This is a genomic window from Microbacterium sp. Ag1 (genome assembly GCF_001005635.1).
Taxonomy (GTDB): Bacteria; Actinomycetota; Actinomycetes; order Actinomycetales; family Microbacteriaceae; genus Microbacterium; species Microbacterium oxydans.
The window spans coordinates 112,881-170,233 of record NZ_LBCR01000029.1 but is presented as its reverse complement, the minus strand read 5'-3'; the positions used below and the strand labels follow the sequence as shown (position 1 = coordinate 170,233).

Below are 57,353 nucleotides of genomic sequence, written 5' to 3'. Positions count from 1 at the left end.
GAACTCCGCTGCCACGGTGGCGACGGCATCGTCGAGGGTGCGGTCGCGGTTCTCCACGGAGTAGTTCACGCGTCGGCCGTCCACCTCGGTGCCGTCGAGCGCGACGAGGGCGATGTCGGCATGACGAGGCTGGATCACCAGCACCAGGATCACGTGGTGATCCGCGTCGACGCTCAGGGTGGTCGCCCGCTTGCCGCCGGTGCTCGCCGCCTGCTCCCCCTCCACGATCAGCCGGTTCTCGATGAGCTCGGCCACCAGTGAGGACGCGGTGGCGGCCGTCAGACCGGTCGAGCGCGCGATGCCCGCGCGCGTCTGCGTTCCCGGGTTCCGGAAGACCAGCTGCAGTGCCCGCCGCAGGTTCGCACGCCGAACGGACGCCTGGGTGTCGAGGCCGTCATCCGTGCTCAGCATGTGTTCCCGTTCCCGAGGCTCGCTCCTTGCGAGCTGTTGACAGATCGCCGCGCGATCCGTAGTCTCTCCCTAAGTTTATTCATTGAACTTAGTTGGTCAATGAACCTCAAGCTCCGGACGGGCGAGTGCTGCACACACCGTCGCCCGTCCGGCACCTCCTTCTCAGCGGCTCTCGGCCGCTTCGGTGTGGTGGCGGATGACCTCCGCGACCACGAAGTTGAACCACTTCTCCGCGAACTCCGGATCCAGGTGCGCCTCCTCGGCGAGGGCACGCAGTCGTGCGACCTGCTGCTCCTCCCGGTTCGGGTCCGACGCCGGCATCTCGTGCTCCGCTTTCAGATGCCCGACCTGCTGGGTGGCGCGGAAGCGCTCCGCCAGCATGAAGATGAGTGCGGCGTCGATGTTGTCGATGGTGGCACGAAGACGGAGCAGTTCGGCCTTCGGGTCTTCGGCGGCGGTCATGCCCCCTACTCTAGAGCCGCGTGACAACCTGGTTTCGATCCGGGCCACCGCTATCGTGAGCACATGAGCAACGAAGAGTCGCCGGAAACCGCGCCGCACGACGAGGACGCACCCGCCACCGCTCCCGCCGCACCGACCCCCGGGCGCCGCCGGCACTCCGCATCCGACCCCGCCGCCGCGGTGATCGCGTCGGCGGCCGACTCGCCTCGTCCGGTCGTGATCGAGCCGACGACGCCGAGCCGCTCCTTCTGGACGCGCATCGATCGTCCGTTCGTGTTCGGGTTCCTGGTGACTCTCGGCGGCCTGGGCGCGATCGTGATCGGTCTCGCGCTGTCGAACCTGTCCACGGTGCTGATCTACATCGCACTGGCGCTGTTCGGTGCACTCGGACTCGACCCCGCCGTGCGTTTCCTGGAGCGCCGCGGTCTCTCCCGCGTCATCTCGGTCGTCATCACGATCCTCGCGCTCATCGTCGTGTTCGCCCTGGTGATCTGGATGATCGTCCCCGTGGTGATCGATCAGATAGTGAGCTTCGTGCAGTCCGTGCCCGGCATGATCAAGGACTTCACCCACAGCGACATCTACGCGACCCTGGAAGCGCAGTTCGGCGATCAGTTCCAGGACCTCGTCGCCCAGGTGCAGTCGTTCCTGACCGACTTCGGCAACCTGGCCACGATCGGCGGCGGCGCCCTCGCCGTCGGTGCCTCGATCGCCACCAGCATCTCCGGCGCCATCGTCGTGCTCGTCCTCACGCTGTACTTCCTCGCATCGCTCCCCACCATGAAGCAGGGGATGCTGCGTCTCGCTCCGGCCCGCGACCGGGCTCGCGCCGGGGACATCGCCGACCAGATCACCGACTCGGTGGGCGGTTATGTGATGGGGATGGTGATCCTGGCGTTCTGCAACGCGACGCTGGCCTTCTTCCTGTACCTGTTCCTCGGACTGCCGTTCCCGCCGCTGATGGCGGCGATCGCCTTCTGCATCACGCTGATCCCTCTGGTCGGCTCCGTGCTGTTCTGGATCCTCGGCACCTGCCTCGCGCTGTTCACCAACCCGATCGCCGCCCTGGTCTTCGCGGCGATCTACCTCGTCTACATGCAGATCGAGGCGTACGTGATCACCCCGCGTGTGATGAACAAGGCGGTGTCGGTCCCCGGTTCGCTGGTCGTGATCGGTGCCCTGGCCGGAGGCACCCTGCTCGGTCTGCTCGGTGCCCTGGTGGCGGTGCCGGTGACCGCGTCGATCCTCATCATCATCAAACAGGTCCTCGTCCCGAAACAGGACGCCCGGATCTGACCCAGCGCGAACGACGAAGCGCCCGGACCCTGTGAGGGTCCGGGCGCTTCTGTCTGTGCGGCTCAGCTGAGGTCGTTGTCGGACAGCCACTTCTTGGCGATGTCCTCCGCCGACTTCTGGTCCACCGTGCTCTGCACGTTGAGGGCGACGAGCTCTTCCGCGGTGAGCTTCTTGCTGACCGCGTTGATCACGTCGGAGATCTCGTCGGCGACGTCGCTCGATGCGATCGGCACGACGTTCGAGGCCAGGATGATGTTCTCCGGGTCTTCGAGCGCGACGATGTCCTCGGTCTGGAACGCCGGGTCGGCCGAGTAGATGTCCGCCACCTGGATCTCACCGGCGAGCAGGGACTCCAGCGTGGTCGGGCCGGTCGCGGAGAATCCGAGGTCGACGCCGTACACCTCCTTGGCCTTCGCGGGGCCGTAGGGGCGCTGCTCGAACTCCGGTGCGGCGCCGATCGTGACCGGGGTGGTCACCTTGGAGAGGTCGCCGATCGTGGTGAGGCCGTTCTCCTCGGCGAAGCTCTTGAGCACCGTGTAGGTGTCCTGGTCGGAGGCTTCGGCGTAGTCGAGAGCGGTCAGGCCGTCGGGCAGCGCGTCCTTCAGGGCCGCGTACACGTCGTCCGGGCTCGTGGCGGTCGCGTCCTTGTCGAGGTACTCGAGCAGGTTGCCCGTGTACTCCGGGAACAGGTCGATCGCACCGGACTCGACGTCCGGCATGTAGGCGTCGCGCTGGCCGATGCTGAACTGGCGGTCGACGTCGAAGCCCGCGCCCTCGAGCGCCTGGGCGTAGATCTCGGCGATGATCTCGTTCGAGTAGTAGGCCTGCGAGCCGATGACGATGGTGTCGCCGCCGGAGCTCGATCCTTCGCTCGGGGCGTCGAGCGGGTTGCTGTTCGCGCAACCGCCGAGGACGAGCACCGCGGCGAGCGCGGCACCGGCGAGGGCGAGACGTGACTTCCGTGCTGTGAACATGGGACTTCCTCTTCTCTGGGACAACGGGGGTGAGGCTGTGGAACGTGTTTCGGCTGTGGTGCGTGTCAGGCGGTCGTACGCGTCAGGCGGTGGCCGGTGCCGGTGTGGCGGCGGCTGCACGGGAGCGGCGCTTCGCGGTCGGCGCGCGCAAGCCCGCGGGAACGGCGGCGTGCTGGAGGAGGGCGAAGATCAGGTCGACGACCAGCGCGAGCACGGCCACGAGGATCGCGCCGCCGAGCACCTGGTCGAACTTGCGGAGGGGAATGCCCTGGATGATCGGCCAACCGAGGCCGCCGAGGTTCACGTACGCGGCGATGGTGACCGTGGCGATCACCTGCAGCAGGGCCGCGCGGATGCCACCGACCAGCAGCGGGAGCCCGAGGGGCACCTCGACCTTCCAGAACACCTGCCACTCGGTCATGCCCATCGAGCGCGCGGAGTCGAGCACGCGACGGTCGATGGCCTCGAGCCCGGTGTAGGCCCCGGCGAGGAGGGAGGGGATCGCGAGGAGCACGAACGTGATGATCGCGGCCTCGGGCACCCGCAGCACACCCAGGATCAGCACGAGCAGCACCATCAGGCCGAACGACGGGATGGCGCGCGCCGCACCCGACACGGCGACGGCGATCTCGCGGCCCTTGCCGGTGTGGCCGATGAGCCACCCGAGCGGTATCGCGATGACGCCGGCGATCAGCACCGAGATCAACGTGTAGTACATGTGCTGGCCGAACAGGACCGGCAGCGAGTAGGTGCCCACCCAGCGGTCGGGGGAGAAGAGCCAGGCGAAGGCTTCCGTGAAGACGTTCATGCGGCGGCCCCCAGTGCGGCGGTCTGCTTCGCCGCGGACGGCGTCTTGGCGGCGCGGGTCCAGGGCATGAGGGCGCGGCCCAGGAGCATGAGCAGCAGATCGATGAGGAGGGCGATCACGACGACGGCGATCACTCCGGCGAAGACCTCGGCGAGGATGCGTCGCTGCAGACCGTTGGTGAAGAGGTAGCCGAGGTTGGTCACTCCGACGAGGATGCCGACCGTGGCGAGGGAGATGGTGCTCACGGCTGCCACGCGGAGACCGGCGAGCACGACGGGACCGGCGAGCGGGAAGTCGACGGTCCAGAATCGGCGGAAGCCGCCGTATCCCATCGCGGTGGCCGACTGGCGGATGGCGGGGTCGACCGAGTCGAGGCCGTCGGACACCGCCCGCACGAGGATCGCGACGGCGTAGATCGTGAGGCCGATGATGAGGTTCACGGGGCTGCGGGCGGGATAGCCGGCGACCGAGGGGAGCAGGATCAGCAGCGCGAGGGAGGGGATCGTGTAGAGCAGTCCGGTGAGGACGATCACCGGCCCCTTGACCAGCTGATAGCGCCACGCGACCCACCCGAGAGGCAGCGACAGCACGAAGCCGAGCACGATCGCGATCGCACTCTGCTGCAGGTGGATCGCGGTCAGCTCGAGGATGAGGCCGAGATTGTCGACGATCCAGTTCACGGAGCGCCCTTCGTCGCGCTCTCCTCGCTCAGGAGCGCGTCGGTCACAGCATCAGGCACATCGATGATCGACCCCTGCGTGCGGCCTTCGCCGTCGACCACCACGGTGCCGTGCGGCGTCTGCTTGAGATGCAGAGCACGGCGTCCGCGTTCGGCGCCGATGAACGCCGAGACGAAATCGTCTGCCGGGTTCTCGATGATCTCGCTGGGGCTGCCGACCTGCACGATGCGGGCGCCCTTGTCGAGGATGACGACCTGGTCGCCGAGCAGGAACGCCTCGTCGATGTCGTGCGTGACGAACACCACCGTCTTGTCGAGCTCGCGCTGCAGCCGCAGGGTCTCCTGCTGCAGGTCGGCTCGCACGATGGGGTCGACCGCGCCGAAGGGCTCGTCCATGAGCAGGATGTTCGGGTCGGCCGCGAGGCCGCGGGCCACGCCGACGCGCTGCTGCTGGCCGCCCGACAGCTGGCTCGGGTACCGCTCGGCGAGCGCCTGGTCGAGGCCGACCGTGTCGAGCAGTTCCCGTGCGCGCTTGTGCGCCGGCCCCTTCTTCACCCCGGTCAACCGCAGCACGGTGGCCACGTTGTCGATCACGGTGAAGTGCGGCATGAGGCCGGAGTTCTGCATCACGTAGCCGATGCGTCGGCGCAGTGCCACCGGATCGCCCTGGAGCACGCTCTCGCCGTCGATCTCGACCTCACCGGAAGTCGGCTCGACCATGCGGTTGATCATGCGGAGCAGAGTGGTCTTGCCGCAGCCGGACGAGCCGACGAACACCGTGGTCTTGCGCGAGGGCAGCACGAGGCTGAAGTCGTCGACGGCGAGGGCGCCGCCGGGGAACCGCTTGGTGACGTTGCGGAACTCGATCATGGGCTGGTCTCCAGTCGGTCGATCGATGTGCGAGCGGACGAGTCTGTGCTCTTCTGATACTTACGGGGCTCTTCAGATGCCTACGGGGCTCTTCAGATGCCTACGGGCCGACCTCGACGCGCGGATCGAAGGCGACGAACCCGGAGAAGTCCTTGCCCACCCGATCAAAGGCGGAGGGGTAGGGGGTCGGATACGACCACGCGTAGTCGGTGTGGAGCTCGCCGTCGGTCTGCACCGAGTAGTACTGAGCAGCCCCCTTCCAGGGACAGGTGTAGGGCGTGGGGCTCTCGACGAGCACGCCGGGCGTGATGGACGCCGGTGGGAAGTACCAGTTCCCCTCGATGCGGGCGAGATCGCTCTCGTCAGCTTCGGCGATGACGGTTCCTGCGAGTACAGCCTTCATGGTCCTGCCTCCTCGGATGTGGGTATGAGCGTATAAGACGGGTGCGACATCGTGGGTGAGGGTTGCGCCGCGCTCGTCAATATGAGAAACAATCCGGATCCTGTTCGACGCGATCACGCGAACGGATTGCCCCTGATCGCGAGATCAAGCCCTGACGTCCATCAGGCGGAGTCGCGACCGTACCCCTCCAGCAGTCGTAGCCAGATCTCGCTGATCGTGGGGTACGACGGCACCGCGTGCCAGAGGCGGGCGATCGGCACCTCGCCGACGATCGCCACGGTCGCCGCGTGCACCAGTTCCGCCACCTCGGGTCCGACGAACGTCGCACCGATCACGACGTCGCGGTCGGTGTCGACCACGAGTCGCGCCTGGCCTTCGAATCCGTCTTCGTAGAGGCTCGCGCCGGCGACCCAGCCCAGGTCGTAGTCGACGGCCTTCACCGCGATGCCGGCCTTCGTCGCCTGAGCCTCGGTGAGCCCCACCGATCCGACCTCGGGGATCGAGAATGTGACCTGCGGGACAGCGGCCTGGTCGGCGGTCGCGACGTGACGACCCCACGGGGCGTCGTCGACATCATCGCCCTTGGCACGGGCAACGATCACATCGCCGGCAGCGCGCGCCTGGTACTTGCCCTGGTGGGTGAGCAGCACGCGGCCGTTGACGTCGCCGACCGCGTAGAGCCAATCGGATCCGGGGACGCGGAGCGTGTCGTCGACGTCGATCCAGCGACCGGGTTCCAGGCCCACGACGTCGAGGCCGATGTCACCGCTTCGGGGCGAGCGACCCGTCGCGGCCAGCACCTCGGTCGCGGTGATCTCCTCGCCGCCGTCGAGGGTGATGGTCACGCCGTCCGCGCCGCGGCGCACGGATGTGGTGCCCGTGCCGGTGCGCACGTCGACACCGAGCTCCTTGAGGCCCGCGGCGACACGTTCGCCCGCGAAGGGCTCCATCCCGCCGAGCAGACCGCTGCGGGCGATCACCGTGACCTGCGAGCCGAGTGCGGCATAGGCGGTCGCCATCTCGACGGCCACGACCCCTCCGCCGATCACCGCCAGGCTGTCGGGCAGCTCTTCGGCGCTGGTGGCCTCCCGACTCGTCCACGGGCTGGCATCGCGGAGACCGTCGATGGGCGGGATGACCGCATCCGATCCGGTGCTGATGGCGACAGCGTGCCGCGCCGTGAGCACGCGCTCCGCGCCATCGGCATCCGTCACCGTCACTTCGCGCTCACCCGTGATGCGGCCGTGGCCCCGAGCGAGGTCGATGCCGGCGGAGTCGAGCCACTTCACCTGGCCGTCGTCCGACCAGTTGCTGGTGAACGAGTCGCGGCGGTCGAACACGGCCCGCACGTCGAGCTTTCCGGTCACCGCCTGGGACGAACCGCCCACGTGCTGCGCGGCACGGAGCGCCTGCGCCGAACGCAACAATGCCTTCGACGGCATACACGCCCAGTAAGAGCATTCACCCCCGACGAGCTCGCTCTCCACGATGATCGCGGTGAGCCCGCCCTGCACGGCTCGGTCGGCGACGTTCTCGCCCACCGGACCACCGCCCAACACGATCAGGTCGTACTCGTCGGTCTTCTCCGCAGCGTTCATGCGTCGCACCTCTCCGTGAGCCGGTTACGTGGCCCAGTCTCGCTCATGAGCAACGCCGAGTCACGGGTGAGTTGTTCCCTTCGGCGTGGCGTCGGCGGACGAGATGGCGCTGATCTCAGCGCAGAGGGAGGTCGAGCGCCTCACGCATCCGCCACGCCAGACGCAACACATGGTTTCGACGACCGATGGTCGACGGCAACGGAACTCGCCTGCCATCGACGCGCTCGAGCTCGATCATCCGAACCGAACCCACGAGCGGGAGCCAGCCCACACCCGCTCCTCCGGCTCCGTAGTAGAGCTGCTCGTCGACGGCCACGATCTCTCCTGATCTGAAGTGGCGTCTGCGAAACCAGGTGCACACGACAACCACGCCTGGCTCCACCCACACCCCGAGGAATAGCGATCGTACGAACGCGGCCGCCGCAAAGAAGCACACGCATGCGCCGATCCACCACGACGAAGTGCCCCAACTCACGGCGACCGTCAACACACTCGCAGCGGTACCCCAGAGCAAACTACCCACTCGAGCACCTGCCGCCGAGCCCGCTACCTTTTCCAACTTCACCCATTGCTTCTCTGTGGCGACTTCCAACGGACCTGTTGGGAGGACCGCCCTTCGCATCCCGATCAACGTCAGGTGAACTCGGCTTGAGCGCGCACGCCTCCAGACGAGCCCGCACCGGCAACTGGCAGAAGGACCATCGCGCCATGCGGGATGCGGTACTCGACGATTGCTCGCCGACGCTCCACTGGCAGGCTGAGTGGCGTCTAATCGCGTGCGGTCTCCAGGGGGGAAGAATCCCCCATCAGCTTCGCGAGCTCGTGAAGCTCCCGCGCCCGAGCAGGTTCACCGTTCTCGAGCATCATCACCGCAAGATTGTGAGCGCTGTGGCCATCACCGCTGGCTATACCCGCCCTGTAAGCGGCCTCAGCTGCCTCGAAGTTCCCCGGCTCCTCGGCGAGGAGATTGCCAAGCAGAAGCGCTGCTCCGTACACGTCCGCGCGAACCAACCGCTCCAAGAGCTCGCGCGCTTCTGCCACCTTTTGCTGAGCAAGGAGAAGCTTCGCCAGCGGTACCCCAAACTCTTCGGACTCCGCAAGGCCACGCTTGAGCAGATGCTCAGCCTCACTGAACCCAACCGAGTCCCCCGCGCTTAATAGACTCTCACCCAGGAGCCCTGCCAGACGTGCGGCATCTCCGGCGTTCGCAGAGATCGCCTTTCGTAACCAGAGCGTGGCTTCTTCGTGGTCACCGATCCAATTGAGACCTTCGCCGAGCGCTGCGAGCGCTGCACTCGAGCCGCCGCTCGCGGCTTCGCGGAACATCGAGATCGCGAGAAGTTCGTCTACGTCCCAAACAGCGGCCGCCAGTTCGAACAGAGTGTTCGGGGTAGTCCCCGCGCTGAAATCGACTTCCTCAAGATCGACTGAGGGAATCAATGCTCGCATGACCGTCTGATCGAAGTCGCCTTTATCGCTTCTGACGGCTCGCAAGAAATCCAAGTACTGTCCCGCGGCGAAAGCATCTTCTGCCGCACGTCGATCCGGCTCCATCGTCGCCTCCTTAAGCGATTTCAATTCTCCGACCGCCAAAGACGATCATGTTGTTTCTCTTGTTCTGATTCGGCTTGAAGTTGGGTTTCGGCTTGCCTCCGTGACTTTGAGCGTTCTCATGCTTGTTGGTCGCCTTGCCCTGCTTGCGCGAGCCATGACCGACACGGTCGTTGTTGCGCGTGTTGTCGCGCTTACGGTGTGCCATCTGCATGATCCCACCGATCGCCAGGGGGACCGCCATCGTCAGCACGACGTTGACTGTGGCCATCTGCCGTGAAAAGTACCCGAACTGCTCCTGCACCCAGGGGTTCGTGGCGACAATGGTGCCAGCAACGACCAGCGCTGCGCCTATCAGGAACGCGGGGCTCGTTACGACAGCGGCATGCCCAAGCAAAATAGGGATTGCCTCACCGCTGAGATCGTTCATGGAGATGGGATCAACGGGCCAGACGTAGTCATTATGACTTCCACCCTCGATCGGGTCGACCTGCAGGAACCGCCCGAGGGCGGGGACATACAACCGCACCCCCATCTCCACCACCAGAGCCGAACCCGCCGATTCCGCGGGCTTCAACGCCCCCTGATGCCAGAGGGTGTTCCCCGCCACCTGGCCGGTGTCATCCGACGCCACCGTCCCGATCGCGAACGTCACCGGGTCCACCGGCTGAGCGAACGGATCCCACAACAGCAATGCGCTCGTCGTCGCCCCGGTGCGCGTCACGAGGCCGTGCCCACCTAACCCGGGGAACGACCACGTCACCTCCCCGGCTTGGTTCGTCCACGACACCCCACCCGGCAGTCCGACACTCCTCGTCAAACCCGCACCAGACCGCTGCCCCCAAGCCGCATCACCACCCGCCGCATACAGGTAGCTCGTCGTCACCGCCGGCTCCGCACCTGTCGGATCGATCGTCCGCGATGCCATGCGCCCGGTCGCGTCCCGCACGATCCGCACCGTCGTGCCGTCGTCATACGTCGTCCCGATGTGTCGGTTCGCGGCATCGTACGAGAACTGCATGTCACCCAGACGAACCGTGTTCCCCCGCCCGTCGTACACGACCTCCGACGCCGACAGACCATCCGCGACAGTCGTCGCACCCGGGACCGCCCCCGTGACTGTCGAGGACAGTAGCCTGTCCGCCCAGTCGAAGCAGAACTTCGTCGTGGTGGTCACGGCCGCCTGACCCGGCGCCGTCCACACATCCGTCGAACCCGTCCGGTTGCCGGACATGCCCGCCGCCGCATTCGGACCGCACCCACCCGACGACCCGAACCCATACGTGAGCTTGTGCCCGGGAATGGCCGCCGACACCAGCCGTCCCGCCGTGTCATACCCGTACGTCGACGAATACGACGTCGACCCCGTCGACGACTGCTGCTTCACCACACGGCCCGACTGCGAACGCACAACGGCGTCCGACACGACCTGACCGCCGACCAGCCACTCCTGGCCGATCACCCGCTCCGCCGCATCACGGCTCACGCTGTTCAACGCCGAACCATCCGGATACGCGATCTGCTTCAACCGCTGCAAAGCGTCATACGTCACCGACGCGAGCTGCTGCCCATCGACCGTGACCGTCTTCACCTTGCCGTCGGCGTCATACGTGTACGCCGTCACCGACGCCGCACCACTGGCCGGAGTCGTCGAGATCTGCGTCACACGCCCCGAAGCGGGGTCGTACGTGGGCGTGGTCACCGTGCCCCACACATCCGTGTAGCTCACGACCCGACCGAGCAGGTCGGAGACGGTCGTGATGGTCGAGCCGTTCGGCGACCCTGCGACCGCTACCCCGCTCGTGACGGTGGTGTATCCACCGTTCGTCACTCGTGTCGACTCCGTTGTCGTGCTCGAGATCGTCGCCACGCCCGAAGGACCGGCGACCGTCGTGGAGATCACCTTGCCACGGCCGTCGTACCCGGTGCACGACCACGCTGTGTCGCCGCTGGTCTTCGTCCCCACCGTGCGACCCCACGCGTCATACGCGTACTCCGTGGTGATCGGCGTGCCCGTTGCCGGAGTCGGTCCCGTCGTGGACTTGAGGAGACCGAACTGTTTGGTCCCCCCGGAAGGCCGCACACCGCCGGGGCGCTGTTGATATCGCCGTAGTAGGTGCTGGTACTCTTGGCCGTCGCCGGTGCGCCTGCTGCCCCACCGGCGGGGAGCGTGCGGGTCAGACGCCTGAGCCACCCTGCCGCACCCGGCTGCTCGAACGTCGTCGACGTCGTCAGCGCGAGGCCGTCGGGGTCGGAGCCTTCACCCCTCCGCGAGCGGCCAGTCCGCGGCGGTGACGCCTACGCCGCCACCCTCGCAGGCTCCCGCACCCGCACACCGTCGGCGAAGGCCCGCGGGTAGGCGCGCCGGAGTGCGACGACGACGAGCGTGGCCGCGGTCACCTTGATCAGATCGCCGGGCAGGAACGCGAGGCTCGACAGCGCCGTGGGTCCGATGGGCACGCCGGTCACGAGAGCCTGCACGGGGATGCCGAACGCGTAGACGACGAACACACCGCCGACCAGTGCCGCGATAGCGGAGCGCCACCAGGTGAAGCGCCCCGTGCGCATGAGCAGGCCGATCACGACGACGCCGGCGATCCAACCGATGAGGTACCCGGCGCTCGGGCCGACGAACACTCCGAGTCCTCCACGACCGCCCGCCAACACGGGCAGCCCGACGGCGGCGAGCACGAGCACGAGGAGGATGGCGAGAGGCGCGAGGCGCGGACCCAGCACGAGCCCTGCGAGCATGACACCGAGGGTCTGCGCGGTGATGGGCACCCCGGCGGGCAGAGGCACGATCACCGCGCCGAGCACGATGATCAGGGCGGCGAACACCGCGATGCGTCCGAGCGATGCGCTGGCGTCTGTGGCGCGCGACGTTGTCATGAATCCTCCTGAACACCGTTCACCTGAACGGTGTTCATTACAATAGGGACGCCATCCTCTCCACGCAAACCCGCCCCAGGAGCCATCACGTCCTTCTCCCCGATGCTGCGCCGTGTCGCCGTCGAAGACCCCGCTCGGCCGGCCATCGTCGACCACGATGCCGGCGTGACCTATGGCGAGCTCCACACGGAGTCGCGGCGGATTTCGGCGACTCTCGAGCGCATGCTCCCAGCCCACTCGGCGCGGGCGGATGCACTCGGCCTTTCGACACCACCGCCCGTCGTCGCCATCTGTCTGAGGCGTGCTTTCGACACCGCACGCACCGTCGTCGCGATGGAGGCGGGGGATCGCATCCTCAGCGTCGTGGATGCGCACTGGCCGGTGTCACTGCAGACGCAGCTGATCACATCCACCGGCGCGGTGGCGGTGATCACTGATGTCGCTGCGCTGCGAACCGCGCTGGATGCGAGCGGCTGGCCGGGTCTGATCCTCGGGCTCGCTGACCTCGAGAACTCGGGATCGTGCACCCTCGTCGACCCCGATGATCCAGCAGGCGATGCCCCGTTCCTGCTGCTCACCTCATCCGGTACGACAGGACGACCGAAGCCCTTCCTCAAGACCCGCGCGCAGTACACCGCGAACATCGACGTCTCGCGCACGTATCTGGGTGCGAGCAACCGCGTCGCGACCTTCGCACCGGGCCCGATGTCGTACAGCCTGACTCTCTACACACTGTTCGAGGTTCTCGCCTCCGGCGGCGAGCTGCACGTTGCCGACCGTCTCGACGACCTGTGGCTCACCCCCCGCGCGCGGGACGAACGCATCACGCGAGTGGTCACTGTTCCGGCTGCAGCTGCCGCCCTCGCGGACGCCGCGCTGCGCAACCCGGGAAGGTACGACGGCATCGAGCTGATCGTCACGGGAGGCGCCGCGCTCTCGGCGTCGGCTCGAGCCAGAGTGTCCGACGCACTCCCCCGCACCCGGACGCTCAGTTACTTCGGCACCGGCGAACTCGGCTTCATCGGCGACGACCGCGCCGGCGACGGACGCATCCGGCTCTACCCGCAGGTGGAAGCCCGGGTGCGCGACGACGACGGCGATGATCTGGCACCCGGCGAGCTCGGCACGCTCTGGGTGCGCTCCCCCTCGTGCTCGACCGGCTACCTGCCGGGAACGACTTCCGCGTCGTTGACGGATGCCGACGGCTGGGCGAGCGTGCACGATCAGGGGCGACTGCGGGGCCGGGACTTCTCGTTCGCCGGCAGAAGCGGAGATGTCGTCACCACCGGCGGGCACACCGTCTCCCTCGACGAAGTGGAACGTGCATTCGACGGGATGCCGGGCCTCGGCGACATCTGCGTGATCGCCGAGAGTGACGATCACCTCGGCACGCGGATCACCCTGGTCGTCGAAGGCGATGCGCCACCGGCAGCGACATTGCGCACGTGGGCGAGGGACCGGCTCCCTCCGGCATCCGTGCCACGCCGCTGGCACCGCCTACCGGAGTTCCCACGAACCTCCGGCGGCAAGATTCGTCGCACCGCGGTCGCCGATCTCGTGGCGCTCGGGCGGAGGCCATCGTGAGCGTCGAGAGGTCTGTCGTCGTCACCGGGATCGGCGCCATCACCCCGAGTGGTCTCACCGCGCCGAGCATGTGGGCGTCAGTCCGCGCCGGACGAAGCGGCATCACGCTGCTTCCGCCTGAGCTCGAAGGTTCCGGGCCGGTGCAGGTCGGCGGAGTGGTCGGCGGGTTCGCCGCGCCTGCCGACCTGCCGACGTCACTCGCCCGCCACCTCACTCCGATGCAGCAGTGGGCGATCACCGCCGCTGATGAGGCGATGGATGATGCGGGCGCAGGTGACCTGCCGTGGAACGCGGATGCCGCGCAGGTGCTCGTCGCCACGGGATCAGGACCGGTGGACGCGGTGACGGAGGCAGCCGGCACGTTGCGAGAGACCGGTCGGCGCCGGGTGCCGCCGAGCCTCGCCGTCTATGGAACCGCGGATGCCGTCGCCGGGATCCTCAGCCGTCGATACGGATTCCTCGGACAGACCCACGCCGTCACAGCGGCATGCGCGAGCGGCGCCATCGCGATCGGCGAAGGCCTACGGCGCATCCGTCACGGATACGCCGATGCGGTGCTGGTCGTCGGGATGGACGACTGCCTCGGTCCGCTGCATCTCGCGGCGCATGCGAACCTGCGCTCGGTCGTCACCGGATTCGGCGATGACCCCTCATCGGCCTCCCGCCCCTTCGACCGTGCGCGGAGCGGTTTCGTCATGGCGCAGGGCGCCGCCGCGGTTCTGCTCGAGGCTGCCGACCTCGCCAGCGAACGCGGCGCACGCCCTCTCGCGACGGTCGCCGGGTTCGGTGCGACCAGCGACGCCCACCACGCCACGGCACCGGATCCGGTCGCCGCGGGAGCGACCAGGGCGATCAACGCCTGTCTCGCCGATGCCCGCGCGACCGCATCCGCAGTCGATCATGTCAACACCCACGGCACGGGCACGGTGCTCGGCGACGCGGCCGAGCTCATCGCACTCGAGCAGGCGCTGGGAGCGAGGGCACCGTCGGTTCCGCTCACGGCGACGAAGTCCACCACCGGGCATCTGCTCGGCGCAGCCGGCGTCGTCGAGACAGTGATCGCTGCGATGACCCTGCGCGACCAGGTGCTGCCTCCGACGATCAACCTGACCGACCCCGACGCGGAGGGCTGGGACTTCGTGCGCGACCAGGAGCGACGACATCCGGTCCGCACAGTGCTGTCGACATCGTTCGGCTTCGGGGGTCACAACGCGGCGCTGCTGCTCACGCTTCCCGAGGTGAACTGCGCCCGTGCGGCTCCGTTCGCCTCTCCTCCGCGGTGAGGTCACCGCGGAGACGGCACCAGCACGACCTTCCCTCGCTGCCGGCGCCGTTCGATGGCTTCGTGGGCGGCGGCGGCATCCTCGAGGCGATACTCGTCCACAGGCGGAGCCGTGCGGCCTTCCGCCAGCGCGGCGAGCGCTCTGGACTCGAGAGCACGCAGGTCGGCGATGGACCGCCCGAGCGGGACGGCGACCGTGAGGGAGCGCTGCAGGATGTCGTCGGTGTCGAGCCGGAGCGCCTCTCCACTCGACCATCCGATGATCACGACGCGGGCACCGCTGGCAAGAGTCTCGAGTGCCGTCCGGCCCGTCGCACCTCCGACCCCATCGATCAGAACCGACGGCTGCGCGCCGTCGAGACGTTCGGCCATCTGCTCCGGCCACGTCTCGACCGTCACGTCGAGCGGCAGCAGCAGGCCGTCGGCGAACCTCTCACCGTGCGCGAGCCGCTCCACCACAGGGCGCTTCACCTCGCCGCCGTAGAGGGCGACGACAGTCGCCCCGACCGAAAGCGCCAGCTGGACGAGCTGACTTCCCAGGCCGCCCGATGCACCGGGGATGAGGACGACGTCGTCTGGGCGGATGTTCGCGGATTCCCAGACGAGCTGGGCCGTTCGACCGGTACCGATGGTCGCGACCGCTTGGGAGAAGGATGCTCCGGCGTCGACAGAGTGCAGAGACTGCGCGGACGCGAGCGCGAACTCGGCGTATCCGCCGCTGCGGAAGCCGAGGTGGGCGACCACGCGCGTTCCGAGGAGGGCCGCGTCGACCCCGGACCCTACGGCGTCGACGAACCCGGCGACCTCGCGCCCCGGCGTCATCGGAAGTGTCGGCTTCGGCATCGACGCCGGTGCGGTGCCTCGACGGATGTCGGTGTCGACGGCATGCACACCCGCCGCGGCGACCCGGATCCGCACCTCGCCCTCGGCGGGAATGGGCACGGCCACCTCCTCGGCTCTCAGCACCCCGGCCTCTCCGAAGTCGCGCTGCACGATCGCGAGCATGGTGCGCCGCTCCGTCGCCTCCGCGCTGCCCGCTTCCCCGCTCACGCTTCTCCCCCCGGCCGTGTCCCGAGCCGTTCAACGGCCGCGCTCACCCGTGGAGCGAGCACCGCCGCCGCGATCGCGATCACCGCAGCCAGGGTGAACACTCCCAGGAACGGGTCCGCGGTGGCCAACGCCGTGAACAGCGTCCCCGTGATGGCGAGCGCCATGGCACTGCCGAACGAATCGGCGACCGTCATAGCGCCGCTGTTGAAGCCTTGATTCTCCGGTGTCGACATCGCGAGCGTCAGCGCGCTGGTACGTGGGCTCATGAGCCCCATCCCCAGACCCGCCACGATCCAGGCGACGGCGAGCAGTGCAGCGTCCGCCCTGATGGCTGTGATCGCGACGGTCAGCACGATGCCGACGAAGACCAGGATCGTGCCGATGCGCACCGCCGTCACGCTCGAGAGGCGAACGCCCATCCGCCCCTGGACCGTCGCCGCGACCGACCACGAGAGCGCACCTCCGGTCAAGGCGAGCCCCGCGAGGGTCGGCGACAGGTCATAGCGATCGGTGAGCAGGTACGGCAGGTAGATCTGCGCGCCGAAGAACGCGGCAGCCGCGAGCCCGCGGACGAGGATGACCGAGGGCAGCCCCCGGTGCGCGCGGAAGGTTCCGCGGGGAACCAGCGGGCGAACCGCGATCAGGGCGACGATCACAGCGACGACCGCCAGCACCGGGCCGACACCGGGGATGTCGCCGACCAGGTTCAGCGTCAGCACCGCGGCCGCCGCCAGAATCGACCAACCGAGGCGGCCGTACGCCCACGGTGTCGTCGCATCGCCGTCGCTCGAGAGACCGCGAAGGGCTGGAATCACCATCAGCAGCGCCACGAGCACCAGGATCACCACACCGAGGAAGACCCAGTGCCAGCTCCAGAGCTCGGTCACGGCTCCCGCGACCGTTGGTCCGATCAGCGAGGGGATGACCCACGCAGCCGCGAATCCGGCGAAGATCGCGGGGTGCAGCTCCTGCGGGTAGACCCGGGCGACGACGACGTACAGTGCCACCATCAGGCCGCCGCTGCCGAGACCCTGCGCGAACCGACCGGCGACGAGGACCTCCATGCTCGGGGCGAGACCGGCGATGAGGAGCCCCACGATGAACATCGCGACCGCGGTGTACAGCGGGGCGACCGGCCCCCGACGATCGGCCCAGTTTCCCGCGATCACCATGCCGATGACTCCGGTGGCGAGAGGACCGGCGAACGCCAGCGCGTATAGCCGTTCGCCGCCGAGGTCGGCGCTCACGGTCGGCATCACCGTCGTGACCGCCAGGGACTCGAACGCCCCCAGGAACACGAGCGCGCACGCGCCGATCGTGATCCACACGTATTGGCTGCTCATGATGCGGGCTGCGGCCGCATCCGGCGTCGACACCTGCTCGGTCTCCGAGGTCATGATGACGACGGTAGAACCTCAAGTGAGGTTGAGGTCAAGAAGGAATCTCGCGATGCCTCAGCGCACCGGAAGGAAGTGCGTCGGCGTCGGGACCTGCGCTTCGTGGCGGACGCCGAGGGGCGCGCCCGTGCGCTCGTCGAGGTCGATCAGAGTGATGGTGTCGGAGCGCTGCCCCGCGACGAGCATCTTGCCCTCGTGGACGAGGTGGTGACGCGGCCAGTCGACGCCCGAATCGGCGAGTGCCACCGACTCCAAGGCCTCGCCTCCGCCGCGCACCCGCAACGCCGCGATCGTGTTGCTTCCACGCAGGGCCGTGTAGAGGAACTGCCCGTCGCGAGTGCGGGCGAGCTCGGCGGGGAAGTCTGTGCCCACTTCGGCGATCGGGCTCGTCAGCGCCACCGACACGACGCTCCAGGTGCCGTCGGCAGCGCGCGCGAGCGTGAACACCTCGCACGAGTACTCGGTGACCACGTGGAGGTGCCCGCTGGGGTGCAGCACCATGTGCCGCGGTCCGGTGCCGACAGGCAGAACCACCTCGTGGTCGAGCACCAGCCCGCTGCCGCTCTGCCGCCAGAACCGCACGAGGTCGAACCCGAGGTCGGTCGTGGCGACGCGTCCGTCGGGGAGGAACACCGCGGCGTGCGCATGCGAGACACGGTCGCCGCCCATGCCGTACGGGTCCACCGCCGCGACGCCGTCTCCGGGAGGGGTGGGAGCGGGAGCATCGGGATCCGCGTCGTCCCCGAACAGGGCCGCGCGGAGTGCCGCCGCCGCATCCGCCTTCGCGGGGACGATGCGCCCTTCCGCGTCCAGCCCGAGTCTCACGACACGACCGTCGCCGTAGCAGCTGGCGATCAGCGCCGAGCCGTTCGGGGCGACCGCCACATGACACACGTACTGGCCGACCGGCGCAGGCGCACCCAGCGGGGCCAGCACACCCTCACCCGCACGGACGAACGCCTGCACCGCGGAGTCTCCCTCGAGTGCCGCGTAGACGATGTCGAGGGTCGGATGCTGCGCCAGCCAGGACGGCGACGGAACCTCCACCGCAGCGCCACGGTAGGCGAGGGTGGATGCCTCGCGGCCCTCGTCCCCCGCGAGCAGGCCGATGCCCTCGGCCGAACCGTCCATCGCGGGGCCGTAGCCGCCGAGCCAGAAGCGCGTCATCGGGTGCGGATCAGTCGAGCAGGTCGTGACGGACGATGACCTGGTCGCGCTCCGGGCCGACACCGATCACCGAGATGCGCGTGTTGCTCATCTTCTCGAGCGCCAGCACGTAGTCCTGCGCCGTCTGCGGCAGGTCCTCGAAGGTCCGAGCGACCGAGATGTCCTCATTCCAGCCGGGGAAGTACTCCAGGATCGGCTTCGCGTGGTGGAAGTCGGTCTGGTTGACCGGCACCTCGTCGAATCGCTCGCCATCGACGTCGTAGGCGACGCACACGGGGATCTGCTCCAGGCCCGTGAGGATGTCGAGCTTCGTGAGCACGAGGTCGGTGATGCCGTTGATGCGCGTGGCGTAGCGCGTGATGGGGGCGTCGTACCAGCCCACCCGGCGCGGGCGGCCGGTCGTGGTGCCGAACTCGAAGCCCTGCTTGCGCAGCCACTCGCCCTGCTCGTCGAACAGCTCGGTCGGGAACGGACCCGAGCCCACGCGGGTCGTGTAGGCCTTGACGATGCCGACGATGCGGTCGAGCGCACCGGGACCGACGCCGGAGCCCGTCGCCGCTCCTCCTGCTGTCGCCGAAGACGAGGTCACGAACGGGTAGGTGCCGTGGTCGATGTCGAGCATCGTGGCCTGGCCACCCTCGAACACCACGACCTCATCGCGGTCGAGCGCCTCGGCGATCAGGTAGCCCGTGTCGGCGACCATCGGCCGCAGCCGCTCGGCGTAGGAGAGCAGGTCTTCCACGATCTCGTCGCACGTGACCGCACGGCGGTTGAAGACCTTCACCAGCAGGTGGTTCTTCTGGTCGAGAGCGCCCTCGACCTTCTGGCGCAGGATGTTCTCGTCGAACAGATCCTGCACTCGGATGCCGACACGGTTGATCTTGTCGGCGTACGCCGGGCCGATGCCGCGGCCGGTCGTGCCGATGTTGCGCTTGCCGAGGAACCGCTCCGTCACCTTGTCGAGCGTGCGGTGGTACTGCGTGATGATGTGCGCGTTGGCGCTGACCTTCAGCCGCGAGACGTCGATGCCACGGGCGGCGAGCGCCTCCAGCTCGGAGAACAGCACCTCGAGGTCGATGACCACGCCGTTGCCGATCACCGGAGTGACGCCGGGCGACAGGATGCCGGAGGGCAGCAGGTGCAGCGCGTACTTCTCGTCGCCGACGACGACGGTGTGTCCGGCGTTGTTGCCGCCGTTGAACTTCACCACCCAGTCGGTGCGCTCACCGAGCAGATCGGTGGCCTTGCCCTTTCCTTCGTCGCCCCACTGCACGCCGACGATAACGATTCCTGGCATGGGTAACCCCCTGGCTTTCGCCGGGTTTGCACCGGCCGATGAGCTGGCCCTCTTCGGGCCGTCCCATCCTATCGAAGGGTTCCTCGACGACCCTCCGGCCGCTCGACCGCTCCGGTCGAAGTTCCTCGACCGCTCCGGTCGCGATATGACAGCCTCGGCGGCCGTTGAAGATGGAATATCGCGACCGGAGCGGTCGTCCTGGTAGTCGACTACGGCGCGGTCACCCAGGGGGCGCCGACCGTCCATGCGACATCGGGGATGTAGTTCTGCGTGTCGTCGGCGTTCGGGATACCCGCCCACCACGAGGCTCCGCCGTAGACGAGGTCGTTCTTGTAGCTGCGCATCACGCGCCACGAGTCACCCGAGACGGAGAAGCTGAACCCCTTCCCGAATGCGGCATCCTCGGCGCACCACGTCGCCCGGTACGGAACGGTGGGAGCGCTCAGGATGACGTTGCCCCCGATGTTCATGTAGAGGTACTGCCCCGGCGCCGAGAGCGACTCGAAGCTGTAGCACTGCGGGTTCGCGAGGCCCTGGACCACCCGGAACGTCGCGTCCTTCCGTGCGCTCGACGTTGATGCCTCGGTGATCATCGGGATCGTGGCCTGCGCACCGCCCGCGGTCGCGGATAGCGACTTCCCGGTCTCCGCGGTGCGGAGCGAGACGAGACTCCCCACAGGGGCGATGTCGTACCGCATCTTGGTCGCATTGCGGTAACGCCACTGCTGCTGCGGCGACGCGGCCACGGGCGCAGCGAGCGCCACGGTGCCTGCCGTCGGAGCCGCCAGAGCCTTGCCCGACCCGGCGTTCAGGACGGTGACCACACCGGAGGGAAGAGTGGTGAACGACCACCGCTGCTTGGCATCGGTCAGGTCGCACGGCGCCTGCACGACCGCACTGCCCGCCGTGTCCGCGCTCCCGAGGCACAACGTCCGGGTGACGGTGTTGCGCAGTGCGAATGCCCCTGCGCCCGACTCGACCAGCTCCCACTGACGCACCTGCCACACCTCGGAGCAGCCCACCGCGACGATCACCGCACCCGCGACAGCACTGCGGTCCTTCGCCGTCAAGCACTTGCCGCCCTGCGCGACGCTCTCGAGTTCGAGCACCTGCGCGGGAGCCAGTGTCGGCGGCGCCCAGGCCTCACCGATCGTCCACGCGGTGTCCGGGACGAAGTTCTGCGAGTCGTCGGCGATCGGGATCCCGGCGTACCAGGACGCACCGCCGTACACGAGGCCGTTCGCGTGGCTGCGCATCACCCGCCACGAGTCCGTCGCCGTCGAGAAGGTGATGCCCTGCCCGAACGCGGCATCCTCCGCGCACCACGTCGCACGGTACGGAACCGTAGGAGGTGTCAACGTGACGAGGCCACCCATGTTCATGTAAAGGTATTGGCCGGGAACCGTGATCGACTCGAAGCTATAGCACTGGGCATCGGCCAGCCCTGCGACCACCCGGAAGGTCGATGCCGTGCGGGTGGCCAGCGGCGAGGTCGCGACGACGTCGTTCACCGTCACCTGCGCCGAAGCGGCTCCCGCGACCACGGACTTGCCACCCACGGCGGTGCGCAGCGAGACGTAGCTGCCGATCGTCGCGGCGTCGTACCGCATCTTCGTGACGTTCCGGTACTTCCATCGGTCGGCATTCGCCCCGGTGTCTGCCCGCAACGAGACAGTGGTCGCGGTCGGCGCGGAGAGCACCTTGCCGGAGGCGGCATTGACGATGCTCACGGCACCGGCGCGCTGCTCGCGGAAGGTCCACTGCTGCTTCGGGTCGGTCGTGGCGCACACGGCCTGCACGACACCGGTCCCCGCCGCATCGGCGGCGATGCACTTGTCGCGGTTCACGTAGTTGCGCAGCGCGAACACTGTCGGGGTGACCTCGACGAGCTCCCACCGACGCTGCTGCCAGACTTCGGTGCAGCCCACCCCGACGATCACGCTGCCCACGCCGGTGTTCCGGTCCTTCGTGGTCACGCAGGACCCAGCCTGAGCGATGTTCTCGATCTCCAGCACCTGTGCTGCGCTGATTCCCGCGAGCTTGCGTCCGTTCTCGATGGTCGTGGCCACCCAGGGTGCGATGACGTCGCCGCGCGTCGCCGTGATCGACCCGGTGCCGGCGGGGATGCCGGAGCCGTAGCAGCCGGCCTGCGAAGCCTGCGATGCCACGGCGACGAGCGTCTTGGTGCCGTTGATGTCACGGACGCCGGGGGCGCCGCCGTCGCCGAGACAGAGGGACGCACCGGATGCCGCACCAGTCACGGTCGCCGCGTTGACGGCCGTCACCGGGTAGGTGTTCGTGCGGGAGGCAAGCGGAACCCAGACGTTGTTCGTACGGCCGAAGCCGGTGAAGGCGACGTGCTGTCCCGCGACCGGAGCCGATGTCGCGATCGGCATGGGTGCGATGTCGTCGACCGGGGTCTCCAGCTTCGCCAGGACCGCGTCCTGACCGTTGCCGGCCGGCTCCAGGCGGGCGATCTTCACACCGAGCTCGCCCGTGCCGCTCGCGACCTTGTCGTTCGCGACGTCCGGGCCGAACAGCACCCGTGCCGGAGCAGCCGGAGCACCCGCGACCAGCGTCGCCGGATCGGCAGCGAAGCAGCTCGCCGCGGTCAACACCCACGACCGGTCGACGAGCGTTCCCGTGCAGGAACCCAGGCCCGTGCGGACCTTCGTGATCGCCGTCCGCGGGTGCGTGGTCGTCGTCGCCGGAACGTCGGTCGAGACCGCGTTCACCTCGATCACCACGACCGTCGACTGACCTGTCTGCAGCTCATCCACCGTGCGACGCCCGTTCGCCGGAACCGGGATCTCCGTCTCCGGGCCCCCCGCGACCGAGTACGTCACATCCATCGGCTGCGCGCCGGCCTTCACGCCGAACGACGCCGCGATCTCCAGATTCAACACCGCAGGACGGAACGCCGTCTCGAAGCACACCTTCGCGCGCTTTCCCGACTTCTCGAACTCCACTTCGACCTGCCCGGTCCCCGCCGCGCACGTCACGACCCGCAGGCCGCCATTGCCGTCCTTCAACACGATCCCGGCGGCTGCGCCCACCGCGGCCCCGTCCGGATACGACCCCGACTCGACGAGATAACCCGGAGCATCATCCGCCACCGCAGAGGTCACCGGAACCGAGACGAGCAACGCCGACACCAACGCCGCCGCCACCCCCACAGCCGTAACACGACCCCGACGGCGGAGATTCAACGAGAACATGCAGTGCCTTTCAACAAGGAGAGTGGAGAAGCCGGGTAACCCGGGTGGTGGTGGCCCCTGTCATCCGCACTTGACAGGCCCGCGGCCGGATCAATTGAGAGCAATGCGGGCTCAGCTGAACAGGCGGAGCGAGGTCCACCCATTGCCCACGCGTGAGGAGGCTCCGAACCCGGAGATGCCGAGCCCGGGGTACAGGTACAGTCCGCCGTCGCCCGTTCGCCCGAAGAGATCGGCCTTTCCGTCTACGCCGTAGTCGACGCCTCCGGTGATGGCCGTGATGTTGTTCCACCCGTTGCCCACCTGCGGACCACCCGCGAGCGTCACGTTGTTGCCCGGGTAGATACGAAGCAGTCCGGTCGTCGTCGTTGCGAGGATGTCGCCCTTGCCGTCACCGGTCCAGTCGCCGGCGAGGACCCTGGAGATCCCTCCCCAGTCGTGACCGATCTTCATCTTGGCGCCGAATGTCCCGTTCCCGTTCCCGGGGTAGGCGTAGAGGTGGCCGTCGGACTCGCGAGCGACGAGGTCGGCCTTCTTGTCGCCGTTGAAGTCGATCCCACCCGTGATCAGGCCCTTCGTGTCCCACCCGCGGGCGGCGAGCGCCTTCGTCGGGAAGCCCAGCGCACCATCACCCTGGTAGTACCAGAGCGTGCCGTCGGTGTTGACGACCATCATGTCGCCCTTGCCGTCCCCGTTGTAGTCGCCGTGGATGATGGTCTTGGCCGACGCCCACCCGGAGCTGACGGACGTCTGGGTGGTCCAGCCACCATTGCCGTTGCCGTGGTAGATGTACAGCGCGTTGGACGAGGTGATGCCGATCACATCGGCCTTGCCGTCGCTGTTCAGATCGAACGACGGCTTCACCGGCGTGAGCGGCACACCGTGGTACTCGAAGTGGTTGTGGGTGCAGTCCTCTTCGGTCTGCGCCCAGCCGTTCGGAACCGTGAGCGCCGGGCGGCACGCCACCTGACCGATTCCCGCCGGCGCCGGCAGCGCGGTGAACATGGCGGCCGCCAGAGCCTGGTCCTGAGCGGTGTTGCCGGTCGCCGCGACGCCGTTCACCACGCTGATGTCGACGGCGTGACCACCGCTGTTCTTCGCGTGGTAGCTCGTGGCCGACGGTGTCGCCGTGGTGCAGTACTCGTTGAGAGCGGAGATCGTGATCGTGAAGTTCTGATCGACGACGACCTTCTTCAAGGCTGCGAGGATGACGGGGTCGATCGTGCAGTCGCGAATCTGTCCGCCGATCAGGTGGCCGCGCTTGAAGCCGTCGGCATACGCCTGGATCTGAGCGAGCGCCTCCGTTCCGCTCACGCGTCCGGTGGCCACGATCTGCTGCGCAAGCGCCTGATCCGCAGCGGCGACGGGGGTCGTGTCGAGGCCCTTCTGGACCGTGGCAGCCACCCATCCGGCGATCACGTCGCCACGGGTCGCGATGCTCGAAGCGGTGCCCGCAGGGATGCCGGAGCCGTAGCAACCGGTCTGCGTCGACTGGGAGGCGACAGCGACGAGCATGTCGGTTCCATCGACGTTGCGGACGCCGGGGGCGCCGCCATCGCCGAGGCAGAGCGAAGCGCCGGATGCCGCAGCCGTTACGGTTGCCGCCCCGACGGCCGTCACCGGGTAGGTGTTCGTGCGGGACGCCAGCGGCACCCAAACGGAGTCCGTGCGACCGAACCCGGTGAAGGCCAGGTCCTGACCGGCGGCCGGAGCGGTCGTGGCGATCGGCATCGGGGCGATGTCATCGACCGCGGTCTCCAGCTTGGCCAGAACGGCGTCCTGACCATTGCCAGCGGGCTCCACATGCGTAACCTTCACGCCCAGATCCCCGGTCCCGCTCGCGGTCTTGTCGTTCGCGACGTCCGGACCGAACAGCACACGTGCTGGAGCTGCCGGTGCCCCCGCGGCAAGCGTCGCCGGGTCGGCCGCGAAACAGCTCGCTGCCGTGAGCACCCACGAGCGATCCACGAGCGTTCCGGTGCAGGACCCGAGCCCCGTGCGGATCTTCGTGATCGCGGTCCGCGGATGCGTGGTCGTGGTCGCCGGGACATCCACGGCCGGGTCGGCCTGCACCTCGACCGCCACGATCGTCGACTGACCCGTCAGGCCCGTATCAACGCTGCGACGCCCACCCGCCGGAACCGGGATCTCCGTCTCCGGACCACCCGCCACGGAATAGGTCACGTCCATCGGCTGCTTACCAGCCTTCACGCCGAACGACGCCGCGATCTCGAGGTTCAACACCGCCGGACGGAACACCGTCTCGAAGCACACCTTCGCGCGCTTTCCCGACTTCTCGAACTCCACCTCGATCAGCCCGGCCGCGACGGGAACCGGGACCGGACACGTCACCACCCGCAACCCACCGTTGCCGTCCTTCAGAACGATCCCGGCCGCCGCGCCCACCGCGGCCCCATCCGGATACGCACCCGACTCCACGAGATACCCCGGAGCATCATCCGCCACCGCCGCCGACACCGGAACCGACACCAGCAACGCCGACACCAATGCCGCCGCCACCCCCACGGCCACACCACGACCCCGACGGGGAACTTTCAAAGAGAACATGCAATGCCTTTCAAGGGTCGGTGGCGCCTCGGGTCTGCGGTGATGCTCGATGCCCGCGAGAATTAGTCAGCGTGACGCCTATTGAGGAGGGCGCAGGGAAGCTGGCATCACCTTCGCCGGTACACGACCGCGGACACCGTTCGGGGTGTTTTCAAGTACGCCTCTGAGTTCCGATGGAACCCATTCGTCCCGCTTCAGGCTCCGCCGAATATCTTCCGCCTGCGCTGGTTCCTCGGACCACCTGTGGAGCACACCGCCTGCGAATTCCTCGACTCTTCCCTCCGTCAAGAACCGACGAACGAGTGGCGCGTACTCTGCGTCGTACCAGGTAATCCATTGCGGATCGGTGGGCAGACCGCCCCATTCGCCGTCGAAACCACGGGGCCTTGCCGTCGCGTATTTGCTGCTGTTCACCTCAGCGAATGCGAAGAAGCTCTCCGACGAACGCGCCATCTTCTCGATGAACGTGTGAACGTTGTCTACAGCTCCGGCCTTTTCGAGACCGTCGAGTTCGAAAACGGCAGATGCGCTCTGATAACCGGTGCGCGTGATGCTGGACCACGCTGAGATGCTCCCGGATAGTCCTTTGCCCGTCATCATCATTGCGCTCAGACGGCATTCCGCCCGATAGAGATCTCCGAACGCATCATCGCCATCCCGGGGTAGGCGGCCCTTCAAGGGCTCGCGGGGACCGAAGCGTACCGGCACGGCGGGCGGGAAGCTCTCTCGTGCGGACCGAAGGTAGTTGTCGGCCAGCGCCTTGGACCCCGGCGAATCCTCCATCCTCCGAAACCACTCGAGATGGACGTACAGCTTCGGTCCCGAAGAGCCACCTTTTGCCCGAGACTGCTGCGCGGGGACGTCATCCATCTGCGGATTCACGACGACACCATCGCTCTCGCGCGCAAGATTGGAGGCGTAGATGCGCGCGGCCGCCAGGTGGCGCGGATCGGGCTCCGCTCGGAAACTCTCTGCAGACTCGCTGACGTCGTACGGCACGTGGATGTTGTAGACCACAGCCACGCTCACTGTTTCGGCGACGCTGGCGGGAACGTCCTCTGAGTCGACCCCTGTCGGCCCCTCGAGCGTGAAAACAGGGCGGTCGAGTTCGTCGTGAGCGCTGATGCCCTTGGCTCCCCACCCCCGGTCACGCTGCACACGCACACCAGGGGACGATGCGATCTTTGCGAGCTCCCGCGGCGCGAGGCTCACTCTCGCGAACACATCCAGGTCGTATGACAAGTGAATGCTCCTTACTTGCACAAGGTCGGCAGTTTGTTATCGGACAGACTGCCTCCGACGGTATCCGGGAGGAATTTGACGGCGAAGGACATCTTGTCGTGTCCGTCGCACAGCATCTTGAGCAGTGGCGCTGTCAGATGCGTCTGAGAGTTCACAGTCAGCACGAACTCCGACCTGTTCGTCGCCTCGACCAATTTGATGTCATCGAGGATCTGGCTGCTCAAGTACTGGGTCTTCACGTTCTTGACCTCCATGATCGAAGTTGCCGTCACGTGGTCGGGAATCCGATTCTTCTTGAGGTCGAGATCCGGGAAGTCCGACCTGGTGAAGGTCGTCTTCTGGCTTTGGCTCGAGAACGGGATCCCCGCCGCTGTCTCGCCCTTCTGCCCCTTGATATGAGCGGGGTCCTTCGGGTCGTAGGTGGAATCGGTGGGTTTGAAGGGCCCGCAGTCTCTCGGCGCCGGCCCGGTGCATCCGCTCAGGACATCGTCGGCCTTGGTCTTGTTCTTCTTGAGAAGGCTGAAAGCGTCGCCGACCTTGTTGATGAAGCCGACGACCTTGTCGGCGAGCTTCATGATCAGCGGGATCGACTCGACGAGCTTGGCGAGCTTGCCCCAGGGCGCGAATCCGATGATCGCCATGAAGCACGCACCGACGTCTCCCTTGGTGACGCAGTCCATGATGTCTGTCACGCCGATGAGGTCGAGAAGGACCTTGCCCCCCTCCTGGATGATGAAGTTCAGCAGGGCATCAGGCTGTGTCAACGCGTGTGCGTCCTTCAGCCGCTGCACCTCCGCATCACCACCGAGCGCGTACGCGGCGTCGATCTGCGCCTGCGTGAGCTCCCCCTCCTTGCCCGCGGGAGGCGGGAAGTTGTTCGCGCCGTCTTCCGCGCGCTGCTTCGACGCCGCGATCTCGCGCGCCTCGGTCGCAGCCTTCACCGCAGCCTGCGCGTCCAGTCCGGCGTTCGTCGCCGAGGTGGCCGCACGGCTCGCCGCATCGTTGGCCCGTGATGCCGCCGCGCTGGCGGACTGCGCCGACGATGTCGCCTGCGCGGCGAACCCGTTGGCCTTCTTGGCGTCCGCTGTCGCAGCCGTCAGCGCCTGATGCGCTCGCTGCGACGACTGACGCGCCTCGTTCTCGGAAGCAGTCGCCTGGTTGGCTGAAGTAGCCGCCTGCGCAGCCCAGCCCTGCGCCTCCTGCGCATACTTCCGAGCCAGGTCGGCGCTGGCTTGTGCCTCGGCCGCCGCCTGCCGTGCCGTCGCTGCGGCCTTCTCGGCGAGCGCAGCTGCTTCCCGCGCTGCGGCCGCTTGCTGGTCGGCCAGATGCAGCATGCTCTGCATCTGCGCCACGTGAGCCGCAGTGTCGTTGTCGCGCTTGGCAGCTTCGTACTGGCCCTGCTCGAGGAACCTCTTCAGCGCCGCCTTGGAACCTTCGAGCGCGATGTTCGCGGCCGCCTGCACCTCGGGGCCACCCGACGTGCTGAGGGCGAAGGCCGCTGCACGCTGGTCGACCTCCAGTGCGTCGTACTGTCCTTCGGCGATGAACTTCGCGAGAACCGCGGGGTCGTCGGCGTCGAGCGCGCGGTTCGCCTCGCGCTGCATGGCCGGTCCACCTTCGGTGGCCAGCACGAATGCGATCTGCCGGTTCTCGAGGTCACGGATCTCGGGGAGCCGTTCGGTGAGGAATGCGGAGACATACTCCTCACCGTTCTCGAGGACGTCGTACGCCTCGCTCTGCAGCATGGTGTTGTCGCCGTCGTACAGCAGGGCCTTCGCTTCGTCCCACTGGTCCTGCTCGAGCGCGATGCGGTACCCGTTCTTGAAGAACTCGACGACGGCCTCATCGTTCCCGATGACAGCCTGCTCTGCTGCGGCGGCGATCCACGGGGTTCCCGACGTGATCAGAGCCAGCATCGCCGAACGCGCCTCCGGCAGCAGCTCCTGCAGGTTGGCATTCGGAGCCGTGATTTTCTTCAGGAACGCGCTGCTCTCCGCAACCGCTGCTGCGCCCTCCTTCTTCGCCTCGTCCTTGAGCTCCTTCTCCTCCGCTTCCTCTGCTGCGGCGATCTCCGCCTGTGCCAGTCCGAATTCCTCTTCAGCGGCAAGACGCTCCGCATCGGCCTTCCGCGCCAGGGTGAAGATGGTCTTCGCGAGTTCGACATCCTTCGTCGCGGCTTCCGCGGCAGCGGCCGCCTTCGCCGAAGATGCGGTCGCTCGTGCGGCTGCCCCCTGTGCGACGCCGGCCTGAGCTGCTGCCGTGTCCGCCTCGATCGCAGCAGCGTTCGCGTTGTCCGCTGCACGACCGGCCGCATCCCGCGCCTGCTGTGCGACAGCCGAAGTCTCGGCGGCAAGTCGATCAGTCCGCGCCGTCGCGGATGCGGCGCGGTTCTTCGCCGCGTTCGCCTTCGCCGCAGCTGCCCGTGCCTGCGCGGCAGCAGCCGACGACACTCCCGACGCCTGAGAGGCTTCCATCGCATACCCGGCCGCCTCGCCCGAGTAGCCTGCCGCGGCCCCTGCTGCCTGAGATGCACGGTTCGCCGCGTTCGTCGCGGTCTCCGCCTCGGCCGCGGCCCGCTTGGCCTTCGCTGCCTTGTCGGCGGCGTCGCGCGCCTTCTCCGCCTCGGCGCGCGCCGCGGCCGCCATGCCTGCCTGGCCCGCCGCATTCGCGGCCGCACCATCGGCGTTCGCAGCAGCACGGTTCGCCCGAGCCGCAGCCGAAGCGGCCGTTCCGGCCGCGCTCATCGACGCATTCATCGCCTGGTGCGCTGCGGCAGCTGCCTGCACAGCGAGATCGGCGGCATCGGCCGCCTGACGAGCGAGTCCCGCCGCTCTGCTCGCAGCAGCGCTCGCCTGCTCAGCGTTGCCCTGCGCGGCGGCGGCCTGCTGAGCAGCGCGCTGCGTCGCCTCCTTCGCGAGCTTGGCGGCGAGGACCGCCTGGGCGGAAGCGTTGTCGGCATTGCGACGCTCCTCCTGAGCGACCAGGTTCGCCGCGATCACCTGATTGGTCAGTTGGGCGATCGTCGCCGTCTCGGCGTCGCGCGCGCTGGCGACGAACTGCCCGTACCGCAGGAAGTCGGCGACGGCCTGCGTGTCCTCAGATCCATCCGGAAGAGTGGCGTCGAGCGCCGCCTCCGCCGCGGCGATCACACTGGGCGACCCGGTCGAGGCGAGCACGTAAGCCGCCGCCCGGTCATCGATGATCTTGGCGTCGTACTGACCGATCAGCAGGAACTGCGAGACGGCGCTCGGGTCGTCCGAATCCAGCGCCTTGTTGGCCTCTCGCTGGACTGTAGGCGTCCCGGTGTCGGCAAGCACGAACGTCGCCGAGCGGTCGTCGACCTCCCAGGCGTCCTTCCACCCCTCGGTGACGAACGCGCGAAGCTGATCGGGATTGTTGGCCGTGAGCGCGGACTCCGCCTGTTGGCGCACGGCCCGGCCACCCGCGAGGCTCAGTCGCAGAGCGATGAGGCGGTAGTCCTGCGCGATCGCCTCATGTTGCCCGGTGGTGATGAAGCTCTCGATGCTCTGCCCGCCCTTGAGCAGCGCCTGCCGCGCGGCCGCCTGCACGGCAGGCCCGCCGTCGGTGAACTGCGTGACCACTCCGGCGGCATCCGTCGAAGGCGTGAAGAGCCCTTCCGATGCGGCTACCTGCGTGCGCGCGGTCGCCGCGGCAGTCGCCGCGGACGCCTCGAGCGGCTGGAAGAGGCCCACAGCGACGACGGTCGTCATCAGCATCGCGGCGAACGCCAACGGGAGTCGCCGGACAGGCGCGAAACGCAGGCGCCGACGGTGAGATCTGGTCTTCATCGCGGGACTCTTCTCCAGGGGACACGACAGGGATCGAACCGCGTGGAGATCGCGAGCGCAGCGGTGACGGTGCCCCTCGGCGAGTCAGGGCGCACGCGCGCAAGCACGGCGGAACGCACGCAGACCACGACCTCGAACGGGACCGTCACGCTTCGACCGTGGGCTTGCGGCGGTACTCGCTCGGGACTCTATCCGTCGGCTGTGAGTGTTGTCTGTCCCCCGAACGGCCTACTTGACGCTGAGGTTTCCCTGTGAATCCCCGATTTCCGTCCCCATATGAGAACTTATGGATTTCAGATGACAGACGAAGTCGGGTGAAACTTTTTCTCCACTCGGATGAGGAACGTGAACGGCGCGCAACGATCTCCTGAATCAGCTCCCTCGCACGTGCGCGGTCGTCGTCCGAAATACGACGACGGCTGGCACTCGCGCGGCTCGCTCGATGTCGGACACCCCTGTCAGGATCGGAGGATGCCAGCAGCCGCATCCGGCGACCCCGAGATCACCTCCGACGGGATCCGCGCCGATACCGGAGCACCGAAGAAGCAGGGTGCGCTCGTCCTCATCGCCGCGCTCGTCACGGTCGTGCTGTGGGCGTCGGCGTTCATCGGCATCCGCGGAGCGGGTCCGCATTACGACCCGGGCGCTCTGGCGCTGCTCCGCATGGCCGTCGGCACGGCCGTGCTGACGATCATCGCGATCCGGCACGGCATCCGCATCCCCGCCCGACGCCACTGGCTGCTCATCGCGGTCTGGGGCATCGGCTGGTTCTGCGTCTACAACCTCGCGCTCAACAGCGCGGAACTGACCCTCGATGCGGGCACCGCTGCGATGGTCGTGAACCTCGCGCCCCTCATGGTCGTCGTCTTCAGCGGACTGTTCCTGCGTGAGGGATTCCCGAAGCCGCTCGTGATCGGCGCACCCATCGCCTTCCTCGGGGTCGTGCTCATCGGCATGAACTCCACCTCCAGCGCCGGCCCCGACATCACGGGACTCCTGCTCGCCCTCCTCGCGGCTGTCATGTACGCCGGCTGCACGCTCGTGCAGAAGCGTCTGCTCACCTCGGGCGTCGACGCCACCACCCTCACGTGGCTCGGCGCGGGGGTCGGCACCGTCGCACTGCTGCCCTGGACCGGCAACCTCATCGGCTCTCTCCAGACGGCACCGCTCGATGCGACGCTCTGGGTCGTCTACCTCGGCATCTTCCCCACGGCGATCGCCTTCACGACGTGGGCGTACGTTCTGCAGCGCAGCACTGCGGGGCAGACGTCGGCCACCACCTATGTCGTGCCGGCAATCGCGATCCTGATGTCGTGGGCGATCCTGGGTGAGGTGCCGACGCCGCTGATGTTTCTCGGCGGCGCGCTCTGTCTGCTGGGCGTGCTGATCACGCGTCTGCGGTGGCGGCGACGCGCCTGAGTCATCGCCCCCCACCGGCGCGGCCCGCGAGTGACGCTACAGTTTCGCTCGGAGGCGAAATGACGACCTGGTGGCCCTACGTACGACTGGCAGCATCGGTTCTGGCCGTGGCGGCGATCGTCGCCCAGCTGGTGCGCACTCTCGAGATCGCCCTCAGCTCGGAGACCGCGTGGGGCGCACACCTGCCCACGGTGTTCGTGAACTTCTTCAGCTTCTTCACGATCCTCTCCAACGTGCTGGCGGCCGTGGTCCTCGCCATCGGCGGCATCTGGGCTCTCGCGAACCGGAAGACCACGTCGGCCGAACCGCGGTGGCTGGCGGTGCTCCTGGTGTGCGCCAGCACCTACATGATCGTCACCGGCGTCGTCTACAACACGCTGCTGCGCGGGATCGAGCTGCCGCAGGGCTCGACCGTCCTCTGGTCGAACGAGGTGCTGCACGTGGTCATCCCGCTCATCATGCTCGTCGACCTGCTCTTCGCGCCTCGCCGTCGGGCGCTCGGCTGGAGTGCGGTCGGGATCGCCGCGGTCTTCCCGATCGTGTGGGTCGCCTACACGCTGATCCGGGCGAACCTCGTGATCGCGCCCGCGACAGGAAAGCACTGGTGGTATCCGTATCCGTTCCTCGATCCGCACCTCAACGGCGGCTACGGGGGCGTGGCGCTCTGGGTGCTGCTGATCGCGGCGATCATCATCGCCACCGCCGCCTTCGTGGTCTGGGTCGGCCGGTTTCGGGGCACGCGCGACACCGCGTGACGATGCCCCTCCCCTCCACAGACGGAGGGAAGGGGCATAGACCGAGAGGCTCAGACTGCGGCGAGCGCCTCGCGGTCATCATCACGCGGCTGACCGGCGATGATCCGTGTCGTCTCGGTGGCGTCCGGATCGACGTCGAGATAGCGCTCGAGCGAATCGTCGAGCTCTTCGAGCCACGGCGTGTGGTGCACGACGGCGATCGTGCCCGTCATGACCGACTCGTAAGTGCGGTCGCGATAGCCCATGATGTCTTCCTTCTTGTCGTGCTTCCACGCGAGGAAGATCTCCACGACCCGGTCGATGTCGAACTCCGGGTAGTCGGTGAGCTGGAGGAGATCACGGATGTAGTCGGCCTGGAAGCGGATCTCCGCCGCAGCCGAGTCGATGCGGTCGAAACGGGCGCGCCACTCGGCGATGGAGGCCGCGCGCTCCTGCTCGTCGGGCAGTTCGAGACGGCCGAGGATGAGGTCGCGCACGTACCAGGCCTGCACGTCGAACATGTTGAACGTGAACCACTGGTCCTGCGCGCCCAGGTAGGTCAGGCGCGGATTGCCCTGCCACACGACGCCCCGGTACAGGCCTTCCGGGTAGACGTTGTTGGGTGATGACAGGGCCAGGTCATCGGGCAGGAACGGGTACTTGTGCAGATATCCGGTGCACAGGATGACCGCATCGACGTGCTTCGAGGAGCCGTCCGCGAAGAACGCGGTACTGCCCTCGAGGCGTTCGAGGACCGGACGCTCCTCGATGCCTTCGGGCCAGTCGTATCCCATCGGTGCCGAACGGAAGCTCGCCGTGACCGAACGGGCACCCATCTTGAACGCCTGGCTGCCGATGTCCTCCGCCGAGTAGCTCGACCCGATCACGAGCACATCGCGATCTGCGAAGGCCTCTGCGCCTCGGAAGTCGTGGGCGTGGCTGATGTAGCCGGGGAAGGTCTCGATCCCGGGGAAGTCCGGCACATTCGGGAAGGAGAAGTGCCCGGTGGCCACGATGACGCGATCGAACTCCTCGACGTGCGACCGGCCGCTCGGCAGATCCTCACTGGTGAGCGTGAAGACCTCGCGCTCCTGGTCGAACTCGATCCAGCGCACCACGGTCTGGAAGCGGATCAGCTCCCGCACATCGCTCTTCTCCAGGCGTCCGGCGATGTAGTCCCACAGCACGGGGCGCGGCGGGTACGAGGAGATGGGACGGCCGAAGTGCTCGTCGAAGCTGTAGTCGGCGAATTCCAAAGCCTCCTTCGGGCCGTTCGACCACAGGTTGCGGTACATGCTCGAATGCACGGGTTCCCCGAACTCATCGAGCCCTGTGCGCCAGGTGTAGTTCCACTGTCCGCCCCAGTCGGCCTGCTTCTCGAAGCAGACCAGCTCGGGGATCTCCGCCCCCGCGCGGGCTGCGGATTCGAAGGCCCGCAGCTGTGCCATGCCCGAGGGGCCGGCGCCGATGATCGCTACTCGTTCTCTGTTCGTCACGTATCGTCCTCACACTTGCGTCATGTATCGATGAGCGGCCGCATCCGAGCGAGGAACAGGTCTGTCCCGGTGGGAGCGGAAAGCTCGACCGACCCGGAAAGCGGCTGCTCTTCGACGTTAGCAGGGCCGGTGATCGGGCCCCGGCGGGGGATCCCGCGCGATGACGCAGGGCGGGGAGCCCGGATCCGCCCCCGGGGTCCGAGCTCCCCGCGCCGCTCGAACTGCTGTTCCTCGACCGCCGCTCGCAGTAGCCGTATCTGCGAGGAACGGCCGCCTCTCCTCCGCCGGGAGATCATCCGCTGGATGTACGACGTCGGCACTCAGGGCCGATGCCCTGTGTTGCGGCCCCGTCCTAGCGTGGAAGACATGTCAACCACCGTCTCCCCTTCAGCCCTGTCCGCCCCTGCGACCTCGACCGCGAAGGGGACAGTCAGTCTCGTTCTCGGGATCTGCTCTCTCTTCGCCGGCTGGACCTTCTTCGCGCCGGTCATCGGACTCATCTTCGGCATCCTCTCGCTGCGTCACGAGCCGCAGGCACGCACCAGGGCCGGCTGGGGAGTCGCCCTCAACGCGATCGCCATGAGCCTCTGGGTCATCACGCTCGTCGTCGTCCTCGCATTCGGAGGGGTCGCGGCCGTCGCGACGATGTTCGGCCAGTGACGTCCGCCGCATGCATGACGCTTCGACGGATGCAGGAGGTCTGCACGACGAAACCTCCTGCATCCGCGATCGGTTCATGCAGGTGAGCGGAGCGTGATCGTCAGACCACACACAGCCGGCCGCTCCGTCGTTGCGATTACGCTGGTCCGCGGGGGACGGCCGCGACACGGGTCCCCGAACGAGGGAGCCTACCGATGACCGAGTCCTCCACACCGGACCTGCGGACGATCGCCGCACCGCCGCCTCCGCCCGGCCCCGCGCAGACGCACCCGCCGACAGCTCCCGCCGCGCCCACCAACACCGCACCCACCAACACCGCGCCCACGGACGCCGAGATGGCCAGGGCCTCCGAGGTGCTGCGAGTCATCTCGACCTCGTACTCCGCGAAGATGGTCGGCCAGGACCGTCTGCGCACCAGCCTGCTCGTCGCCCTCATCGCCGGCGGCCACATTCTGCTCGAGAGCGTGCCGGGACTCGCCAAGACCACCGCGGCGAGCACCCTCGCCGACACCGTGAAGGCGCAGTTCAAGCGCATCCAGTGCACCCCCGACCTGCTGCCGAGCGACATCACGGGCAACCAGATCTACGATGCGGCGACCGGCTCGTTCCGCACGGTGCTCGGCCCCGTGCATGCGAACTTCGTGCTGCTCGACGAGATCAACCGCTCCAGCGCCAAGACGCAGAGCGCCATGCTCGAGGCGATGCAGGAGCATCAGACCACGATCGGCGGAGAGATCCACCACCTGCCCAAGCCGTTCCTGGTGATCGCGACGCAGAACCCGATCGAGCAGGAGGGCACGTATGAGCTGCCCGAGGCGCAGATGGACCGCTTCCTGCTCAAGGAGATCGTCGAGTACCCGAGCCCCACCGAGGAGCTCGAGGTGCTCAGCCGCATCGACTCCGGCGTGCTCGACCCCGACCGGCACGTGACCAGCGCCGTCAGCCTCGACGACGTGCACCTGCTGCAGGATGTCGCGAGCCGCATCTACGTCGACCCCGCGATCCGCAACTACATCGTGTCGATCGCCTACGTCACCCGCAATCCCGCGCCGTACATCGGCGAGGAGCGCGCCCGCTTCATCAAGTACGGCGCGAGTCCGCGCGCGAGCATCGCCTTCCTGCAGGCCTCCCGTGCGCTGGCCCTCCTCAAGGGACGCGCGCACGTGCTGCCCGAAGACATCCGCGAACTGCGGCACCTGATCCTCCGGCACCGCGTGCTGCTGACGTTCGAGGCCGACGCCGAGGGCATCCGCAGCGAGGAGATCATCGACCAGATCTTCGCCTCGGTCCCGACCCCCTGACCCGGCGCCTCGGGACTCATCGCCACATGCCCAGCCTGATCACGCAGGTGAAGAGCAAGCTCTTCATCCATTCGATGCGCAAGTCGCTGCACGCGCTCGACGGCGCCTACGCGTCGTTGCTGCGTGGACGGAGCCTCGACTTCGAGGACCTGCGCAAGTACGAGTACGGCGATCAGGTGCGCGACATCGACTGGCGTGCGACCGCCCGACTGGGGACGCCCCTCGTGAAGCGCTCGCGCGCCACCCGCATGCACACCGTGCTGTTCGTGGTCGACACCGGGCGCTCGATGTCGGCCCTCGCGGCGGACGAGCAGTCGAAGAAGCAGCTCGCGATCCTCGCGACGGGTGTGCTCGGCGTGCTGACGCTGCGTCACGGCGACGACTTCACCACTGTCTACGGCGACTCCGCGAAGGTGCGCCGCCTCGCACCGGGACGCAGCGAGGGCGCTCTCGAACACGCGCTGCGCACGATCGACAGGGCCGTGGACGAGAGCAGCGCCCCGAGCGACCGCGACGCCCTGCTCTCCTTCGTCACACGCACGATCGCCCGCCGCATGATCGTGGTGGTGATCACCGACGAGGCTCCCCTCACGAGCGAGACCGAGCGGATGCTGCGCCGACTTCGAGTGCAGCACGACGTGCTGTGGCTCACGCTGCGCGATGCCGAGCCCGTGCTCGATCACGCCACGGCGCGCATCCGCAGGGACGTCGACAGCCGATGGCAGGTGCCGGGTTTCGTGCAGGGCGACCGCGAGATCGTGCAGGAGCTGACCGCCCAGCGCGAGGCCGAAGCCGCGCACCTCGACGATCTGCTCACCCGCATGGAGATCAGCCACTCCACGCTGGACGGGCAGGACCATGCCGTCGCCCAGCTGCTGACGTTGCTGAACCGGAGGTCGAATGCCCGGCTCTGACGACCTCTACCCGCCGGCCCAGTACGGCTGGGGGTGGCTCCTGCTCGCGATCGGCATCCTCGCGCTGCTGGTGCTCGGCGCGTGGCTGTTGATCGCGCTCACCCGACCGCGTCGCGCCCTCGCCACCGCGGACCCGAATGCCGGGCAGGCTCCGCTCATCATCGACGTGCTGTCGCAGCTGCGCACAGAGTACCTGGCCCGGATCCAGCAGATCGAGACGGACTACCGGGAACGGCGCCTGTCGGCACGGCAGGCGAACGTCGAGTTGAGCAGGGTCGTGCGCGCCTTCGTGAACGAGTACAGCGGCCTGGAGGCGCCGGTGCTCGCACTCGACGACCTGGTGGCGCGCGGCGTCCACCCGGCTCTCATCGACGCGCTGGGCAGGCACTACTATCCGAGCATCTTCCGACCCGGCCCGGTGATCGACCCCGTGGCCGGCGCCGAAGCGGCGAGGACGGTGGTGCGCACATGGCACTAGCGAACATCTGGATGCTGGTGGGCGCGGTCGCCGTCGTGCTGGTGGCGCTCGCGATCGGGCTCGTCCTCGGACTCCGACGGGAGGGGCGTGCCGGGGAAGGAGACGCCGCCCGCGTCGCCCGCGCCGAACGCCTGCGCACACTGCCCTCGTTCCGCCGTGCCCTGACGCGACGGGCACTCGCGCTGTCCGGCGTCCTCGCGCTCGGCGCGGCAGCCGCGATCGTGTCGGGGGTGGTTGCCGCGCGGCCGATGTCTGCGCAGACCGTGCAGCCCGTCAACACGAGCCGCGACATCATGCTGTGTCTCGACGTCTCCGGCTCCATGACCGAGGTCGACGTCGAGGTGCTGAACGTCTTCGACGAGCTGTTGGACAGCTTCGAGGGGGAGCGCATCGGCCTGACGATCTTCAACAGCTCGCCCGTGCAGATCTTCCCCCTCACCGACGACTACGACTTCGTCCGCGAGCACCTGGCCAGCATGACCGAGAGCTTCGACTTCATCGACCAGGTTCCGGAGCACTGGATCGGCACGCTCAACGGCAACGGCGCCTCCCTGATCGGCGACGGCCTCGCGGCGTGCGCGATGGGCTTCGACCACCCGGACGATGAGCGTTCGCGCTCGGTGATCTTCGCCACCGACAACGAGGTCAACGGCGCCTCGATCGTGACGCTGGAGGAAGCCGCCGCCTACGCCGCCTCGAAGGACGTGCGCGTCTTCGCACTGAACCCCGTCCAGGGCAAGGACGCCGATGTGAGCGCCGAGCTCAGCGCGGCAGCAGAGGCGACGGGGGGCGCCGCGTTCGGGCTGCGCGACACGACCACCGTCTCCGACATCGTGGACCAGGTGCAGGAGCAGGAGGCGACCGAGCTGCGCGGAGAGGCGCAGGTGGTCTGGACCGACACCCCGAACCTGTGGATCGTGGTGCTCTGCCTCAGCGTGCTCGGGTTCGTCATGGTGCTGTGGAGGGTGCGACTGTGATCTTCCAACCCGTGCTCAACCCACTGCTGATCGCGCTGCTGTGCGCACCGGTCCTCGCCGTCGCCGTCTGGGTGCTTGTCCGTGCGCCGAAATCGGGCGGCGTGCCGATCACGGACGGGCGCGCACTCGCCGGGCATCGTGCACTGTGGGCCATGCGGCTGCTGCTGGTGCTCGCCTGCGTCGCGCTCCTGCTTCGTCCCGGCATTCCCGGCGGAGCCACGCAGACCCTCGCGACCGACACCGACATCGTGCTGGTGGTCGACACCACGGCGAGCATCGTGGCCGAGGACTGGGGCGACGGGGAACCGCGGCTCGACGGCATCCGCGAGGACGTGCGCGCGCTCGTGGAGGAGTACCCGGGGGCACGCTTCGCGCTCATCACCTCGGATGCCGCCGCCCAGCTGCGGGTTCCCCTGACCACGGACACCACCGCGCTCTTGGGTTCGCTGCAGGTGCTGCGCCCCGAGGTCACCAGCCAGTCACGCGGAAGCTCGATCGGCATCGCCGCTCCGCTGCTTTCCGAGACGCTCGCGTCGGCGGCCGAGTCGTCTCCCGACCGCTCGCGCATGGTGTTCTACTTCGGCGACGGAGAGCAGACGGTCGACACGCCGCCGGAGTCGTTCAGCGCAAGCGAGAAGTACACCGATTCGGGAGCCGTGTTCGGCTACGGCACAGCCGAGGGCGGGCCGATGCGCATCACCACGGGCGGCGTCTCGGATCAGGGAGGCGACTACATCCAGTACCAGGGCGCCGATGCGCTCTCGGTGATCGACGAGTCGACCCTCGAGACGATCGCCGATGACCTCGGTGTGGAGTACTCGCATCGGACGGCGGACACCGCGCCCGTGCTTCCCGCTGCCCCGTCCACCACGACCGATTACGCCGATTCGGGCGAGGTCGGCAACGTCATCGAGCTGTACTGGATCGCCGCGCTCGTCGTCCTCGCCATCCTCGGCGTCGAGCTCGCCCGTGCCACGATGCTGATCGCGCGGCTCCGACGACTCCGCGCCCCGAGGCACGTTTCGAGCTCTCGAAGCGAAGAGGGGGGAACCTTGTGACCGTGTCCTCAGACGCCGCCGCCCTTCTCCGGTCCAACCGCCACCGTCGCCGCGTCCGCCGCTGGGTGGCGATCGGGACGATTCCGCTCACACTCGCCGCGCTTCTCTTCGTGGGCAAGCTGCTGAGCATGTACGCCTTCGCGCACCAGGCCATCACCGCCTACGTCGTCGACGACTTCGCCGGCGCTGAGGCCTCCGCGCGTGGACAGGACTTCCTCAACTGGTTCGAGCCGTACAAGGCGCCCTTCAACATCGGCACGGCACTCGGTGCGGCCGAGCAACTCCCCGAAGCCCGTGTCCAGCTCGAAGAGGCGCTCGACCTCGCGACCGGCCTCGAAGTGTGCGCGGTGCGGATCAACCTCGCGCTGATCATCGAGCGCATGGGCGATGCGGCCCGGGCGGACGGCGACGGCACGGGCGCAACGGCGCTCTACGGCGAGGCGCTCGGAATCACCGCCGACACCCCGGAGGAATGCCGCAGCGACGAGGCACAGCAGCAGTCCCCCGACCCGCAGCGCGACATGTCCGACTCCCTCGACGGCACGGCGGACCGGCTGAAGCAGAAGCAGCAGGAGGAGCAGCAGCCCCAACCGCAGCCACAGCCCGGCGAGAAGGAGCAGCCCTCCGAGGACAAGCTGAAGGGCCTCCAGGACAAGCTCGAGCAGGGCACGCAGGAGCGTGACCAGCAGCAGGGCGACGACCCCGGTGGCTCGGGGACGGAGAAGCCGTGGTGAGCGACCACGAGAGGCAGCGCGCTCGCTACCTCTCGGGCACCGAGGGCGCTCCCCCCGTTCCTCCGCCCGGGGGGTATCGCGGGGCGCGTCGTGAGGCCTGGGGATCGACGCCCGCCCCGCCCGTGGCGGTTTCCATGCCTGCGGAGGAGCCGAAACAGCCCGCGAACGCCCTCGGCTGGATCGCCCTCACCGCATCCATCCTCTTCGCGCTCATCCTGCTCGGCACCTTCGTCGCCGGCGGCACCGACCTCCTCTACGGGGTCACGATGCTCGCACTGCAGCTCGTGGTCGCCGGCGTGATCATCGCGGCGCTTTTCTCCGTGCGCGGACGGAAGCTCGGGGCGATCGGCCTGGTCATCGCGATCCTGTTCAACGTCGCGACGGTCGGCGGCATGAGCGCACTGCAGACCTCGGCCTCGGGCAACTACGAGGGCACGAAGACGGCCGCCCAGAGACACGCGGAAGCCTATCCCGGGATCAAGGGCACCGATCCGCAGAAGGCGTTGTCTCAGCAGTCGCTCGACGAGGTACGAGCGCAGACCGAGACGCTGTTCGCCGACATCCGGGCGCGACTCACCGACGAGTTCGGCTTCACCTGGACGCGGGTGGGCGATGAAGACCTGCGCCCGGAGCGCAACGGCTACGGCGGGGAGTCGATGCTGGTCGAGTTCACCTCCGCCGCCTGGGCGACCAACGAGCCTGTCCAGGGCTACGACCGAAAGCGCGCCGTGATGGCCGTGATCAGCGAGGTGGTCGTCGACCACGGGCTGTGGGACCTGTACTCGTTCAATGATCCCGCGGTGTCGGGCATCGACCCCGCGATGATCGCGAAGCTGTACGGCAGCGACGACCCGCGCACGCAGACCACGTGGGAGTACTACACCGAGAACTTCCCCGACCCTCTCCGCTTCTACGCCACGATCAATGACCTCTCGAACGATTCGGACGGCGGCTTCCGCACCGCACGGGAGGCGCAGAACGCGCGCACCGGCGAGCCGCTGGAAGGGCTGCAGCTGACGGCGATCGCGAGCGGGGTGCTCAGCGAGGCGGATCGTGCCGAGTTCCAGGAGAAGCTGAAGGACTACCCCGGCTTCGAGTGAAGCGCTCGACGGCCGTTCAGAAGCCGAGGGTCAAGAGCATCCGCGCCACCACGTACCTGGCGTGGCCGCGGGACGTGCGCGGGTCATACCCGAGCGCATCGACGAGCACGCTCAGGCGTTCCTGCACGCTGGAGTGGTGCCGCCCGAGCCGCGCGGCTGCGGCGCGCACGCTCCGTTCCTCGCTGACGGCGTCGAGAAGCTCCCGACTGCGCTCATCGAGTGCCGCGAGTGCCGCCGCATCAGGGTGGAGGGGCCCCCGCCCCGCAGCCTCGGCGACGAGCAGCAGACCACCGAGGTCGGCGGCATCGACCACCGGCTCCTCCGGGCTGGTCAGTCGCACGGCCACGAGCGCCGACGCCCACGACGCGGGAAGACCCTCCGCCGGGCCGACGATGCCGAGCCCCAACCGCAGGTCGACACGGTGCGGCCAGGCATCGACGGGCTGCATCTCGGCGTCGAGGATCGTCGCTCGCGTCAGGCCGTGCCGGGTGGCGACGACAGCCGAGGGATGCACCGGCAGCGGAGCGGGGTCGGGAGGAGAGGCGACGAGCCGCAGGGAGTCCGCAGCGATGCGGAGTCGAGGCAGTGCCGCTGCCCTCTCCTCCGCACCGGCATAGGAGCTGATGGCGAGTTCGACCGCGCTCTCGGGGCCGACCGATCGGCGCGCCCTGATGATCCCGAGGGCGAGACTGAGCCGTTCCAGGATCATCGCGTCGTTCGTGTGCGCATCGCCTTCGCGCTCGATCCAGGCGACCGCATCCGGTCCGCTCTCCCGTACCGGCCAGGAGTGAGACGGCTCGACGGGATCGATGCGCACCCCGTCGGCCCGCACACGCATGATCTGTCTGCCGTCACGCTGTCCGACGGTCGCGCCGCTCAGCACCGCCGCACCTCGCAGCATGCTCTCGACTCCCACGGAGCGGGCGACGAGGGCGTCGAAGTAGGTGACGACCTTGAGCGTCTCGCTCGCATCCGGGTCGAGGGCGGTGAGACGCCCCAGCAGATCTTGCATGTCGGGCTCCATCGCACGGGGATTCCACCCTATGGGGTGGGAGTTCCCTCTTCCGGTCGACGCGGGCTCAGGAGAGCAGCCGGTTCACCCAGTCGTCGCGGGCGGCGAGCATGGCCTGCGCGACCGCCGTGTGCGGAGCGAACATGTCGAAGCCGTGGAACCCCCCTGCCCAGACGTGCAGTTCCGCCTGCACCCCGGCCTCCCAGAGCTTCGTGGCGTAGGCGACGTCCTCGTCGCGGAACACCTCCGCGCTGCCGCAGTCGATGAAGGCGGGCGGCAACCCACTCAGGTCGGTCGCTCGTGCGGGGGCGGCGTACACGGAGACGTCGTCCGTCCCGACGCGGTCGCCCAGGAGCGCGGTCCACCCCGTCACGTTCGAGCCGCGGTCCCAGACGCCGATCCCGTCGATCTGGTGCGTCGACACGGACTCGTCTCGGTCGTCGAGCATCGGGTAGATGAGCAGCTGGCCGATCAGTTCGGGGCCCTTCCGATCGCGGGCGAGCAGGGCGGTGCCCGCGGCCAGCCCACCCCCGGCACTGCCTCCGCCGATCAACAGCCGGGAGAGGTCGATGCCGAGCTCCTCGGCGTGCTCCGCGGTCCACAGCAGGCCCGCGTAGCAGTCCTCCACCGGGTACGGATCCGGGAACTCGGGGGCGAGCCGATACTCGACGGTGACGATCACGCCGTTGAAGCGCTCCGCCCAGTCGAGGAAGCCGGCCACGCCGAGCCAGCGGTTGCCGATGATCATGCCGCCGCCGTGCGTGTGGAAGAAGCCGGGGCCGGTGCCGGTCCTGCCCTCCTTCTCGATCACGGAGACGACGATCTCGTCGCCACCATGACCCGCGATCGAGACGTCCCGTCGGGTGAAGCCGCGGTCGGCGAGCACGGCGAAGATCTCGTCCTCCCCGCTCACCGGCGACTGGCGCAGCAGCGGGATCATCTCTGCCGTCAGGGTCGGCGGCAGCTGGTCGGCGACGAGGGCGAGAGCGGCCTCGAGCTCGGGATCGAACGGCGGTCGCGCCAGGGTCGTGTCGGTCATCAGAACTCCTTTGTCCTCGGCCGCCATCGCAGCGGCTTCCCGCCAGCCTCGTGCACACCGTACCCGAGGGTAACCCGCCAGCCGAGGCCGATCCTGCGCCGTGCGTCCGCCGAGTGGCGGGTTCTCCTGCGCCGAGGGTGAGGACTCCCTTGAAGGGCATCGACGCCCTGGCTAGCCTGGCGCCACAGGGAAGGAGTGCACGCATGATTCGAGTACTCGACGAACAGCAGGCCTATGAGCTGCTGACCACGACCACGATCGGGAGGATCGGCTTCGTCCACGAGGAGCGGGTGCAGATCTATCCGGTGAACTTCGCGCTGTCAGGGCGCGATCTGGTGCTGCGCACATCGCCCGAGGGCGTCCTCGCCGATCTCACGCGAGAAGCCGCCACGCCGGCCGCGTTCGAGGTGGACTACCACGACCCGCTCGGCAGCACGGCATGGAGCGTGCTGGTGCACGGCACGCTGTCTCGGGTGGCGGACGACGACGTCGCCGGCGTCGCCGCGCGCGTCAATCCGTGGGCGGGAGAGGATCGCGATCTTCCCCTCGCCCTCCAGATCGAGAGCATCGCCGGACGCAGCGTGCGCCGCGAATCCACGCGGGGGAAGATCTGAGCCGACCGCTGTGACGCCCTCCTGCCGAACGCGTGATCAGGAAGCGAGCGCCAGCCCCGCGGCGAGCGCGAAGCCCAGCACGGTCGCGAGTCCCGTGGATTCCTTGGCCTTGGACTGCGCCTCGGGGACCATCGAGTCGACCAGCATCACCAGCAGCGCCCCGGCTGCGAAACCGCTCGCCGCCGAGCGGAAGTCGTCGCCCGTGATGCTCGCGAGGCCGAACCCCGCGACGGTCGCGAGCGCGCAGACCACGGCCACGCCCGCCCACAGCAGCAGCACCCGCGACTTCGCCATGCCGCCTTCGAGCAGGTCGGCAGCCGAGCCGATCGACTCCGGCAGGTTCGAGACCAGGATGGCGACCACGAGCGCGATGCTGACCGGTTCACCGGATGCGAGTCCGATGCCGAGCACGAGCTGCTCCGGGATGCCGTCGAGCAGGGCGCCCACCGCGAGCTGTCCTCCGCCAGCCTGCTCCTTGGTCTTCGCCGCTCGGGCATCGAGGATGCGGTCGGCGATGTAGTAGCTGATCGCTCCCGCCGCGACACCCACCACGAGGGGGATGGGACCGGCGAGGTCGAGCCCTTCCTCCCACAGCTCGAAGGCGATCGATGCCATGAGAGCGCCGGCGCCGAAGCCCAACACGATGCCGAGCCACTTCGGCGGCCACGTACGCAGCAGTGCGAGCACTGCACCGACGAACAGCGGTGCTGCTGCCACCGCGCCCCACAGGATTGCTGCGCCCATGTCCGACCTCCGTGCGCCTACTCTCCCACTTCATCGCGCCTCCGCCGGCCCAGCCTCGGCGAAAACGGAGACGTGTCGCGCGTGCCGCGGCGAGCCGCACCATGACACACCGTGTCGCGGGCGATGCTCCTCCGTTTTCGCATGGCGCGCGCACCGCCGATGCATAGGATGACGGGAACGGGAGCGAGGCGGAGATGCACGACAGACCGACCGAGGTGCTGCGCGTTCCGGCGTTCGCCCTCTTCTGGTCGTCGTCGACGCTCGGCGCGTTCACCGGCTCCGTGACCGCCGTCGCCTTCCAGGTCCTGATCGTCACGACACTGGGGGCCTCTGCGTTCGAGATCGGTCTGCTCAACGCCGCGAACGTCGTGCCGTACCTGCTGTTCGGGCTCATCGTCGGCGCCCTGATGGACCGCTGGCGGCGCAAGCCCGCCATGGTCATCGCGAGCATCGGCCGCGCGCTCACGCTGGGTCTCGTGCCGGTGCTGTGGTTCACGGGGACTCTGTCCGTGTGGTCGTTCGGCGCCCTGCTCCTGCTCTACGGCGCGCTCACGCTCATCGCCGATTCCGCTGCGCAGCCGATGCTGCCCCGCCTCGTCCGCCGCGATCAGCTGTTGGCGGCGAACGCGAGACTCGGTCAAGCAGGCACCGTCGCCCAGACGACGGGGCAGGCCTTCGGCGGCGCACTCGTCGGCTGGCTGGGGGCACCGTTCGCCATCCTGATCGATGCCGTCGCGTACGTCGTCAACGCCGTTCTCCTGAGCCGCATCCGTGTCGAGGAGGTGAAAGCGTCACGCCGCACCGACGGCCGGCACCTAGGGCACGACATCATGGAAGGCCTGCGCTGGACCTACTCCCACCGAACGCTTGCGCCCATGGCCGTGTCGGTGAACGTCTGGTTCCTGGGCAACAGCATCGCGCTGACGGCATTCGCGCCGTACGCGCTGCGAGAGCTCGGCGTCGGCGCACTGCTATTCGGCGTCGTGCTCGCGATGGGTGGGCTCGGCGGCCTGATCGGGGCACTCCTCGCCCCCACGGCGGGTCGCCGGTTCGGAGTCGGCGGCGCGGTCCTCGCGGGGCGCCTGCTCTCGGCACTCGCGTGGACGACGGTTCTCGTCATCCCGCACGCCGAGAACACGACGCTCCTCGTCCTCGCCTTCCCCCTGGGCGTGGGGCAATTCCTGTTCGGCCTCGGGATGGGGGTGGAGGATCCGAACGAGATGGGATACCGCCAGGCGGTCGCCCCCGACCAGATGCAGGGACGGCTGAACGCATCGATTCGCACCGTGAACCGCGTCACCTTCCTCGTCGGGGCCCTGATCGCCGGCGGTCTGGCGACGGCGTACGGCTATCGCGTGACGATCGCGGTCAGCGTGGTCGTCTTCCTCGTGGCGGCGATGATCGTCCTGTTCTCGCCGCTGCGCACCGCACGCCACGAGGATTCCGCTCAGTCGGGGTAGACGTCCGGTGTGACGAATGTCGCTGTGTAGTCCTGGGTGCAGGGGGTCAGGACGTACACCTTGCCCCACCCCCAGCCCATGAGCAACGGATCATCCTGGCGGAGCCGGGTCTGCCGTTCGCCCACCTCGATCACGACCCATCCCGCGTCATCCGTCCTCCAGGTCGCGCTCCCCGTCACAGGGCTCACGTCGCCGTCGAGACACGCGCGCCCATCGTCGAGCTTCCGCTCCTCGGAGCCGAGCATGAGCGCTGACACCTCGGCTGTCCCGTCCTCCTCGAGAGTGAATCCCGCGTCTTGCGAAGCATCTTCGAAGCCGTCATACGACGCGGGGAACACGAGGTTCGCATCCATATCCTGTCGCGTGAGCGTCGACCCACGAAACGCCTGAAGCGCCACGAAGGAGAGAACAGCGAGGAGTATGCCGCCCCCTATCGCGATGAACCACCAGGGGCGCGACAGTGCTTTCCGTATGGCAGCACGTTAGCGGAGTCCCTGGACTCGTCGTCGACATCGACAAGCCGCATCGACCATTCAAATGGTAATCTCATGGCATGAAGGCGACCATGGATAAGGCAGGACGCATCGTCATCCCCGCCGCGCTCCGCGAGCGGGTCGGATTGATCCCCGGTCCGGTCGACCTCGTCCTCGACGGCAACGCCATCCGAATCGAGATCGAGACCCCCGACAATCTCGTGGAGAAGGACGGACGACTCGTCATCACGGGCGGACCGACGCTCACCGTCGACGACATTCGGGAGCTCCGCCTTGCCGACCAGCGCTGACCTCCTTTTCGACACCAGCGCCGCGATAGCGCTGGTCCACGAAGGGAATCCGGCACATGAACGAGTACTCGAACTCGTACGCGGCCGCGTGATCGGTCTCGCCGGGCACGCAGCCTTCGAGACCTATTCGGTGCTCACGCGTCTACCCGGCGAAGCACGGGTCAGCCCCGGTCGTGCGCGCGAGATCATCGAGCGATCGTTCCCCGTTCTCGCGTCCCTCTCCGCGGCCTCTGCGCAGGCCGCTGTCACGACGTTCGCCACGGCAGGCATCGCCGGAGGATCCGTCTACGACGGGCTCGTCGGCCTCGCCGCACGCGATGCGGGGCTCCCTCTCGTCACCTGCGACCGTCGCGCAATGGGCACATACGCGGCGCTCGGCGTCGTGGTCAACCTCGTATGAGGCGAGACGGGGCGACACGCCGCCGCGGATAGACTGGGGGCCATGTCCAAGGTCCTCCAGTCCCTGCCCGTCGGCGAGCGCGTCGGCATCGCCTTCTCCGGAGGACTCGACACCTCCGTCGCCGTCGCGTGGATGCGCGAGAAGGGCGCCGTGCCCTTCACCTACACCGGCGACCTCGGTCAGTACGACGAGGACGACATCGCCTCGATCCCGGGCCGCGCGCTGGAGTACGGCGCCGAGGCGTCGCGCCTGATCGACTGCAAGACCGCCCTGGTCGAAGAGGGCTTCGTCGCCCTCTCCTGCGGCGCGTTCCACATCCGCTCCGGCGGTAAGACCTACTTCAACACGACGCCTCTCGGACGCGCCGTCACCGGCACCATGCTGGTGCGCGCCATGAAGGAGGACGGCGTCGACATCTGGGGCGACGGCTCCACCTACAAGGGCAACGACATCGAGCGGTTCTACCGCTACGGCCTGCTCGCCAACCCGCGCCTGCGCATCTACAAGCCGTGGCTCGACGCCGACTTCGTCACCGAGCTCGGGGGGCGCAAGGAGATGAGCGACTGGCTCGTCGCCCGCGACTTCCCGTACCGCGACTCCGCCGAGAAGGCGTACTCCACCGACGCCAACATCTGGGGGGCGACGCACGAGGCGAAGACGCTCGAGCACCTCGATGTCTCGCTCGAGACCGTCGACCCGATCATGGGTGTGAAGTTCTGGGACCCCTCGGTCGCGATCGAGACCGAAGACGTCACCGTCACGTTCGAGGCGGGACGCCCGGTCGCGATCAACGGCGTGGAATACTCCGACCCGGTCGCCCTGGTCATGGAGGCGAACACGATCGGCGGACGCCACGGCCTCGGCATGAGCGACCAGATCGAGAACCGCATCATCGAGGCGAAGTCGCGCGGCATCTACGAGGCACCCGCCATGTCGCTGCTGTTCATCGCCTACGAGCGCCTGGTCAACGGCATCCTCAACGAAGACACCCTCGCCACGTACCACGAGCAGGGTCGCCGCCTCGGTCGCCTCATGTACGAGGGCCGCTGGCTCGAGCCGCAGTCGCTCATGCTGCGCGAGTCGATCCAGCGCTGGGTCGGCCTCACGATCTCGGGCACCGTCACGATCCGCCTCCGCCGCGGCGACGACTGGACCATCCTCGACACCGTCTCGCCGAACCTCTCGTACGGCCCCGAGAAGCTGTCGATGGAGCGTGTCGGCGATGCAGCCTTCGGACCGGTCGACCGTATCGGCCAGCTGACCATGCGCAACCTCGACATCGCTGACTCGCGCGCACGCCTCGAGCAGTACGCGGGCCTCGGCCTCGTGGGTGGTGCGACCGGCGAGCTCGTCGGCCGTGTGACCGCCGGCGAGTCGAGCGAGATCACCGAGTCGGTGCACGGCTCGATCTCCGAAGCCGACGAGACGTTGGCCGACGCCGTCGACTCGGCCTCCGAGGGCGCAGCCTTCGACTCCGGCACCGACTGACACGACGACGGATCCACCGATGTGCCGGCGCCCACGGGGTGCCGGCGCATCGTGCTTTCAGAGGTGCGGCTCGGGATCAGCGCGCTCGCGCCGCGGTGCGGTCGACGACACCCGGCAGCACATCGTCGAAGAGGATCACCAGGGCCGCCCGGGTCTGCACCGCATCACGACGGACGATCGCCTCGCGGATCTCGCGCGTGGACCTCTCGTTCGCCGCCCAGTCGAACGACCCCGCAGAGCGCTGCGTGAAGCGCCGGATCTGCGGCCCGAGCAGTTCGATCACGGACTCCCGCAGGGCATTCCCCTCGAGACGGGCGAAGCCGATGGCGATAGTGCGCAACGCGACTCCGTAGGCCAGGACATCGCGCGCTCGTCCCGCGGCGGACATATCGTCGGTCAGCTCCACGAGATAGGCGACGTCATCCTCCTGGACGTGCGGCATCGCATGGCGCACCGAGCCGATCCAGCTGTCGCCGAAGAGGGCGATGGCATCGCGGATGTGATCGAGATCGAGCGGCGCCACGCGGGTGGCGCTGTTGCGGTGCATCTCGACGAGCCCTTGTTCCGCCAGGCGCGCCAGGGCATGTCTGACGGGCGTGGCGGAGGCCCCCAGGCTCTCCGCCAGCTCCGCGTCGCGAAGGCGCTCCCCCGGCCGCAGCTCACCGTCGACGATCGCATCCCGCAACCGGCGATAGACATCATCGCTCCTCGTTCGGCGTTCCCGCACGACATCGATGCCTGCCAAAGCACACTCCCCTCGACCACAGCGGTCCCCCACCACTTGAAAACGGTCGACACTCGCGTACCGGACGCTCACGCGTCCGAGACCGGCGCCATCCCCCGTGCGCGCTCACGCGCAACGCGTAACATAACACGCTCGGCTCCGCGACGGCTGCGCGGAAGCGGCACCTGAGGACGCTCTCCGAATGTGAAGAATAATCTTGCACAGCTATGTGCATGATCCGTAGCATGAGGTCATGACCACTCGTGCACCTCGTCGCGACGCCGTCGAGAACCGCGCCGGCATCCTCTCCGCCGCGCGCTCGACCCTGGCCGTCCATCCGCACGCCTCCATCGACGTCATCGCTCGTCGTGCCGGGCTCTCGCGTCGCACCCTCTACGGACACTTCGAGGACCGTGACGCCCTCATCCGGGAGCTCATCTCCAGCGGCACTCAGCGGTTCAACGCCATCGCCACCTCGATCGACGACATCGACGCCCGTCTCGCCCTCGCCCGCCTCGCCGCTCTGCTCTGGCACGAGGCCGCGCACGTGCAGGTGGCCGCGGCTCTCGCTCTCGATGAAGCGCACGTCGAGCACACGGCGGCCGCGCTGGCCCCGTTGCGCCGCACGGTGTCGGCACTCGTGCGACGCGGTCAGGACGACGGCAGCTTCCGCACGGACCTCGCCGCCCCTACCCTCGCGCGCCTCATCGAGGAGATGGCCCGCACCGTGATCTCGCGCACGGACGCGACCAGCACGGGTGCGGCTGACGTCGCCGTGCGGACCGTGTTGAGCATCGCCGGCCTCTCCTGGCGCGAAGCTGACGAGCTGCTCGCCTCGCACCCCGACATCGCCGCGGCCGCCGCTCCCACAGACTCCCCCATCGATCCGGAGGACCGTGCATGAAGATCTCGCTGCGCGATGTGAGCAAGGGCCGCAACGGCCAGGCGCTGCCCCCCATGTCGCTCGAGTTCCACACCGGAGCAGTGCGTTTCGCGATCGCCGAGACCGAGCAGCGACCGACCGTGCTCGGCTTGATCGCGAGCGGCCGCATGCGTCCGGAATCCGGGCGCGTGAGCATCGACGACGCGGTCGACGCGAAGTCCCTGCGTCGACGCGTGGCCCTGGTCGACGCTCCGGATGTCAGCGACCCTCATCCCGACGTCGCCCTGGTCGGCGTCGTCGAGGAGGAGCTCATGTTCGCGGGCCTCGGCGCCACCCCGCTCCACGCCCGGCGCTGGCTCGCTCGTCTGGGGTACAGCGAGCTCGCCGCCGCCCCCATCGGCACCGTCGATCCGGCGGCACGCGTGCGCATCCTGTGCGAGCTGGCCGTGCTCCGCTCCGGCGTCGAGGGCATCGTGCTCGTGTCGCCCGACCGTCACGGCGGCAGCCCCGATGGATGGTGGCGCATCGCCACGGAGTTCGCCGACCGCGGTTACGCGATGCTCGTGATCGTCGGCGGATCCGCTGCCGTGGCCCTGGAGCGGATGCACGAGTTCGACGCGATCAATGCCTCCGGACCGGTCGAGCCGCTCGTGTGGGACGAACCGGCGGACGATGCCGTCCCCGACATCGCGGACACCCCCGCAGACGAGAACGGAGGCACGCGATGAAGGTTCCCGCCATGATCGCCGCCGAGTTCCGACGACTGACAGCGAGCAGGATGGGCATCATCGCCCTGGTCGCGCTGATCTGCGTGCCGATCCTCTACGGCGGTCTGTACCTCTGGGCGAACCAGGACCCGTACGCCAAGTTCCCCGAGGTTCCCGTCGCCCTCGTGGTGGACGACGAGGGCGCGCCCGCACCCACGACCGGCACGGAACCCGCGACGGGCGAGACCGTCAACTACGGCGAAGACGTGGCGGAGAACCTGATCAAGGGCAACGCGTTCGACTGGCAGCTGATGTCGGCGGACGAAGCCTCGGAAGCACTGCGCCACGGCACGGTCGACTTCACGGTGACCATTCCGAGCGACTTCTCGTCGGCCCTCACCTCGGCGGCGGGGACCGACCCGCACCAGGCGCGCATCGATCTCGAGACCAATGACGCGAACAACTACCTCGCGTCGTCGATGGGTACGCAGGCGGTCGAGAAGATCCGCAGCTCGGTCGCCGAGATGGTGGGCAGCCAGGCCGCAGAGCGCCTGCTCACGGGCCTGAGCGACGTGCGTGACAAGCTCATCACGGCGACGGACGGCGCCACCAGGCTCGCCGACGGCGCCGGCACGGCGGCGACCGGGAGCATAACTCTGGCGGAGGGCACCGCGAAGCTGGCCGACGGCACGGCGCAACTCGCTACCGGGGCGCAGAGCCTCGCGAGCGGAGCCCAGCAGGTGAGCGCGGGCAACCGACAGCTCGCCGACGTCGCCGACCGCGCGGGGTCAGCGGTGCAACAGGCCGCGAACGCCTTGCCGCAGGTGCGCTCCGACATCGCGAACGCGCTGGCGCAGCAGGGCCTCACCCCCGAAGAGATCGACCAGGTGCTCGCCCGGCTCGATCCGCTGGGCGCGCGTCTGCAGGAGGGGAACACGCAGGTGCAGGCCGCGGTCGGCAAGGTCGATCAGCTCGCTGCCGGCGCCGCATCCCTCGCCGCGGGTGCGAACGAGCTCGCCTCCGGCGCCGGCACGGTCGCCACCGGCGCCTCCGCGGCGAACGACGGCGCGACGCAGCTGCGCGACGGACTGGCCGCGCTCGCCTCCGGTACGGCCGAACTGCGCGACGGGCTCGCCCAGGGGGTGGACGCGATCCCCGCCTCGACACCCGACCTGCGCTCCCGCCAGGCCGAGACGATCGCCGATCCCGTGAAGGTGTCGAGCGACAAGGTCGCCTCCGCGGAGGACTACGGCGCCGGGCTCGCCCCGTTCTTCGCCGCACTGTCGGCGTGGATCGGCATCTACGCGCTCTTCCTGATCGTCAAGCCGATCTCACGGCGGGCCATCACGGCCCTCCATTCGCCCGTCCGCATCACGCTCGCCGGCTGGCTCACCCCTGCGGTGCTCGGCGCGGTGCAGATGCTCGGGCTCATGGGAATCCTCGCCGTCACGCTCGGCTTCACGTTCGACCACCCGCTCGGAACCCTCGGTGTGATGATCTTCGCGTCGGCCACCTTCACGGCGATCATCCTCGCGTTGAATGTGTGGCTCGGCTCGGTCGGACAGTTCCTCGGGCTGGTGCTCATGGTGCTGCAGCTCGTCACGGCCGGTGGGACCTTCCCCTGGCAGACGCTGCCGGCACCACTCGCCGCCCTTCATCATGTGCTGCCGCTGGGATACGTGGTCGATGCGATGCGCCAGCTGATGTACGGCGGCGACTACGCGCGGGCCGGGTGGGATCTGGCAGTGCTCGGAGTCTGGCTCGTCGGTGCGCTGCTGCTCGCGATGATCGGGGTGACCCGGATGACGCACCGCCGCACGCTGCGGGATCTGCAGCCGAGCCTGATCGGGTGATCGGTCGGGCGCTCGCGGCGGAACACCTCGCGGCGAGCGCGGAGGTGGATATGATGCGAAGGCGCGACCCTGACACGCGCACCGGGGCTCGGTGGGACTGAGTTCCACCTGTCTACCCGAAAGAGTTCTCGACGATGATGACCGATTCGCAGGAGTCCGCCGCACCCTCACGCCCTTCGCTGGGTGTCCGCATCGGACGCGTCGCGTTCCTCGTTGTGGCCGCGATCGTCGTGGTGGCCGTGGCTGCGGCGTTCTTCGTGACCTGGACGATCCAGCGCTCCTTCCCGCAGACCGACGGATCCATCGAGCTCGACGGCCTCCAGGCCGAGGTCACCGTGCAGCGCGACGACCGCGGCATCCCGACGATCACCGCCGACTCCACGGACGATCTGTTCTACGCCCAGGGCTTCGTGCACGCGCAGGACCGCTTCTTCGAGATGGACTTCCGCCGCCACGTAACGTCCGGACGGGTCGCCGAGATGTTCGGGGAGTCGCAGGCCGGAACCGACGCCTTCCTCCGCACCCTCGGCTGGCGCAAGGTCGCCGAGGCCGAGGTCGAGGCCATGGACGACACCACCCGCGGCTACTACGAGGCGTATGCGGATGGGGTGAACGCCTACCTCGCCTCGCGTTCGGGTGCCGAGCTCTCGCTCGAGTACGCCGTGATCGGACTGCAGAACCCCGACTACGCCCCAGAGCCCTGGGAACCTGCCGATTCCGTGGCCTGGCTCAAGGCCATGGCCTGGGATCTCCGCGGCAACATCGAGGACGAGACCGAGCGATCGCTCCTCGCCGCCGAGCTGAGCACCGCTACCGACGGCGATGCCCCGGATGCCGCTACCACCGCGGACATGCTGGCGAAGCTCTACCCCGAGTACCCGTTCGCTGAGAACCCCGTGATCGTCCCGAAGATCTCGACCGTTCCGGCGCTCGGCACGGGAGCGGAACCCGCAGCCTTCACCCCCGGCGAGACCGAGGGTGAGGCGCAGCAGGCGTCGACCACCATCGACTGGGAGGAGACCTCGAACGTCATCGAGGCCGCCAGCGTGCTGGTCGGCGACGTGGGCGAGGGCATCGGCTCGAACTCGTGGGTCGTCTCCGGAGACCTCACCGAGACGGGGATGCCGCTGCTCGCGAACGACCCGCACCTCGGAGCCTCCCTCCCCTCGGTCTGGTACCAGGTGCAATTGAAGTGCTCGACCGTGGACGAGGAGTGCCCGTTCGATGTGGGCGGCTTCTCGTTCTCCGGGCTGCCCGGCATCGTGATCGGCCACAACCAGAAGGTCGCGTGGGGGTTCACGAACCTCACCACCGACGTCACCGACCTCTACGTCGAGCGGGTCGAGGGCGACCAGTACTGGCGCGACGGAGCCCTGGTGCCGCTGGAGGAGAGCACGGAGACGATCAAGGTCGCCGGCGGCGATGACATCGATCTGACCATCCGCTCCACCGTGCACGGCCCGATCATCTCCGGACTCACGGACGACTTCACGGAGATCGCCGATGACCCAGAGCCCGCGCTGGGCGTCGAGGCCTCCGCACCGACCACTCCCGTCCCCGGGTCGGAGGACGCCGAGTACGCCGTGAGCCTGCGGTGGACGGCGCTCGATCCCGGGACGGCCGCGACGGCGATCTTCGCCCTCTCCACCGCGCAGGATTTCGATGACTTCCGCTACGCCGCGTCGCTCTTCGACGTGCCGGCGCAGAACCTCATCTACGCCGACACCGAGGGCAACATCGGATACCAGGCCCCCGGCCGCCTCCCCATCCGTGGTGCTGGCGACGGATGGATGCCCCAGCCCGGATGGGACAGCAGCTACGACTGGACGGGCTTCATCCCGTTCGAGGAGCTGCCGGTGTCGTACAACCCGAACTCGGGGTACATCGTCACCGCGAACAACGCGATCGTGACGGACGACTACGGCTACGTCCTCTCCCGCGACTGGGACTACGGCTACCGGGCGGCGCGGATCGCCCACCTCATCGAACGGCGGACGGCGGTCGCCCCACTGACCGCCGACGACATGCGCGACATCCAGATGGACAACGAGATGTGGATCGGAACGCAGCTGGCGACCGCCATGGCCGAGGTCGACGTCTCCGGGGCAGGCGCGTCCGATGCCGTCGACCTCTTGGAGGCCTGGGACGGTCAGAACAGCGCATCGTCGGCGGCCGCCGCCTATGCGAACGTGCTGTGGTCGAACCTGGTGCAGAACATCTTCGCCGAGCGCGAGCAGCCCCTCCCGATCGATGGTCAGGGGCGCCTGTTCACGGTCGTCTCCGCCATGCTGACCGATCCGTCCGACCCGCTCTGGACCAACGAGCAGCTCGACGTCGACGGGATGGAGCAGATGCTCGCGCTGTCGGCGGAGGAGGCCTACGACGAGCTCGCAGCCCTGCAGGGGACCACGCTCTCGCGATGGAACTGGGGTGACCTGCACGCGATCACCCTCACCAGCGACACGCTCGGCTCGTCGGGGATCGCCCCGATCGAAGCACTGTTCAATCGCGGGCCGTTCCCCGTGAGCGGAGGAGCGTCCGTCGTGAACGCGACCGGATGGGAGCTCGGCGTCTCGTATGCGACGACGACGGTGCCGTCGATGCGGATGGTGGTCGATCTCTCCGACTTCGACGCCTCGACCTGGAACCACCTGACCGGCGCCTCCGGACACGCGTTCCACGAGCACTACACCGATCAGACCGCCGACTGGGCGGTAGGCGCCCAGAAGCCGTGGGCGTACTCGACGCAGGCGGTGAAGTCCGCAGCCGTCGACACGCTGGTGCTCAGCCCGGCCGACTGAACCCGAGGGTCGGAGTATCCGAGCACTGCCCCAGGATGCTCGGCTAGCGTGGATGGGTGCCAACCAGCTACCTCGCCCCCAAGGGCACCCCCGTCACGCTCCTGGAGTTCGAGCACGGAGGTGCGACCCTCATCGCCGAGACGTTCGGAGAAGGACCGCACACCTACCTGCTCCTGCACGGTATCGGCATGGGGCGCAGCGTCTACCTCGACGTCGTGCAGCGGCTCGATGGACGAGTCATCGCGGTCGATCTGCCGGGCTTCGGGGAGGCGCCAGAGCCCACGCGCACCCTCACGATGGAGCGGCACGCCGACCTGGTCGCGGCCTACCTCCAGCACGTGGACTCCGGTCCCGTTCTCGTGATCGGCCACTCCATGGGGAGCCAGATCGCTGCCGAGCTCGCCGCACGCCATCCGTCCCTCGTCGAAGGAGTGGTGCTCGCCGGTCCCACCGTGAACAAGGCGGCACGCAACATCGGAGCGCAGGCCCGCTACCTGCTGACCGACCTCATCGGCGAGCGGCCGCTGGTCATCTGGCGTGGAGCCCGCGAGTACCTCCGCGGCGGACCACACCTCTTCCGCAAGATGCGCGCAACGATCGTGCATGAGCCGGAAGACGCCTTCGTGCGCATCGAGTGCCCGGTGCTGGTGCTGCGCGGAGAGAGCGACCCGCTGGCACCGATGAGCTGGTGCCGCGAGATCATCGACGCGATCCCCGGAGCCGACCTCGAGGTGATCCCCGATCACGGTCACGGCACCCTGATCAGCGACTCCGAGCCCGCGGCACGCCTGATCCACGAGTTCGCCGCCCGCATCTGACGCCCGCGGGCTTTCCGTCGAGCGGCTCCCGGGATCAGACCTCGAGGTCAGCCGGCGGCGGGCGGGGTCTGCTTCGACTCGGCGAGCTCGTCGACCACGAGACCGCGCTGCTCGATGGTGCCGTTGCGATACGCCTGCCGTCCGACCATGTGCGCCGAGAGCGGAGCGGTCGCGAACTGCATGAGCACCACCGGGGCGACCAGTACGAACCCGAGCAGGATGCCGCCGATCGAGCGCTGCGACAGCGCGATGGCGATGCAGATGAGGAGCAGACCGAGTACCTGCGGCTTGGTCGCCGCGTGCAGTCGCGAAGGCACATCGCGGAAGTGCAGCAGCCCGACCGCAGCCGACAGGCACAGCACGGCGCCGAGCAGGATGAGCACGAGCACCGCCACGTCGATGACGGCGTCGGGGATCATGAGACCGAACACGTTCATGGTGTCGTGTTGTCCCTTCTCGCGACGAAGCGGGCGACGGCGATCGAGCCGAACACCCCGATGGCCGCGATGATCAGGAGCACCGGGATGTTGCGGGTGTGACCGTTGATGGCCATCTCCGCACCGATCACGCACATCACCTCGGTGAGGAGCACGTCGGAGGCCA

The 57,353-nt window shown here is 68.2% G+C and carries 51 protein-coding genes (2 of these 51 cut by a window edge); 23 read left to right on the top strand and 28 right to left on the bottom strand.

Going from position 1 to position 57,353, the window contains the following annotated elements:
• Together AAY78_RS09670 and AAY78_RS09665 are read right to left on the bottom strand one after the other, a co-directional pair.
• Positions 1-411 carry the start of an ROK family protein gene (locus tag AAY78_RS09670; protein WP_052748721.1) on the bottom strand. It extends 756 nt beyond the left edge of the window, so only the first 411 of its 1,167 coding nucleotides appear in the window; it begins with the start codon at positions 409-411; its stop codon lies off the left edge, out of view.
• Positions 412-573: 162 nt separating this feature from the next.
• The gene (locus tag AAY78_RS09665) at positions 574-873 is read right to left on the bottom strand and encodes a chorismate mutase (protein ID WP_021200128.1); all 300 of its coding nucleotides are present in this window, start codon (positions 871-873) and stop codon (positions 574-576) included.
• A gap of 63 nt (positions 874-936) precedes the next feature.
• Between AAY78_RS09665 and AAY78_RS09660 the strand changes: the two genes are divergently transcribed.
• Entirely contained in the window at positions 937-2,169 is a 1,233-nt protein-coding gene (locus AAY78_RS09660) for an AI-2E family transporter (protein WP_046748079.1), read from the top strand.
• Between the two features lie 62 nt (positions 2,170-2,231).
• On the opposite strand, the gene AAY78_RS09655 is transcribed toward AAY78_RS09660, so the two are convergent.
• The 10 genes from AAY78_RS09655 to AAY78_RS09600 form a co-directional block, all read right to left on the bottom strand.
• Positions 2,232-3,143 (bottom strand): ABC transporter substrate-binding protein, encoded by a 912-nt coding sequence (locus tag AAY78_RS09655; protein WP_046748078.1) that lies wholly within the window; start codon positions 3,141-3,143, stop codon positions 2,232-2,234.
• An 82-nt stretch (positions 3,144-3,225) separates the two neighbouring features.
• Positions 3,226-3,951 (bottom strand): ABC transporter permease, encoded by a 726-nt coding sequence (locus AAY78_RS09650; RefSeq protein WP_046748077.1) that lies wholly within the window; start codon positions 3,949-3,951, stop codon positions 3,226-3,228.
• The gene (locus tag AAY78_RS09645; protein WP_046748076.1) at positions 3,948-4,631 is read right to left on the bottom strand and encodes an ABC transporter permease; all 684 of its coding nucleotides are present in this window, start codon (positions 4,629-4,631) and stop codon (positions 3,948-3,950) included. The genes AAY78_RS09650 and AAY78_RS09645 overlap by 4 nt, the downstream gene beginning before the upstream one ends.
• Positions 4,628-5,500 carry an ABC transporter ATP-binding protein gene (locus AAY78_RS09640; RefSeq protein ID WP_046748075.1) on the bottom strand — a complete coding sequence of 291 codons (873 nt, stop codon included), beginning with the start codon at positions 5,498-5,500 and terminating at the stop codon, positions 4,628-4,630. The genes AAY78_RS09645 and AAY78_RS09640 overlap by 4 nt, the downstream gene beginning before the upstream one ends.
• 100 nt (positions 5,501-5,600) lie before the next feature.
• Positions 5,601-5,903, bottom strand: coding sequence for a DUF427 domain-containing protein (locus tag AAY78_RS09635; protein WP_046748074.1), 303 nt, complete (start codon positions 5,901-5,903; stop codon positions 5,601-5,603).
• A 161-nt stretch (positions 5,904-6,064) separates the two neighbouring features.
• A complete protein-coding gene (locus AAY78_RS09630; protein WP_046748073.1) occupies positions 6,065-7,501 on the bottom strand; it encodes a dihydrolipoyl dehydrogenase family protein in 1,437 nt (478 codons plus the stop codon).
• 115 nt (positions 7,502-7,616) lie between these two features.
• On the bottom strand, positions 7,617-7,817 hold the full coding sequence (locus AAY78_RS09625; RefSeq protein WP_046748072.1) for a hypothetical protein: 201 nt from the start codon (positions 7,815-7,817) through the stop codon (positions 7,617-7,619).
• A 452-nt stretch (positions 7,818-8,269) separates the two neighbouring features.
• Positions 8,270-9,055 (bottom strand): hypothetical protein, encoded by a 786-nt coding sequence (locus tag AAY78_RS19240; RefSeq protein WP_052748720.1) that lies wholly within the window; start codon positions 9,053-9,055, stop codon positions 8,270-8,272.
• A gap of 10 nt (positions 9,056-9,065) precedes the next feature.
• Complete coding sequence (locus tag AAY78_RS09610; RefSeq protein WP_156172635.1) at positions 9,066-11,018, bottom strand: RHS repeat protein; 1,953 nt, start codon at positions 11,016-11,018, stop codon at positions 9,066-9,068.
• A 332-nt stretch (positions 11,019-11,350) separates the two neighbouring features.
• A complete protein-coding gene (locus tag AAY78_RS09600) occupies positions 11,351-11,941 on the bottom strand; it encodes a biotin transporter BioY (protein WP_046748067.1) in 591 nt (196 codons plus the stop codon).
• 102 nt (positions 11,942-12,043) lie between these two features.
• On the opposite strand from AAY78_RS09600, the gene AAY78_RS09595 reads away from it, so the two are divergent.
• Together AAY78_RS09595 and AAY78_RS09590 are read left to right on the top strand one after the other, a co-directional pair.
• The gene (locus tag AAY78_RS09595; RefSeq protein ID WP_046748066.1) at positions 12,044-13,525 is read left to right on the top strand and encodes a class I adenylate-forming enzyme family protein; all 1,482 of its coding nucleotides are present in this window, start codon (positions 12,044-12,046) and stop codon (positions 13,523-13,525) included.
• Positions 13,522-14,808 (top strand): beta-ketoacyl-[acyl-carrier-protein] synthase family protein, encoded by a 1,287-nt coding sequence (locus AAY78_RS09590; protein WP_046748065.1) that lies wholly within the window; start codon positions 13,522-13,524, stop codon positions 14,806-14,808. Before AAY78_RS09595 ends, AAY78_RS09590 begins: the two co-directional genes overlap by 4 nt.
• Positions 14,809-14,810: 2 nt before the next feature.
• Here AAY78_RS09590 and AAY78_RS09585 read toward each other — a convergent pair whose 3' ends face one another.
• The 8 genes from AAY78_RS09585 to AAY78_RS09550 form a co-directional block, all read right to left on the bottom strand.
• Positions 14,811-15,857, bottom strand: a complete 1,047-nt coding sequence (locus tag AAY78_RS09585; RefSeq protein ID WP_052748719.1) for an alcohol dehydrogenase catalytic domain-containing protein — start codon at positions 15,855-15,857, stop codon at positions 14,811-14,813.
• Positions 15,854-17,254 carry an MFS transporter gene (locus AAY78_RS09580; protein ID WP_046748064.1) on the bottom strand — a complete coding sequence of 467 codons (1,401 nt, stop codon included), beginning with the start codon at positions 17,252-17,254 and terminating at the stop codon, positions 15,854-15,856. Before AAY78_RS09580 ends, AAY78_RS09585 begins: the two co-directional genes overlap by 4 nt.
• Before the next feature lie 57 nt (positions 17,255-17,311).
• Positions 17,312-18,421 (bottom strand): lactonase family protein, encoded by a 1,110-nt coding sequence (locus AAY78_RS09575; RefSeq protein WP_046748063.1) that lies wholly within the window; start codon positions 18,419-18,421, stop codon positions 17,312-17,314.
• A 10-nt stretch (positions 18,422-18,431) separates the two neighbouring features.
• Positions 18,432-19,718 carry an adenylosuccinate synthase gene (locus AAY78_RS09570; RefSeq protein ID WP_046748062.1) on the bottom strand — a complete coding sequence of 429 codons (1,287 nt, stop codon included), beginning with the start codon at positions 19,716-19,718 and terminating at the stop codon, positions 18,432-18,434.
• A gap of 209 nt (positions 19,719-19,927) precedes the next feature.
• On the bottom strand, positions 19,928-22,888 hold the full coding sequence (locus AAY78_RS19235) for an AbfB domain-containing protein (protein ID WP_052748718.1): 2,961 nt from the start codon (positions 22,886-22,888) through the stop codon (positions 19,928-19,930).
• A gap of 159 nt (positions 22,889-23,047) precedes the next feature.
• Complete coding sequence (locus AAY78_RS09560) at positions 23,048-25,501, bottom strand: FG-GAP-like repeat-containing protein (RefSeq protein ID WP_082108640.1); 2,454 nt, start codon at positions 25,499-25,501, stop codon at positions 23,048-23,050.
• Positions 25,502-25,579: 78 nt separating this feature from the next.
• Positions 25,580-26,743: a hypothetical protein gene (locus AAY78_RS09555; RefSeq protein ID WP_046748060.1), complete on the bottom strand. Its 1,164-nt coding sequence runs from the start codon at positions 26,741-26,743 to the stop codon at positions 25,580-25,582.
• 11 nt (positions 26,744-26,754) lie between these two features.
• Positions 26,755-30,552: a putative toxin gene (locus AAY78_RS09550; protein ID WP_052748717.1), complete on the bottom strand. Its 3,798-nt coding sequence runs from the start codon at positions 30,550-30,552 to the stop codon at positions 26,755-26,757.
• Between the two features lie 471 nt (positions 30,553-31,023).
• On the opposite strand from AAY78_RS09550, the gene AAY78_RS09545 reads away from it, so the two are divergent.
• Together AAY78_RS09545 and AAY78_RS09540 are read left to right on the top strand one after the other, a co-directional pair.
• On the top strand, positions 31,024-31,971 hold the full coding sequence (locus tag AAY78_RS09545; RefSeq protein ID WP_052748716.1) for a DMT family transporter: 948 nt from the start codon (positions 31,024-31,026) through the stop codon (positions 31,969-31,971).
• Between the two features lie 59 nt (positions 31,972-32,030).
• Positions 32,031-32,726 carry a Pr6Pr family membrane protein gene (locus AAY78_RS09540; protein WP_046748059.1) on the top strand — a complete coding sequence of 232 codons (696 nt, stop codon included), beginning with the start codon at positions 32,031-32,033 and terminating at the stop codon, positions 32,724-32,726.
• Positions 32,727-32,776: 50 nt separating this feature from the next.
• Here AAY78_RS09540 and AAY78_RS09535 read toward each other — a convergent pair whose 3' ends face one another.
• On the bottom strand, positions 32,777-34,201 hold the full coding sequence (locus AAY78_RS09535) for an NAD(P)-binding domain-containing protein (RefSeq protein WP_269430556.1): 1,425 nt from the start codon (positions 34,199-34,201) through the stop codon (positions 32,777-32,779).
• A 366-nt stretch (positions 34,202-34,567) separates the two neighbouring features.
• Between AAY78_RS09535 and AAY78_RS09530 the strand changes: the two genes are divergently transcribed.
• The 8 genes from AAY78_RS09530 to AAY78_RS09495 all read left to right on the top strand — a co-directional run bounded on the left by AAY78_RS09530 (position 34,568) and on the right by AAY78_RS09495 (position 41,423).
• The gene (locus tag AAY78_RS09530) at positions 34,568-34,861 is read left to right on the top strand and encodes a hypothetical protein (protein WP_046748057.1); all 294 of its coding nucleotides are present in this window, start codon (positions 34,568-34,570) and stop codon (positions 34,859-34,861) included.
• A 335-nt stretch (positions 34,862-35,196) separates the two neighbouring features.
• Positions 35,197-36,162 carry an AAA family ATPase gene (locus tag AAY78_RS09525; RefSeq protein WP_046748192.1) on the top strand — a complete coding sequence of 322 codons (966 nt, stop codon included), beginning with the start codon at positions 35,197-35,199 and terminating at the stop codon, positions 36,160-36,162.
• Positions 36,163-36,188: 26 nt separating this feature from the next.
• Positions 36,189-37,076 (top strand): DUF58 domain-containing protein, encoded by an 888-nt coding sequence (locus AAY78_RS09520; RefSeq protein WP_046748056.1) that lies wholly within the window; start codon positions 36,189-36,191, stop codon positions 37,074-37,076.
• Positions 37,063-37,554 carry a hypothetical protein gene (locus tag AAY78_RS09515; protein WP_046748055.1) on the top strand — a complete coding sequence of 164 codons (492 nt, stop codon included), beginning with the start codon at positions 37,063-37,065 and terminating at the stop codon, positions 37,552-37,554. Before AAY78_RS09520 ends, AAY78_RS09515 begins: the two co-directional genes overlap by 14 nt.
• A complete protein-coding gene (locus AAY78_RS09510) occupies positions 37,545-38,531 on the top strand; it encodes a VWA domain-containing protein (protein ID WP_231589695.1) in 987 nt (328 codons plus the stop codon). The genes AAY78_RS09515 and AAY78_RS09510 overlap by 10 nt, the downstream gene beginning before the upstream one ends.
• Positions 38,528-39,589 carry a VWA domain-containing protein gene (locus tag AAY78_RS09505; protein ID WP_046748054.1) on the top strand — a complete coding sequence of 354 codons (1,062 nt, stop codon included), beginning with the start codon at positions 38,528-38,530 and terminating at the stop codon, positions 39,587-39,589. The genes AAY78_RS09510 and AAY78_RS09505 overlap by 4 nt, the downstream gene beginning before the upstream one ends.
• A 2-nt stretch (positions 39,590-39,591) precedes the next feature.
• Positions 39,592-40,323, top strand: coding sequence for a hypothetical protein (locus AAY78_RS09500; protein ID WP_231589694.1), 732 nt, complete (start codon positions 39,592-39,594; stop codon positions 40,321-40,323).
• 134 nt (positions 40,324-40,457) lie between these two features.
• Positions 40,458-41,423, top strand: coding sequence for a hypothetical protein (locus AAY78_RS09495; RefSeq protein ID WP_231589693.1), 966 nt, complete (start codon positions 40,458-40,460; stop codon positions 41,421-41,423).
• A 16-nt stretch (positions 41,424-41,439) separates the two neighbouring features.
• Here AAY78_RS09495 and AAY78_RS09490 read toward each other — a convergent pair whose 3' ends face one another.
• The gene (locus AAY78_RS09490) at positions 41,440-42,435 is read right to left on the bottom strand and encodes a hypothetical protein (protein WP_231589692.1); all 996 of its coding nucleotides are present in this window, start codon (positions 42,433-42,435) and stop codon (positions 41,440-41,442) included.
• A 67-nt stretch (positions 42,436-42,502) separates the two neighbouring features.
• Positions 42,503-43,474, bottom strand: coding sequence for an alpha/beta hydrolase (locus AAY78_RS09485; RefSeq protein ID WP_046748190.1), 972 nt, complete (start codon positions 43,472-43,474; stop codon positions 42,503-42,505).
• A 203-nt stretch (positions 43,475-43,677) separates the two neighbouring features.
• Between AAY78_RS09485 and AAY78_RS09480 the strand changes: the two genes are divergently transcribed.
• A complete protein-coding gene (locus tag AAY78_RS09480) occupies positions 43,678-44,088 on the top strand; it encodes a pyridoxamine 5'-phosphate oxidase family protein (protein WP_046748050.1) in 411 nt (136 codons plus the stop codon).
• Between the two features lie 36 nt (positions 44,089-44,124).
• Here AAY78_RS09480 and AAY78_RS09475 read toward each other — a convergent pair whose 3' ends face one another.
• Complete coding sequence (locus tag AAY78_RS09475) at positions 44,125-44,832, bottom strand: ZIP family metal transporter (protein WP_046748049.1); 708 nt, start codon at positions 44,830-44,832, stop codon at positions 44,125-44,127.
• A 194-nt stretch (positions 44,833-45,026) separates the two neighbouring features.
• Between AAY78_RS09475 and AAY78_RS09470 the strand changes: the two genes are divergently transcribed.
• Entirely contained in the window at positions 45,027-46,292 is a 1,266-nt protein-coding gene (locus AAY78_RS09470) for an MFS transporter (protein ID WP_046748048.1), read from the top strand.
• Here the strand turns inward: AAY78_RS09470 and AAY78_RS09465 are convergent.
• Positions 46,280-46,645 carry a hypothetical protein gene (locus AAY78_RS09465; RefSeq protein WP_046748047.1) on the bottom strand — a complete coding sequence of 122 codons (366 nt, stop codon included), beginning with the start codon at positions 46,643-46,645 and terminating at the stop codon, positions 46,280-46,282. The genes AAY78_RS09470 and AAY78_RS09465 overlap by 13 nt on opposite strands.
• Before the next feature lie 200 nt (positions 46,646-46,845).
• Between AAY78_RS09465 and AAY78_RS09460 the strand changes: the two genes are divergently transcribed.
• From AAY78_RS09460 to argG, 3 genes are read left to right on the top strand one after another with little or no spacing between them, the layout of a single operon-like run.
• Entirely contained in the window at positions 46,846-47,076 is a 231-nt protein-coding gene (locus AAY78_RS09460; RefSeq protein WP_231589691.1) for an AbrB/MazE/SpoVT family DNA-binding domain-containing protein, read from the top strand.
• Complete coding sequence (locus AAY78_RS09455) at positions 47,060-47,476, top strand: type II toxin-antitoxin system VapC family toxin (protein WP_046748046.1); 417 nt, start codon at positions 47,060-47,062, stop codon at positions 47,474-47,476. The genes AAY78_RS09460 and AAY78_RS09455 overlap by 17 nt, the downstream gene beginning before the upstream one ends.
• 42 nt (positions 47,477-47,518) lie before the next feature.
• Positions 47,519-48,964 (top strand): argininosuccinate synthase, encoded by a 1,446-nt coding sequence (gene argG / locus AAY78_RS09450; RefSeq protein ID WP_021200085.1) that lies wholly within the window; start codon positions 47,519-47,521, stop codon positions 48,962-48,964.
• Between the two features lie 76 nt (positions 48,965-49,040).
• On the opposite strand, the gene AAY78_RS09445 is transcribed toward argG, so the two are convergent.
• A complete protein-coding gene (locus AAY78_RS09445) occupies positions 49,041-49,709 on the bottom strand; it encodes a GntR family transcriptional regulator (protein WP_046748045.1) in 669 nt (222 codons plus the stop codon).
• 232 nt (positions 49,710-49,941) lie between these two features.
• Here AAY78_RS09445 and AAY78_RS09440 point away from each other — a divergent pair, with 232 nt between their 5' ends.
• The 5 genes from AAY78_RS09440 to AAY78_RS09420 all read left to right on the top strand — a co-directional run bounded on the left by AAY78_RS09440 (position 49,942) and on the right by AAY78_RS09420 (position 56,750).
• Complete coding sequence (locus tag AAY78_RS09440; protein WP_046748044.1) at positions 49,942-50,592, top strand: TetR/AcrR family transcriptional regulator; 651 nt, start codon at positions 49,942-49,944, stop codon at positions 50,590-50,592.
• Positions 50,589-51,299, top strand: a complete 711-nt coding sequence (locus tag AAY78_RS09435; protein WP_046748043.1) for a hypothetical protein — start codon at positions 50,589-50,591, stop codon at positions 51,297-51,299. Before AAY78_RS09440 ends, AAY78_RS09435 begins: the two co-directional genes overlap by 4 nt.
• Positions 51,296-53,131 carry a YhgE/Pip family protein gene (locus AAY78_RS09430; RefSeq protein ID WP_046748042.1) on the top strand — a complete coding sequence of 612 codons (1,836 nt, stop codon included), beginning with the start codon at positions 51,296-51,298 and terminating at the stop codon, positions 53,129-53,131. The genes AAY78_RS09435 and AAY78_RS09430 overlap by 4 nt, the downstream gene beginning before the upstream one ends.
• 137 nt (positions 53,132-53,268) lie before the next feature.
• The gene (locus tag AAY78_RS09425; protein WP_082108649.1) at positions 53,269-55,932 is read left to right on the top strand and encodes a penicillin acylase family protein; all 2,664 of its coding nucleotides are present in this window, start codon (positions 53,269-53,271) and stop codon (positions 55,930-55,932) included.
• 56 nt (positions 55,933-55,988) lie between these two features.
• On the top strand, positions 55,989-56,750 hold the full coding sequence (locus tag AAY78_RS09420) for an alpha/beta fold hydrolase (RefSeq protein ID WP_046748041.1): 762 nt from the start codon (positions 55,989-55,991) through the stop codon (positions 56,748-56,750).
• 47 nt (positions 56,751-56,797) lie between these two features.
• On the opposite strand, the gene mnhG is transcribed toward AAY78_RS09420, so the two are convergent.
• Both mnhG and AAY78_RS09410 read right to left on the bottom strand, forming a co-directional pair.
• Positions 56,798-57,187 carry a monovalent cation/H(+) antiporter subunit G gene (mnhG, locus tag AAY78_RS09415; RefSeq protein WP_046748040.1) on the bottom strand — a complete coding sequence of 130 codons (390 nt, stop codon included), beginning with the start codon at positions 57,185-57,187 and terminating at the stop codon, positions 56,798-56,800.
• Positions 57,184-57,353: the 3' portion of a monovalent cation/H+ antiporter complex subunit F gene (locus tag AAY78_RS09410; RefSeq protein WP_021200077.1), read on the bottom strand. 100 nt of this gene lie beyond the right edge of the window; only the last 170 of its 270 coding nucleotides appear in the window; the start codon falls outside the window, past its right edge — the gene reads right to left on this strand; the stop codon is at positions 57,184-57,186. The genes mnhG and AAY78_RS09410 overlap by 4 nt, the downstream gene beginning before the upstream one ends.

What these genes read in the sequence shown, in the direction of transcription:
- AAY78_RS09475 (WP_046748049.1), bottom strand. Translation starts at nt 44,832, where the DNA reads ATGGGCGCAGCAATCCTGTGGGGCGCGGTGGCAGCAGCACCGCTGTTC.
- argG (WP_021200085.1), top strand. Translation starts at nt 47,519, where the DNA reads ATGTCCAAGGTCCTCCAGTCCCTGCCCGTCGGCGAGCGCGTCGGCATC.
- AAY78_RS09530 (WP_046748057.1), top strand. Translation starts at nt 34,568, where the DNA reads ATGTCAACCACCGTCTCCCCTTCAGCCCTGTCCGCCCCTGCGACCTCG.
- AAY78_RS09515 (WP_046748055.1), top strand. Translation starts at nt 37,063, where the DNA reads ATGCCCGGCTCTGACGACCTCTACCCGCCGGCCCAGTACGGCTGGGGG.
- AAY78_RS19240 (WP_052748720.1), bottom strand. Translation starts at nt 9,055, where the DNA reads ATGGAGCCGGATCGACGTGCGGCAGAAGATGCTTTCGCCGCGGGACAG.
- AAY78_RS09465 (WP_046748047.1), bottom strand. Translation starts at nt 46,645, where the DNA reads ATGGATGCGAACCTCGTGTTCCCCGCGTCGTATGACGGCTTCGAAGAT.
- AAY78_RS09580 (WP_046748064.1), bottom strand. Translation starts at nt 17,254, where the DNA reads ATGACCTCGGAGACCGAGCAGGTGTCGACGCCGGATGCGGCCGCAGCC.
- AAY78_RS09510 (WP_231589695.1), top strand. Translation starts at nt 37,545, where the DNA reads ATGGCACTAGCGAACATCTGGATGCTGGTGGGCGCGGTCGCCGTCGTG.
- AAY78_RS09470 (WP_046748048.1), top strand. Translation starts at nt 45,027, where the DNA reads ATGCACGACAGACCGACCGAGGTGCTGCGCGTTCCGGCGTTCGCCCTC.
- AAY78_RS09635 (WP_046748074.1), bottom strand. Translation starts at nt 5,903, where the DNA reads ATGAAGGCTGTACTCGCAGGAACCGTCATCGCCGAAGCTGACGAGAGC.
- AAY78_RS09460 (WP_231589691.1), top strand. Translation starts at nt 46,846, where the DNA reads ATGAAGGCGACCATGGATAAGGCAGGACGCATCGTCATCCCCGCCGCG.
- AAY78_RS09570 (WP_046748062.1), bottom strand. Translation starts at nt 19,718, where the DNA reads ATGCCAGGAATCGTTATCGTCGGCGTGCAGTGGGGCGACGAAGGAAAG.
- AAY78_RS09545 (WP_052748716.1), top strand. Translation starts at nt 31,024, where the DNA reads ATGCCAGCAGCCGCATCCGGCGACCCCGAGATCACCTCCGACGGGATC.
- AAY78_RS09655 (WP_046748078.1), bottom strand. Translation starts at nt 3,143, where the DNA reads ATGTTCACAGCACGGAAGTCACGTCTCGCCCTCGCCGGTGCCGCGCTC.
- AAY78_RS09520 (WP_046748056.1), top strand. Translation starts at nt 36,189, where the DNA reads ATGCCCAGCCTGATCACGCAGGTGAAGAGCAAGCTCTTCATCCATTCG.
- AAY78_RS09440 (WP_046748044.1), top strand. Translation starts at nt 49,942, where the DNA reads ATGACCACTCGTGCACCTCGTCGCGACGCCGTCGAGAACCGCGCCGGC.
- AAY78_RS09495 (WP_231589693.1), top strand. Translation starts at nt 40,458, where the DNA reads ATGCCTGCGGAGGAGCCGAAACAGCCCGCGAACGCCCTCGGCTGGATC.
- AAY78_RS09490 (WP_231589692.1), bottom strand. Translation starts at nt 42,435, where the DNA reads ATGCAAGATCTGCTGGGGCGTCTCACCGCCCTCGACCCGGATGCGAGC.
- mnhG (WP_046748040.1), bottom strand. Translation starts at nt 57,187, where the DNA reads ATGAACGTGTTCGGTCTCATGATCCCCGACGCCGTCATCGACGTGGCG.
- AAY78_RS09575 (WP_046748063.1), bottom strand. Translation starts at nt 18,421, where the DNA reads ATGACGCGCTTCTGGCTCGGCGGCTACGGCCCCGCGATGGACGGTTCG.
- AAY78_RS09665 (WP_021200128.1), bottom strand. Translation starts at nt 873, where the DNA reads ATGACCGCCGCCGAAGACCCGAAGGCCGAACTGCTCCGTCTTCGTGCC.
- AAY78_RS09430 (WP_046748042.1), top strand. Translation starts at nt 51,296, where the DNA reads ATGAAGGTTCCCGCCATGATCGCCGCCGAGTTCCGACGACTGACAGCG.
- AAY78_RS09630 (WP_046748073.1), bottom strand. Translation starts at nt 7,501, where the DNA reads ATGAACGCTGCGGAGAAGACCGACGAGTACGACCTGATCGTGTTGGGC.
- AAY78_RS09600 (WP_046748067.1), bottom strand. Translation starts at nt 11,941, where the DNA reads ATGACAACGTCGCGCGCCACAGACGCCAGCGCATCGCTCGGACGCATC.
- AAY78_RS09425 (WP_082108649.1), top strand. Translation starts at nt 53,269, where the DNA reads ATGACCGATTCGCAGGAGTCCGCCGCACCCTCACGCCCTTCGCTGGGT.
- AAY78_RS09660 (WP_046748079.1), top strand. Translation starts at nt 937, where the DNA reads ATGAGCAACGAAGAGTCGCCGGAAACCGCGCCGCACGACGAGGACGCA.
- AAY78_RS09485 (WP_046748190.1), bottom strand. Translation starts at nt 43,474, where the DNA reads ATGACCGACACGACCCTGGCGCGACCGCCGTTCGATCCCGAGCTCGAG.
- AAY78_RS09650 (WP_046748077.1), bottom strand. Translation starts at nt 3,951, where the DNA reads ATGAACGTCTTCACGGAAGCCTTCGCCTGGCTCTTCTCCCCCGACCGC.
- AAY78_RS09560 (WP_082108640.1), bottom strand. Translation starts at nt 25,501, where the DNA reads ATGTTCTCTTTGAAAGTTCCCCGTCGGGGTCGTGGTGTGGCCGTGGGG.
- AAY78_RS09525 (WP_046748192.1), top strand. Translation starts at nt 35,197, where the DNA reads ATGGCCAGGGCCTCCGAGGTGCTGCGAGTCATCTCGACCTCGTACTCC.
- AAY78_RS09540 (WP_046748059.1), top strand. Translation starts at nt 32,031, where the DNA reads ATGACGACCTGGTGGCCCTACGTACGACTGGCAGCATCGGTTCTGGCC.
- AAY78_RS09550 (WP_052748717.1), bottom strand. Translation starts at nt 30,552, where the DNA reads ATGAAGACCAGATCTCACCGTCGGCGCCTGCGTTTCGCGCCTGTCCGG.
- AAY78_RS09480 (WP_046748050.1), top strand. Translation starts at nt 43,678, where the DNA reads ATGATTCGAGTACTCGACGAACAGCAGGCCTATGAGCTGCTGACCACG.
- AAY78_RS09435 (WP_046748043.1), top strand. Translation starts at nt 50,589, where the DNA reads ATGAAGATCTCGCTGCGCGATGTGAGCAAGGGCCGCAACGGCCAGGCG.
- AAY78_RS09640 (WP_046748075.1), bottom strand. Translation starts at nt 5,500, where the DNA reads ATGATCGAGTTCCGCAACGTCACCAAGCGGTTCCCCGGCGGCGCCCTC.
- AAY78_RS09595 (WP_046748066.1), top strand. Translation starts at nt 12,044, where the DNA reads ATGCTGCGCCGTGTCGCCGTCGAAGACCCCGCTCGGCCGGCCATCGTC.